This window comes from Saccharothrix xinjiangensis, assembly GCF_039527585.1.
GTDB lineage: Bacteria > Actinomycetota > Actinomycetes > Mycobacteriales > Pseudonocardiaceae > Actinosynnema > Actinosynnema xinjiangensis.
Window position 1 is genome coordinate 795,848 of the sequence record NZ_BAAAKE010000001.1, and the last position, 57,398, is coordinate 853,245.

General features: G+C 72.0%; 52 protein-coding genes, 3 tRNA genes and 2 pseudogenes (2 of these 57 running past the window's edge). 25 read left to right on the top strand and 32 right to left on the bottom strand.

All coding sequences use genetic code 11. The features are described 5' to 3' along the window. Positions 1-578, top strand: the 3' portion of a protein-coding gene (locus tag ABD223_RS03800) for a D-arabinono-1,4-lactone oxidase (protein WP_344034413.1). Its footprint begins 718 nt before the window's first position; 578 of the gene's 1,296 nt are visible here — the last part of the coding sequence; its start codon lies off the left edge, out of view; the stop codon is at positions 576-578. 28 nt (positions 579-606) lie between these two features. Here the strand turns inward: ABD223_RS03800 and ABD223_RS03805 are convergent, their stop codons facing one another. From ABD223_RS03805 to ABD223_RS03815, 3 genes are all read right to left on the bottom strand, one after another. Beyond that, positions 607-1,239, bottom strand: coding sequence for an SDR family oxidoreductase (locus ABD223_RS03805; RefSeq protein WP_344034414.1), 633 nt, complete (start codon positions 1,237-1,239; stop codon positions 607-609). A 15-nt stretch (positions 1,240-1,254) separates the two neighbouring features. After that, entirely contained in the window at positions 1,255-1,872 is a 618-nt protein-coding gene (locus tag ABD223_RS03810; protein ID WP_344034415.1) for a hypothetical protein, read from the bottom strand. 713 nt (positions 1,873-2,585) lie between these two features. After that, positions 2,586-2,668, bottom strand: a tRNA-Leu gene (locus ABD223_RS03815). Between the two features lie 115 nt (positions 2,669-2,783). On the opposite strand from ABD223_RS03815, the gene ABD223_RS03820 reads away from it, so the two are divergent. From ABD223_RS03820 to pknB, 7 genes are all read left to right on the top strand, one after another. After that, entirely contained in the window at positions 2,784-3,980 is a 1,197-nt protein-coding gene (locus ABD223_RS03820; protein ID WP_344034416.1) for an FHA domain-containing protein, read from the top strand. A gap of 181 nt (positions 3,981-4,161) precedes the next feature. Continuing rightward, positions 4,162-4,626 carry an FHA domain-containing protein FhaB/FipA gene (locus tag ABD223_RS03825; protein ID WP_344034417.1) on the top strand — a complete coding sequence of 155 codons (465 nt, stop codon included), beginning with the start codon at positions 4,162-4,164 and terminating at the stop codon, positions 4,624-4,626. Next, positions 4,623-6,065, top strand: coding sequence for a PP2C family protein-serine/threonine phosphatase (locus ABD223_RS03830; protein ID WP_344034418.1), 1,443 nt, complete (start codon positions 4,623-4,625; stop codon positions 6,063-6,065). The genes ABD223_RS03825 and ABD223_RS03830 overlap by 4 nt, the downstream gene beginning before the upstream one ends. Before the next feature lie 4 nt (positions 6,066-6,069). Next, positions 6,070-7,551, top strand: coding sequence for an FtsW/RodA/SpoVE family cell cycle protein (locus ABD223_RS03835; RefSeq protein WP_344034419.1), 1,482 nt, complete (start codon positions 6,070-6,072; stop codon positions 7,549-7,551). Further along, positions 7,548-9,017: a peptidoglycan D,D-transpeptidase FtsI family protein gene (locus ABD223_RS03840; RefSeq protein ID WP_344034420.1), complete on the top strand. Its 1,470-nt coding sequence runs from the start codon at positions 7,548-7,550 to the stop codon at positions 9,015-9,017. The genes ABD223_RS03835 and ABD223_RS03840 overlap by 4 nt, the downstream gene beginning before the upstream one ends. Continuing rightward, entirely contained in the window at positions 9,017-10,468 is a 1,452-nt protein-coding gene (locus ABD223_RS03845) for a serine/threonine-protein kinase (protein ID WP_344034732.1), read from the top strand. Before ABD223_RS03840 ends, ABD223_RS03845 begins: the two co-directional genes overlap by 1 nt. 120 nt (positions 10,469-10,588) lie before the next feature. After that, positions 10,589-12,598, top strand: a complete 2,010-nt coding sequence (gene pknB / locus ABD223_RS03850; protein ID WP_344034421.1) for a Stk1 family PASTA domain-containing Ser/Thr kinase — start codon at positions 10,589-10,591, stop codon at positions 12,596-12,598. 95 nt (positions 12,599-12,693) lie between these two features. Here pknB and ABD223_RS03855 read toward each other — a convergent pair whose 3' ends face one another. Next, positions 12,694-13,338 (bottom strand): aminodeoxychorismate/anthranilate synthase component II, encoded by a 645-nt coding sequence (locus tag ABD223_RS03855; protein WP_344034422.1) that lies wholly within the window; start codon positions 13,336-13,338, stop codon positions 12,694-12,696. 66 nt (positions 13,339-13,404) lie between these two features. On the opposite strand from ABD223_RS03855, the gene ABD223_RS03860 reads away from it, so the two are divergent. Next, positions 13,405-14,751 (top strand): FAD-dependent oxidoreductase, encoded by a 1,347-nt coding sequence (locus ABD223_RS03860; RefSeq protein WP_344034423.1) that lies wholly within the window; start codon positions 13,405-13,407, stop codon positions 14,749-14,751. A 121-nt stretch (positions 14,752-14,872) separates the two neighbouring features. Here the strand turns inward: ABD223_RS03860 and ABD223_RS03865 are convergent, their stop codons facing one another. Next, on the bottom strand, positions 14,873-15,031 hold the full coding sequence (locus ABD223_RS03865) for a hypothetical protein (protein WP_344034424.1): 159 nt from the start codon (positions 15,029-15,031) through the stop codon (positions 14,873-14,875). Continuing rightward, positions 15,031-15,975 carry a class E sortase gene (locus ABD223_RS03870; protein ID WP_344034425.1) on the bottom strand — a complete coding sequence of 315 codons (945 nt, stop codon included), beginning with the start codon at positions 15,973-15,975 and terminating at the stop codon, positions 15,031-15,033. Before ABD223_RS03870 ends, ABD223_RS03865 begins: the two co-directional genes overlap by 1 nt. Positions 15,976-17,252: 1,277 nt before the next feature. Between ABD223_RS03870 and crgA the strand changes: the two genes are divergently transcribed. Beyond that, on the top strand, positions 17,253-17,519 hold the full coding sequence (crgA, locus tag ABD223_RS03875; RefSeq protein ID WP_344034426.1) for a cell division protein CrgA: 267 nt from the start codon (positions 17,253-17,255) through the stop codon (positions 17,517-17,519). 214 nt (positions 17,520-17,733) lie between these two features. Further along, positions 17,734-18,147 carry a PH domain-containing protein gene (locus ABD223_RS03880; protein WP_344034427.1) on the top strand — a complete coding sequence of 138 codons (414 nt, stop codon included), beginning with the start codon at positions 17,734-17,736 and terminating at the stop codon, positions 18,145-18,147. Positions 18,148-18,194: 47 nt separating this feature from the next. Here ABD223_RS03880 and ABD223_RS03885 read toward each other — a convergent pair whose 3' ends face one another. Together ABD223_RS03885 and ABD223_RS03890 are read right to left on the bottom strand one after the other, a co-directional pair. Further along, a complete protein-coding gene (locus ABD223_RS03885; protein ID WP_380647329.1) occupies positions 18,195-19,082 on the bottom strand; it encodes a rhomboid family intramembrane serine protease in 888 nt (295 codons plus the stop codon). Next, positions 19,083-19,631, bottom strand: a complete 549-nt coding sequence (locus tag ABD223_RS03890) for a peptidylprolyl isomerase (protein ID WP_344034428.1) — start codon at positions 19,629-19,631, stop codon at positions 19,083-19,085. 113 nt (positions 19,632-19,744) lie between these two features. Here ABD223_RS03890 and ABD223_RS03895 point away from each other — a divergent pair, with 113 nt between their 5' ends. Further along, a complete protein-coding gene (locus tag ABD223_RS03895; protein WP_344034429.1) occupies positions 19,745-20,341 on the top strand; it encodes a hypothetical protein in 597 nt (198 codons plus the stop codon). A gap of 51 nt (positions 20,342-20,392) precedes the next feature. Here ABD223_RS03895 and ABD223_RS03900 read toward each other — a convergent pair whose 3' ends face one another. Beyond that, positions 20,393-20,935, bottom strand: a complete 543-nt coding sequence (locus ABD223_RS03900; protein WP_344034430.1) for a DUF2020 domain-containing protein — start codon at positions 20,933-20,935, stop codon at positions 20,393-20,395. 126 nt (positions 20,936-21,061) lie between these two features. Here ABD223_RS03900 and ABD223_RS03905 point away from each other — a divergent pair, with 126 nt between their 5' ends. Then, positions 21,062-21,490, top strand: coding sequence for a DoxX family protein (locus ABD223_RS03905; protein WP_344034431.1), 429 nt, complete (start codon positions 21,062-21,064; stop codon positions 21,488-21,490). Between the two features lie 365 nt (positions 21,491-21,855). Here ABD223_RS03905 and ABD223_RS03910 read toward each other — a convergent pair. From ABD223_RS03910 to dnaA, 11 genes and pseudogenes are all read right to left on the bottom strand, one after another. Continuing rightward, positions 21,856-21,928 (bottom strand) — tRNA-Ala (locus ABD223_RS03910). A gap of 41 nt (positions 21,929-21,969) precedes the next feature. Beyond that, positions 21,970-22,083: pseudogene (locus ABD223_RS03915) on the bottom strand (DLW-39 family protein); the annotation flags it as partial. Between the two features lie 35 nt (positions 22,084-22,118). Then, positions 22,119-22,192 (bottom strand) — tRNA-Ile (locus ABD223_RS03920). Between the two features lie 56 nt (positions 22,193-22,248). Next, positions 22,249-23,088 carry a DUF3566 domain-containing protein gene (locus tag ABD223_RS03925; protein WP_344034432.1) on the bottom strand — a complete coding sequence of 280 codons (840 nt, stop codon included), beginning with the start codon at positions 23,086-23,088 and terminating at the stop codon, positions 22,249-22,251. A gap of 28 nt (positions 23,089-23,116) precedes the next feature. Then, positions 23,117-25,636: a DNA gyrase subunit A gene (gyrA, locus tag ABD223_RS03930; protein WP_344034433.1), complete on the bottom strand. Its 2,520-nt coding sequence runs from the start codon at positions 25,634-25,636 to the stop codon at positions 23,117-23,119. Positions 25,637-25,671: 35 nt separating this feature from the next. Then, positions 25,672-27,639, bottom strand: a complete 1,968-nt coding sequence (gene gyrB, locus ABD223_RS03935) for a DNA topoisomerase (ATP-hydrolyzing) subunit B (RefSeq protein ID WP_344034434.1) — start codon at positions 27,637-27,639, stop codon at positions 25,672-25,674. A gap of 242 nt (positions 27,640-27,881) precedes the next feature. Beyond that, positions 27,882-28,379 carry a DciA family protein gene (locus ABD223_RS03940; RefSeq protein ID WP_344034435.1) on the bottom strand — a complete coding sequence of 166 codons (498 nt, stop codon included), beginning with the start codon at positions 28,377-28,379 and terminating at the stop codon, positions 27,882-27,884. Between the two features lie 118 nt (positions 28,380-28,497). Further along, positions 28,498-29,613 carry a DNA replication/repair protein RecF gene (gene recF / locus ABD223_RS03945; RefSeq protein ID WP_344034436.1) on the bottom strand — a complete coding sequence of 372 codons (1,116 nt, stop codon included), beginning with the start codon at positions 29,611-29,613 and terminating at the stop codon, positions 28,498-28,500. Between the two features lie 3 nt (positions 29,614-29,616). Further along, positions 29,617-30,534, bottom strand: a pseudogene (gene gnd, locus ABD223_RS03950) (phosphogluconate dehydrogenase (NAD(+)-dependent, decarboxylating)); the annotation flags it as partial. A gap of 28 nt (positions 30,535-30,562) precedes the next feature. Next, positions 30,563-31,696 (bottom strand): DNA polymerase III subunit beta, encoded by a 1,134-nt coding sequence (dnaN, locus tag ABD223_RS03955; protein WP_344034438.1) that lies wholly within the window; start codon positions 31,694-31,696, stop codon positions 30,563-30,565. A gap of 1,368 nt (positions 31,697-33,064) precedes the next feature. Then, positions 33,065-34,717, bottom strand: a complete 1,653-nt coding sequence (gene dnaA, locus ABD223_RS03960) for a chromosomal replication initiator protein DnaA (protein WP_344034439.1) — start codon at positions 34,715-34,717, stop codon at positions 33,065-33,067. 497 nt (positions 34,718-35,214) lie between these two features. On the opposite strand from dnaA, the gene rpmH reads away from it, so the two are divergent. From rpmH to ABD223_RS03985, 5 genes are read left to right on the top strand one after another with little or no spacing between them, the layout of a single operon-like run. Next, positions 35,215-35,358: a 50S ribosomal protein L34 gene (rpmH, locus tag ABD223_RS03965; RefSeq protein WP_033428178.1), complete on the top strand. Its 144-nt coding sequence runs from the start codon at positions 35,215-35,217 to the stop codon at positions 35,356-35,358. 13 nt (positions 35,359-35,371) lie between these two features. After that, the gene (gene rnpA, locus ABD223_RS03970; RefSeq protein WP_344034440.1) at positions 35,372-35,743 is read left to right on the top strand and encodes a ribonuclease P protein component; all 372 of its coding nucleotides are present in this window, start codon (positions 35,372-35,374) and stop codon (positions 35,741-35,743) included. After that, on the top strand, positions 35,740-36,012 hold the full coding sequence (yidD, locus tag ABD223_RS03975; protein WP_344034441.1) for a membrane protein insertion efficiency factor YidD: 273 nt from the start codon (positions 35,740-35,742) through the stop codon (positions 36,010-36,012). Before rnpA ends, yidD begins: the two co-directional genes overlap by 4 nt. 3 nt (positions 36,013-36,015) lie before the next feature. Beyond that, positions 36,016-37,059: a membrane protein insertase YidC gene (gene yidC / locus ABD223_RS03980; RefSeq protein WP_344034443.1), complete on the top strand. Its 1,044-nt coding sequence runs from the start codon at positions 36,016-36,018 to the stop codon at positions 37,057-37,059. A gap of 18 nt (positions 37,060-37,077) precedes the next feature. Further along, positions 37,078-37,620 (top strand): Jag family protein, encoded by a 543-nt coding sequence (locus tag ABD223_RS03985; RefSeq protein ID WP_344034444.1) that lies wholly within the window; start codon positions 37,078-37,080, stop codon positions 37,618-37,620. 205 nt (positions 37,621-37,825) lie between these two features. Here ABD223_RS03985 and ABD223_RS03990 read toward each other — a convergent pair whose 3' ends face one another. Next, complete coding sequence (locus tag ABD223_RS03990) at positions 37,826-38,863, bottom strand: methyltransferase domain-containing protein (protein ID WP_344034445.1); 1,038 nt, start codon at positions 38,861-38,863, stop codon at positions 37,826-37,828. 46 nt (positions 38,864-38,909) lie between these two features. Between ABD223_RS03990 and ABD223_RS03995 the strand changes: the two genes are divergently transcribed. The 4 genes from ABD223_RS03995 to ABD223_RS04010 all read left to right on the top strand — a co-directional run bounded on the left by ABD223_RS03995 (position 38,910) and on the right by ABD223_RS04010 (position 42,281). Next, on the top strand, positions 38,910-39,368 hold the full coding sequence (locus tag ABD223_RS03995; RefSeq protein ID WP_344034446.1) for an NUDIX hydrolase: 459 nt from the start codon (positions 38,910-38,912) through the stop codon (positions 39,366-39,368). 218 nt (positions 39,369-39,586) lie between these two features. Further along, positions 39,587-40,264 (top strand): 16S rRNA (guanine(527)-N(7))-methyltransferase RsmG, encoded by a 678-nt coding sequence (rsmG, locus tag ABD223_RS04000; protein WP_344034447.1) that lies wholly within the window; start codon positions 39,587-39,589, stop codon positions 40,262-40,264. A gap of 110 nt (positions 40,265-40,374) precedes the next feature. Then, entirely contained in the window at positions 40,375-41,289 is a 915-nt protein-coding gene (locus tag ABD223_RS04005; RefSeq protein WP_380647427.1) for a ParA family protein, read from the top strand. After that, positions 41,286-42,281, top strand: coding sequence for a ParB/RepB/Spo0J family partition protein (locus ABD223_RS04010; RefSeq protein WP_344034450.1), 996 nt, complete (start codon positions 41,286-41,288; stop codon positions 42,279-42,281). Before ABD223_RS04005 ends, ABD223_RS04010 begins: the two co-directional genes overlap by 4 nt. A gap of 83 nt (positions 42,282-42,364) precedes the next feature. Here the strand turns inward: ABD223_RS04010 and ABD223_RS04015 are convergent, their stop codons facing one another. Together ABD223_RS04015 and ABD223_RS04020 are read right to left on the bottom strand one after the other, a co-directional pair. Next, positions 42,365-43,309, bottom strand: a complete 945-nt coding sequence (locus ABD223_RS04015) for a D-alanine--D-alanine ligase family protein (protein WP_344034451.1) — start codon at positions 43,307-43,309, stop codon at positions 42,365-42,367. A 15-nt stretch (positions 43,310-43,324) separates the two neighbouring features. Continuing rightward, on the bottom strand, positions 43,325-44,641 hold the full coding sequence (locus ABD223_RS04020) for an aminotransferase-like domain-containing protein (RefSeq protein WP_344034452.1): 1,317 nt from the start codon (positions 44,639-44,641) through the stop codon (positions 43,325-43,327). A 143-nt stretch (positions 44,642-44,784) separates the two neighbouring features. On the opposite strand from ABD223_RS04020, the gene ABD223_RS04025 reads away from it, so the two are divergent. Next, the gene (locus tag ABD223_RS04025) at positions 44,785-45,414 is read left to right on the top strand and encodes a GNAT family N-acetyltransferase (RefSeq protein WP_344034453.1); all 630 of its coding nucleotides are present in this window, start codon (positions 44,785-44,787) and stop codon (positions 45,412-45,414) included. Between the two features lie 164 nt (positions 45,415-45,578). Beyond that, a complete protein-coding gene (locus ABD223_RS04030) occupies positions 45,579-45,803 on the top strand; it encodes a hypothetical protein (RefSeq protein WP_344034454.1) in 225 nt (74 codons plus the stop codon). Positions 45,804-45,909: 106 nt separating this feature from the next. On the opposite strand, the gene ABD223_RS04035 is transcribed toward ABD223_RS04030, so the two are convergent. The 9 genes from ABD223_RS04035 to ABD223_RS04075 all read right to left on the bottom strand — a co-directional run bounded on the left by ABD223_RS04035 (position 45,910) and on the right by ABD223_RS04075 (position 56,309). Continuing rightward, entirely contained in the window at positions 45,910-47,055 is a 1,146-nt protein-coding gene (locus ABD223_RS04035; protein WP_344034455.1) for an N-acetylmuramoyl-L-alanine amidase, read from the bottom strand. A gap of 174 nt (positions 47,056-47,229) precedes the next feature. Further along, positions 47,230-47,556 carry a thioredoxin gene (trxA, locus tag ABD223_RS04040; protein ID WP_344034456.1) on the bottom strand — a complete coding sequence of 109 codons (327 nt, stop codon included), beginning with the start codon at positions 47,554-47,556 and terminating at the stop codon, positions 47,230-47,232. A 28-nt stretch (positions 47,557-47,584) separates the two neighbouring features. Continuing rightward, on the bottom strand, positions 47,585-48,577 hold the full coding sequence (gene trxB, locus ABD223_RS04045) for a thioredoxin-disulfide reductase (protein WP_344034457.1): 993 nt from the start codon (positions 48,575-48,577) through the stop codon (positions 47,585-47,587). A gap of 103 nt (positions 48,578-48,680) precedes the next feature. Further along, positions 48,681-49,457, bottom strand: a complete 777-nt coding sequence (locus ABD223_RS04050) for an anti-sigma factor family protein (RefSeq protein WP_344034458.1) — start codon at positions 49,455-49,457, stop codon at positions 48,681-48,683. Next, positions 49,454-50,071: an RNA polymerase sigma factor SigM gene (gene sigM / locus ABD223_RS04055; protein WP_344034459.1), complete on the bottom strand. Its 618-nt coding sequence runs from the start codon at positions 50,069-50,071 to the stop codon at positions 49,454-49,456. The genes ABD223_RS04050 and sigM overlap by 4 nt, the downstream gene beginning before the upstream one ends. Before the next feature lie 149 nt (positions 50,072-50,220). Then, positions 50,221-51,753, bottom strand: a complete 1,533-nt coding sequence (locus ABD223_RS04060) for a protein kinase family protein (protein ID WP_344034460.1) — start codon at positions 51,751-51,753, stop codon at positions 50,221-50,223. 37 nt (positions 51,754-51,790) lie between these two features. Beyond that, positions 51,791-53,413 (bottom strand): murein biosynthesis integral membrane protein MurJ, encoded by a 1,623-nt coding sequence (gene murJ, locus ABD223_RS04065; RefSeq protein WP_344034461.1) that lies wholly within the window; start codon positions 53,411-53,413, stop codon positions 51,791-51,793. A gap of 11 nt (positions 53,414-53,424) precedes the next feature. Then, a complete protein-coding gene (locus tag ABD223_RS04070; RefSeq protein ID WP_344034462.1) occupies positions 53,425-55,734 on the bottom strand; it encodes a DUF6049 family protein in 2,310 nt (769 codons plus the stop codon). After that, positions 55,731-56,309, bottom strand: coding sequence for an NUDIX hydrolase (locus ABD223_RS04075; RefSeq protein ID WP_344034463.1), 579 nt, complete (start codon positions 56,307-56,309; stop codon positions 55,731-55,733). The genes ABD223_RS04070 and ABD223_RS04075 overlap by 4 nt, the downstream gene beginning before the upstream one ends. Before the next feature lie 202 nt (positions 56,310-56,511). Between ABD223_RS04075 and ABD223_RS04080 the strand changes: the two genes are divergently transcribed. Then, positions 56,512-57,398 carry the 5' portion of a CCA tRNA nucleotidyltransferase gene (locus tag ABD223_RS04080; RefSeq protein ID WP_344034464.1) on the top strand. Its footprint extends 583 nt past the window's final position, so the window shows 887 of its 1,470 coding nt (coding positions 1-887); its start codon is at positions 56,512-56,514; its stop codon lies off the right edge, out of view.

Consider the following 57,398-nt stretch of genomic DNA (forward strand, 5'->3'; position numbering starts at 1 on the left):
ACGAGGTCGTGGAGAACGGCGCGTTCGGCCTGGTCTGCCGCCTGGCGAAGGCCGTGCCCGCCACGACCCGGACCCTCAACCGCCTCTGCGGCGCGGTGGTCTCCGAACGCGTCTACCGGGACGTCTCCCACCGCGTGTTCGTCACGCCACGCCGCGTCCGCTTCGTCGAGGCCGAGTACGCCGTGCCCCGGGCCGCGCTGCACGACGTGCTGCGCGAGCTGCGGGCCCTCGTGCCGCGCCTGGACCACGGCGTGATCGTGCCGGTCGAGGTCCGGGTCGCCCGCGCCGACGACATCTGGCTGTCCACCGCGCACGAGCGCGACACCGCCTACGTCGCCGTCCACCAGTACCTGGGCATGCCGCACCGGCAGTACTTCGACGCGTTCGAGCGGATCGCGAACGCCGCCGGCGGCCGCCCCCACTGGGGCAAGCTGCACTCCCTCACCGCCGACGCCCTGCGCGAGCGCTACCCGCGCTTCGACGACTTCCGCCGCGTCCGGGACCGGCTGGACCCCACCGGCAAGTTCGGCAACGACCACCTGCTCCGGGTGCTCGGCCAGGTGCGGGCGCCCGACTAGGGCGCGTACCCGAGCAGGGCGCGTCCGGCTAGAACGCGTCCGCGACCGGGACGTCCCCGGAGACCAGCTCGTAGGTGCGCCGCACCGTGCCCGGCCGGTCGAGGATCGCCACCACCACCGCGGCCACGTCGCCGCGCGGCACGTCGCCCCGCAGGGGACCCTCGGACAGCTCCACCAACCCGGTGGGCTCCTCGTCGGTCAGCCGGCCGGGGCGCAGGATCGTCCAGTCGAGGTCCCGCTCGCGCAGGTCGTCCTCCGCGGCGCCCTTCGCCCTGAGGTAGGCGTCGAACACCTCGTCACCCGTCGTCCGCCCGATGCCGGTGCTGCTGATCTGCACGAACCGCCGCACACCGGCCCGCTCCGCGGCGTCGGCCAGCAACGCCGAGGCGGCCCGGTCGACGGTGTCCTTGCGCGCCAACCCGCTGCCCGGTCCCGCGCCGGCGGCGAACAGCACCGCGTCCGCGCCCGCCAGGTGCTCGGCGACCGAAGCGGCGTCCGCCGCCTCCAGGTCGCACAGCGCGGGATCACCACCCGCGGCCCGCACGTCGTCGAAGTGGTCGGGGTTGCGCACCAGCGCCGTGGCCCCGTCACCCCGCGCGGCCAACAGCCGCTGCGCCGACAGCGCGATCTTGCCGTGCCCTCCCGCGATCACCACCCGCATGGTGACGACCGTAGATCAGGACGCGGTCGCCAGCACCTGCTCGTAGACCAGTTCATTCACCCACCGGGTGATGGCGGTGTCCTCGACGGGCACCGTCTCGTTGCGGCCGGCCACGTCCGTGGACAGGTTCAGCTCGTCGTCGGCGAGCAGGACCGACACACCGTGGCGCCGCACCCGCGGCAGGCAGTTGGCCAGGTAGTCGTGGGTGAGCGCGACCGAGCTCGGCAGCACCGCCGCGGCGTTGCCGAACCGGGCGAACGGCACCGCCGAGGCCAGCGCGGTCCGCCAGTGGCGGGCCACCGCCAGCACGCCGACGATCCGCACCGCCGACGGCGGCACCCGACCGTCCATCTCCGGCCACACCCAGGTGGACACCGTGGTGCGGTCCGACTCGGGACCCGCGCCCACGCACAGCCGCTCGGCGTGCGCGTCGGCCATCAGCTCGGCCACCACGATCACCCGGCGACCCATGAGGACCATCTCCGGCAGCACCACGCCGTGCCAGCCGAGGCGGACCGCCGCCGAGGCGGCCAGCTCCTCCGCGGAGCCGGGCAGTTCGGGAACCGGGATCGCGGTGGCCGACAGCGTCCGGGCGTCGTCGGTGTCCGCGATCCGTGCTGGGGTGCTGCTCACGCCAGGGCCTCCTCGGCAACCACGGCGGATGCCCGCCGCGTTTCGACTCGTGCTCTGGACAAGGCGTACCAGGTGACCCCTGCCCGCCTCGCGGCTCGACGGTGCTCCTGCGATCGGCGGCGTCGAGCGGTCGGTAACCGGTCGATGGCCTGCCGGCCGACTTCGGTCCGGCGGTGCTGCCGTCTGGGTGACCCCCGGCGCCGGACACCCCCCGAATCACTGCTCAGAGTGCGCGTGCGACGCCTGGAATACCCTTCGGACCGCCCCCGAAACCGACACCGGCGACCGCATAGCCGACCGCTCGCCGCACCAGAACGACCGACCAACCCCGGCCCAGGCACGGCCGCCACCAGCGGTTGTGGCCCGGCTCACACGGTGCCGCGCGTGCCCGGCGGGCGGTCCGGCGGCCCTCGGCGGGAGGGCCCGGGGGAACCGCGGTCGGGTCGCGCGCGGCCCGGCGAACCGCCGACGGGACCGGCGCGGGGCTTGCGCCATCCCGAAGTGGAGTAAGCCGCATCACACGCTCCGCGACCGCCGAGGCGGGGTGACCGCCGGTCCGCACCACGGATGGACGCCCACGCACCGGGTGAACCCGCTAGGCCGACCGAGTGATGTAGCTCACCGCCGCGCGGGAGCTGGACGACAATCCGGGAAGCGATGCCACACAGCACCGGGGCCCCGCAGAGTGCTCTGCGGGGCCCCGGTGCTGGATGTGGGCGAGGGGGGAGTTGAACCCCCACGTCCTTTCGGACACACGGACCTGAACCGTGCGCGTCTGCCATTCCGCCACTCGCCCTGGCGACGAGGAGAACACTAGCACGGCCTCCGACCGAGTTACCAATCGCCCCGTGTACCGGCACGTCACCCCGGATACGATCGGTAGTAGAAGTCGACCGAGTCGGAGGGTTGCCGTGGGCCTCGTACAGCGCTTCGAGCGCCGTCTCGAAGGCATCGTGGGCAACACCTTCGCGCGTGTGTTCGGCGGCAACGTCGTCCCGCAGGAAGTGGCCCAGGCACTACAGCGGGAGGCGGAGGGCAGCGTCCGCGAGTTGGCGGGTGGCAGGTTGCTCGCGCCGAACCACTTCAAGGTCCTGCTGGGTCCGCAGGACCACGATCGGCTTGCCGGGGACGGTCAGGATGAACTACGCATCACCCAGCTTCTCGGGGACTCCATCCGGGAGCACCTCGAAGAGAGCGGATGGGATACCTATGGTGACGTCGTAGTCTCCCTGGAGCGCTCCGACGCGCTGCACACCGGACAGTTCCGAACCAGCTCGTCCGTCGACCCCGACGTGAAAGTTGCCAGCCGACGGTCAGCACCACCTCGCACTGCAGGAGACGGATCCATGAGCCAGCCTCCCGGCTACGGACAAGGACAGGGCCAGCCCGGCTACGACCCCTACGCGCAGGGCGGCTACGGCCAGCAGGGCTACGACCAGCAGCAGGGTTACGGCCAGCAGCAGCCCGGCTACGACCAGCAGCAGGGTTACGGCCAGCCCGGCTACGACCAGCAGCAGCAGGGCTACGGCCAGCAGCAGCAGGGCTACGACCAGGGCTACGGCCAGCAGGGCTACGACCAGGGCTACGGCGGCGGCCAGCAGCCCGGCTACGGCCAGCAGGGCTACGACCAGGGCTACGGCGGTCAGCAGACCGGCTACGACCAGGGTTACGGCGGCGGCCAGCAGCAGGGCTACGACCAGGGCTACGGCCAGCAGCCCGGCTACGGCCAGCAGGGCTACGACCAGGGCTACGGCCAGGCCGGCTACGGCGACCCGTCGCAGGGCTACGCCCCGCCGGCCGTCCAGTCCGGCCCGCGCCAGCTGAACGCCACGCTCCACCTGGACGACGGCTCGAACCGCACCTACAACCTCAAGCAGGGCGGCAACGTGGTCGGCCGCGGCCAGGAGGCCGACTTCCGGCTCCCCGACACCGGGGTGTCCAGGAGGCACCTGGAGATCACCTGGGACGGGCACAGTGCCATGCTCGCTGATCTCGGTTCGACGAACGGCACCACGGTGAACGGCACTCCGGTGCAGACTTGGCAGCTCGCGGAGGGCGACGTCGTCCGCATCGGCCACTCCTCGCTGGTCTTCCGCACCCAGGGCTGACCGGCCGACCCCGACCGGCCAGAGCCGACCGGCCGGGGTTGCTCGAACCGGGGGCGTTCGGCCCGGGTCGGACCGACCCGGGATGATCACCCCGGGGCCGACGGGTCGATCCGAGCACGTCTCGGGTTCCGACGTGGCGTGACGGCACTCAAGGCACTCAAGTCAGGAGCGGTTACAACCGGTGCCAGAGCTGGTGATGCAGCTGACCAGAGCAGGTTTCCTCATCCTGCTCTGGTTGTTCGTGTTGGCTGCGCTTCGAGTGGTCCGCTCCGACCTGTACGCGGCGTCGGGGCTGCGCGTCCCGACGCCGAAGTTCGGCAGGGGCGGCGAGAAGAAGAGCGCCAAGGGCGCGAAGGTCGCCCGGCAACTCGTCGTCACGCACGGCGCGCTGGCGGGCACCCGGATCTCCCTGGACGGCAGGCCGATCATGATCGGCCGCGCCGACGACTCCACGCTGGTCCTGGACGACGACTTCGCGTCGACCAGGCACGCGCGGTTGTCCACGCGCGGCACAGACTGGTTCGTGGAGGACCTGGGGTCCACGAACGGCACCTACCTCGACCGGGCGAAAGTCACGGCCCCGACGCGGGTCCCGCTCGGCTCCCCGATCCGGATCGGCAAAACGGTGATCGAGCTGCGCTCATGACCCTCGTCCTTCGATACGCGGCCCGCAGCGACCGCGGCCTGGTGCGCTCGAACAACCAGGACTCCGTGTACGCGGGCCCCCGCCTGCTCGCGCTCGCCGACGGCATGGGCGGCCACGCCGCCGGTGAGGTCGCCAGCAAGGTGGTCATCGCCGCCCTGGCCCCCCTCGACGACGACGAGCCCGGCGACGACCTGCTCGGCCAGCTCCGCGACGCGGTGATCGCGGGCAACGGCGCGATCTCCGAGCTCGTGCAGAGCGACCCCGACCTGGACGGCATGGGCACCACGCTCACCGCCGTGCTGTTCGCGGGCACGCGGCTGGGCATGGTGCACATCGGCGACTCCCGCGCGTACATGCTGCGCAACGGGGTGTTCACGCAGATCACGCACGACGACACGTTCGTCCAGTCGCTGATCGACGAGGGCCGGATCACCGAGGAGGAGGCGGCCACGCACCCGCAGCGGTCGCTGCTGCTGCGCGCGCTGACCGGCCACGAGGTGGAGCCGAGGCTGATGGTGCGGGAGGCCCGGCCGGGCGACCGCTACCTGCTGTGCTCGGACGGCCTGTCCGGCGTGGTCAGCATGGAGACGCTGGAGGAGGCCATCCGCATCCCGGACCCGCAGGCGTGCGCGGACCGGATGATCGAGCTGGCCCTCAAGGGCGGCGGCCCCGACAACGTGACGGTCGTCGTCGCCGACGTGGTCGACGTGGACTTCGGCGAGAACGCCCCGATAGTGGGCGGCGCGGCCGGTGACGGCAGCGAGGACCCGCCACCGCCCGACTCGCCCGCCTCGCGGGCGAGCTCCATCACCGGGCCCCGGCCCGCGCCGCAGCGGGTCGACCCGCCGCCGGCGCAGCCGCCGAGCCCCCGCCGGTCGCGCGGCGCCAAGCTCAAGGCGCTGGCCCTCGTGGTGTTCCTGCTGCTCATGCTGGCCGCCGCGGGTCTGGCGACCCGCTGGTACGTGCTGCGCCAGTACTACGTCGGCGTGGGCGACAACAACGAGATCTCGGTGTTCCAGGGCGTCACCGGGAGCGTCCTCGGGTTCGACCTGCACCGGCTGGTGGAGGGCTCGTGCTCGCCGGGCGCGCAGGCGTGCGAGGCGATCACCGTCGACGACCTGAAGGTCTCCGCCCGCGACGTGGTGCGCAACGGCATCACCGACGTGGACGGCCTGGAGGACGCGCGCGAGGCGATCCGCCAGCTGCGGACCGAGCAGACGCTCCAGCTCTGCCCGCAGGAGAGCACCGCGACCACCGGCGCCACCCCGCCGACCGGGGCCACCACGACGCCCGGCACGACCACCACCACCCCCAACCCCAACCCCAACCCGGACCAGTCGGCGTCCCAGGTGGCGCCGCCCACGTCCACCACCCCGGAGGGGACACCCCTCGCCACGCCCGAGCCGAAGCCGGGCACGGATTGCCGGAAGGGTCAGTAGTCGCATGGGTTCGCCGGTCCCCGGCACGGAGGGCGCACCGCTCGCGGCAGGCACGGGCAGCACGGCGGCGAACAGCACGTCGCCCGGGTTGAGGCCGCCCACGAAGCGGGGCGCCGAGATCTTCATGCTCGCGTTCGCCGCCACGATCGTGACGGCGGCCCTGATCCTGGTCGAGGCGAACCAGGAGCAGGAGCTGACCATGCGCATCGTGTGGTTGGGCCTGGCCTACCTGGGCCTGCTGACCGTCGCGCACCTCGCCGTGCGCCGGTGGGCGCCGTACGCGGACCCGGTGATCCTGCCGTGCGTCGCGCTGCTCAACGGCCTCGGCCTGGTCATGATCCACCGGATCGACCTGGCCATGGCGGACGTGAAGCTGCCGGGCGGGCAGACGTGGGACCCGGCGGCGTCGAAGCAGGTGCTCTGGACGGCCATCGCGGTCGTGCTGTTCTGCACGGTGCTCAAGGTGCTGTCCGACCACCGCACGCTGGCCCGCTACGGCTACACGTTCGGCTTCCTCGGCCTGGTGGCGCTGCTGCTGCCCGGTGTGCTGCCGAGCTTCATCGCGCCCGAGATCAACGGCGCCAAGATCTGGCTGAGCTTCGGCGCGTTCTCCATCCAGCCCGGCGAGTTCGCCAAGATCCTGCTGATGGTGTTCTTCGCCGCGTTCCTGGTCTCCAAGCGCGACCTGTTCACCATCGCCGGCCGCCGGGTGATCGGCCTGGACCTGCCGCGCGCCCGCGACCTGGGCCCGCTGCTCGCCGCGTGGGCCGTCGTGGTCAGCATCATGGTGCTCCAGAAGGACCTGGGCTCGTCGCTGCTGTTCTTCGGCATCGTGCTGGTGCTGCTGTACGTGGCGACCGAGCGCGCCGCGTGGGTCGTGCTGGGCGTGGTGATGTTCTCCGGCGCCGCCGTCCTGGCCTGGCGCATCTTCGGCCACGTGCAGGTCCGCGTGCAGAACTGGCTGGACCCGTTCGTCGACCCGTACGGCGCGGGCCACCAGATCCTCCAGTCGCTGTTCGGCATGGGCACCGGCGGCCTGTTCGGCGCGGGCCTCGGCGGCGGCCGGCCGGACGAGATCCCCGAGGCCAACACCGACTTCATCACCGCCGTCATCGGCGAGGAGCTGGGCTTCGTCGGCCTGTCCGCGGTGCTGCTGCTCTACACCGTGTTCGCGCTGCGCGGCCTGCGCAACGCGCTCGCCGTGCGCGACACGTTCGGCAAGCTGCTCGGCGGCGGCCTGGCGTTCGCGGTGGCGTTCCAGATCTTCATCGTCGTCGGCGGCGTGACCAAGCTGATCCCGATGACCGGCATCACCGCGCCGTTCCTGTCCAAGGGCGGTTCGTCGCTGCTGGCCAACTACATCCTGGTGGCGTTGCTGCTGCGCATCTCCAACGCGGCGCGCGGGCCGAAGTCGGGCCCGAAGCCGCGCCCGCAGCAGCCGGCCATCGCCGACCAGTTCACTGTGATGGTGGAGCGTCCCCGATGAACACACCGCTCCGACGGGTCGGCGTCGCCATGATGGCGATGATCCTGCTGCTGCTGGGCAACGCCACGTACGTGCAGGTCATCAAGGCCGACGACTACCGCAAGAACCCGTTGAACCAGCGGGTGGTGCTGGACCAGTACTCCCGCGAGCGCGGTCAGATCATCGCCTCCGACGGCACCCCGCTGGCCGCCGTGCAGAAGACCGACGACCGGCTGGAGTACCTGCGGACCTACGCCAACGGCCCGGTGTACGCGCCGGTCACCGGGTACTTCTCGTTCATCTACGGCACCGGCGGCCTGGAGCGCGCCGAGGACGACCTGCTCAACGGCTCGGACGACCGGCTGTTCGCGCGGCGGGTGTCCGACCTGATCACCGGCCGCGACCCCAAGGGCGGCAGCATCCAGCTGACCATCGACGCCAAGCTCCAGCAGGTGGCGTTCGACCAGCTGTCGAGCCAGGGCCTGACCGGCACGGTGGTGGCGATCCGGCCGCAGACCGGCGAGATCCTGGCCATGGCCAGCACCCCGTCCTACGACCCGAACCGGCTCGCCACCCACGACGGCGACGCGCAGGAGACGGCGTGGCTGGAGCTGACGCAGGACGAGTCCGAGCCGATGCTGAACCGCGCGGTGCACCAGATCTACCCGCCCGGTTCGACGTTCAAGCTGGTGGTGGCCGCCGCGGCGCTGGCCGACGGCAAGAACAAGGACAGCGAGGTCGACGGCAGGCCGACGATCACGCTGCCGGGCACCAACACCCCGCTGCCGAACTTCAACGACACGATCTGCGGCAACGGCACCACGGCCAGCCTCCAGGAGGCGCTGGCCAAGTCGTGCAACACCGCGTTCGCGGTGCTGGCCAACGAGCTGGGCGCGGACGCGCTGCGCGAGCAGGCGGCCAAGTTCGGCATCGGCGAGCAGGACCTGACCATCCCGCTGTCGGTGGTGCCGTCCACGCTGGGCCCGATCTCGGACAAGCCGTCGCTGTACCAGACGGGCATCGGCCAGAAGGACGTCCAGATGACCCCGCTGGCCAACGCGGTCATGACGGCGACCATCGCCAACGGCGGCGTGCGGATGCAGCCGCACCTGGTGAGCAAGGTCCTGGCGCCCAACCTCCAGGCGATCAACGAGACCGACCCGGACGAGGTCGACGAGGCCATGGACGTCGACGACGCCCGCGAGCTGCGCGACATGATGATCGAGTCGGAGCGCAACACCTCGGGCGGCGGCAAGCTCAGCGGCGTGACCATCGCGTCCAAGACGGGCACCGCCGAGCACGGCGTGGACGTCCGGACCACGAAGCCGCACGCCTGGTACGTGGCGTTCGCGCCCGCCGAGGAGCCGGAGATCGCGATCGCGGTGATCGTGGAGAACGGCGGCCAGGCCGGTCAGCTCGCCACCGGCGGCCGGGTGGCCGCGCCGATCGGCCGCGCGGTCATCGGCGCCTACCTCGGGGGACGATGATGCTGTCCTCCGGCCAGTTGCTCGCCGAGCGGTACCGCCTGACCAGGCGGATCGCGGTCGGCGGCATGGGCGAGGTCTGGGAGGGCGACGACACCCGGCTCGACCGCCGGGTCGCGGTGAAGGTGCTGAAGGCGGAGCTGAGCGGCGACTCGCAGTTCCTGGAGCGGTTCCGCATCGAGGCGCGCACGACCGCGTCGCTGAACCACCCCGGTATCGCCGCGGTGCACGACTACGGCGAGACCGCGTCGATCCCGGACGGGCCGGAGGACACCGCCTACCTGGTGATGGAGCTGGTGGAGGGCGAGCCGCTGGCCGCCGTCATCGCCCGCGGCAGGCTGGGCGCCGACCGCACGCTCGACGTGCTGGAGCAGGCGGGCAACGCGCTCCAGGCCGCGCACGAGCGCGGGCTGGTGCACCGGGACGTGAAGCCGGGGAACATCCTGGTCACGCCCGAGGGCAAGGTGAAGATCACCGACTTCGGCATCGCGAAGGCGGCCGACGCGGCCCCGGTGACCAACAACGGCATGGTGATGGGCACCGCCCACTACATCGCGCCCGAGCAGGCGCTGGGCCACGCCGCCGAACCGGCCTCCGACGTGTACGCGCTGGCCGTGTGCGGTTACGAGTGCCTGACCGGGCACCGGCCGTTCCTGTCGGAGAACGCGGTGACGGTGGCGATGATGCACATCCGGGACATCGCGCCGCCGCTGCCGCCGGACGTGCCGCCGGGCCCGCGGGCGCTGATCGAGGCGACCCTGGTGAAGGACCCCCGCCAGCGCTACCGCAACGGCGGCGAGTTCGCCGCCGCCGTCGGCGCGGTCCGGGCCGGTCAGCCGCTGCCCGCGCCGTCCGGCCTGGCGATGGTCGTCGGCAGCGGTCCGCTGCCGCCTCAGGCGCCGCCGCAGGCGCCCCAGCCGATGAGCCCGCCGAGGGGTCAGCACGCCCACCCGGGCGTCCCGGTGACCCACCCGGGGTCGCGTCCGGGGATGCAACCGGTCCCACCAGCGGTGAACAGTCCGCACACGGGCGCTTTCGGTCCGTTGCCACCCGGAGCGGGCCCACCGGGGCGCAACCGCCCCGTGCTGTGGGTTATGGTCGCTGTGCTGGTGGTCGCGCTGCTGGTGCTCGGCGTGGTCCTCCTGCGCTGGGCGTTGCGCGACGAGGAGGTGCCCGGCGGGGCGAACCAGAGCACGACGTCCGCCCGCCGGCTCGACGACTCCACCGATCGGCTACCCGGCGCACCGAAGGTGACGATCACGAAGTCGGACTACGTCGACCTGCCGGTGGACGAAGTCGCCGAGCGGCTCTCCGGCTACGGCCTGGAGACCGAGGTGCACTCCGCCGACGGGGGCGTGCCGCGGGACCGGGGCCGGTGCGTGGTGTCGGACGTGGCGCCGACCGGTGAGGTCGCGGTCGGCTCGCGGGTCACCGTGACGTGCGTGCCGACGTGAACGCGGAGCGGCGGGGACGACACGAGCGGCGCCCCGGGGCACGAGCGGGGCGAGCGGCACGAAGGCAAGGTTTGAAGGCTTGATGGTGAGACCGTTGACGAGGAGCGGGACGAAGCACTGATGAGCACTCCGCGACTGCTCTCCAACCGCTACGAACTGGGTGAGACGCTCGGCTACGGCGGTATGTCGGAGGTGCACAAGGGCCGGGACGTCCGGCTCGGCCGCGACGTGGCCATCAAGGTGCTGCGCGCCGACCTCGCCCGCGACGCCCAGTTCCAGGAGCGCTTCCGGCGGGAGGCCCAGAACTCGGCGGCGCTGAACCACCCCGCCATCGTGGCCGTCTACGACACCGGCGAGACCCAGACCGAGTACGGTCCGCTGCCCTACATCGTCATGGAGTTCGTCGACGGCCGCACGCTGCGCGACATCGTCAAGACGCAGGGGCCGCTGACCGGCAAGCGGGCCATGGAGGTCATGGCCGACGTCTCGGCGGCGCTGGACTTCAGCCACCGGCACGGCATCGTGCACCGGGACGTCAAGCCCGCGAACGTGATGATCACCCGCTCGGGCGCGGTGAAGGTGATGGACTTCGGCATCGCGCGCGCGGTGCACGACGGCCAGGCCGCCGTGACCCAGACCGCCGCGGTGATCGGCACGGCGCAGTACCTGTCGCCGGAGCAGGCCCGCGGCGAGGCCGTCGACGGCCGCTCCGACGTGTACGCGTCCGGGTGCGTGCTGTTCGAGCTGCTGACCGGTGAGCCGCCGTTCACCGGCGACTCGCCCGTGGCCGTGGCGTACCAGCACGTGCGCGAGGACCCGAAGTCGCCGTCGTCGCTGAACCCGAAGGTGACGCCGCAGCTCGACGCGATCGTGCTCAAGGCGATGGCCAAGGGCCCGGCCAACCGGTACCAGTCGGCCGCCGAGCTGCGCGCGGACCTGGTGCGCGTGCTGTCCGGGCAGCGCCCGTCCGCGCCCGCCGTGATGACGCCCGAGGACCACCGCACCGCGGTGCTGAACCAGTCGCCGCGCACCGAGGTCGCGTCGTCGGGCGGCGGTCGGCACCGGTCGCAGCCGTCGCGCCAGGAGCCCGACGAGTACGACCCGCTCAGCGACGAGGAAGAGGAGCGGCGCGCCCGGCGCAAGAAGACGCTCATGATCGCCCTGGTGGTCGTGCTGTGCGTCGCCGTGCTCGGGCTCGCCGTCTGGATCACCACGGTCCTGCTCGGCAACGACGACGAGGACCCGGGCGGCACGGGGCCGCAGCGGATCGACGTGCCGGCCGTGCTGGGCATGACGCAGTCGGCGGCGCACAGCGCGCTCCAGGAAGTGGGGCTGGACTCCGCGGTCGAGCAGACGCCGTGCCAGCCGGGCACCGAACCCGCGTGCACCGAGGCCGACATCGGCAAGGTCGTGGCGACCGACCCGGCCGTGGGCAGCCCGGTGGAGAAGGGCGCCAAGATCAAGATCTTGGTGGGCAAGAGCGCCGAGCAGATCGAGGTGCCGAGCGTCAAGGGCCTGACCCCGCTGGAGGCCCAGAAGAAGCTGGAAGCCGACAAGTGGGGCTTCGAGCAGGGGACCGAGACCGTCGAGGTCGAGGACGCCTCCCAGGTCGGCAGGGTGGTCGAGCAGGCGCCCGACGCGGGCACCAGGGCGGCCAAGGGCAGCACCATCACGGTGAAGATCGGCCGGGCGCCGGACACGGTGCAGCTGCCGGACGTGACCGGGCAGACCGTGCAGAACGCCATCGAGACGTTGCAGGGCAACGGCTTCAAGGTCCAGACCAAGGACGTCGACAGCGCCGAGGACCAGGGTCGGGTCATCGCCCAGAACCCCGACCCGGGCCGGGCGGAGAAGGGCACGCTGGTCACGCTGAGCGTGTCGAAGAACAACCAGTTCCTCATGCCGGACCTGCGCGGGCTGTCCGAGAACCAGGCCCGCAGCAAGCTCAACCAGGCCGGGTGGACCGGCGGCGAGCTGGTGGTCTCCGAGGAGCCGACCACGGACATCACGCAGCGGGACAAGATCATCGAGCAGGAGATCCAGCCGAACACGCCGACGAACAAGAGCACGCGGATCAACGTCACCAAGGCGGAGTTCAGCGTCGGCGGCGGACCCACGACGACGAGGTAGCGCGGTCCCCGGCACGTGAAGAGGCCCTCCCGGACCGGTTCCGGGAGGGCCTCTTCACGTGATCGGTCCCGGGGTTCGCCCGGCCGGGGCGGCCCTCAGGACCGGCCGGCGGCCGCGGCGAGCTGCCGCATCCCGTTCTCCAGCTGGCCGACGGTCGCCTCGGGCACCTCGTGGCCGCAGGTCTTGAGCCAGTTGGCGAGCATCCGGTGGCCGCCCTCGGTGAGCACGGACTCGGGGTGGAACTGGACGCCCTCCACCGGCAGCTCGCGGTGGCGCATGGCCATCACCACGCCGGTCTCGGTGAGGCCGGTGACCTCGAACTCGGCCGGGACGGTGTCCGGCAGCACGGTCAGCGAGTGGTAGCGGGTGGCGGTGAACGGGCTGGGCAAGCCCTTGAGCACGCCCGCGCCCTGGTGGTGCACGACGCTGGTCTTGCCGTGCAGCAGCTCGGGGGCGAGGTCGACGGTGCCGCCCCACACCGCGCCGATGGCCTGGTGGCCGAGGCACACGCCGAGCACCGGGACGCCGCGGTCCGCGCAGTGGCGGATGACGTCCATGCTCCGGCCCGCCTTCTCGGGCGTGCTGGGACCCGGGCTGACGAGGACGCCGCCGACGTCGCCGACCTCGTCCAGCTCGACCACGTCGTTGCGCCGGACCACGCACTCGACGCCGAGCTGGGCCAGGTACTGGACGAGGTTGTAGACGAAGCTGTCGTAGTTGTCGACCACGAGCACGCGCATGCCGCCAGCGTAGCCGTGACGAACCTCTCGGACGAAGTGAGATTAGCCTAACCTAATCTGGAACTCATGAGTCGTTCCCTGCGCGTCGCCGTCGTCGGCGCCGGCCCCGCCGGCATCTACGCCGCCGACACCCTGCTCAAGTCCGACGTCGAGGTCAGCGTCGACCTGTTCGACCGGCTGCCCGCGCCGTACGGCCTGATCAGGTACGGCGTCGCGCCGGACCACCCGCGCATCAAGGGCATCGTCACCGCGCTCCAGCGCGTCCTCGACCGGCCCGAGGTGCGGTTCTTCGGCAACGTCGACCACGGCGTCGACGTGAAGCTGGACGAGCTGCGGCAGTTCTACGACGCGGTGGTCTTCGCCACCGGCGCCGACCGGGACCGACCGCTGGACGTGCCCGGCATCGACCTGGACGGCTCGTACGGCGCGGCCGACTTCGTCTCCTGGTACGACGGGCACCCCGACGTGCCGCGCACCTGGCCGCTGCGGGCCCGCGAGGTGGCGGTGCTCGGGGTCGGCAACGTCGCGCTCGACGTGGCCCGCGTGCTGGCCAAGACCGCCGACGAGCTGCTGACCACCGAGATCCCGGACAACGTGCACCGGGGCCTGGCGGCGAGCCCGGTCACCGACGTGCACGTGTTCGGCAGGCGCGGCCCGGCGCAGGCCAAGTTCACCCCGCTGGAGCTGCGCGAACTCGACCACTCGCCCAACGTCGAGGTGGTCGTGCACCCGGAGGGCATCGACTTCGACGCCGCGAGCGTGGAGCTGATCCGGTCCAACAAGCAGGTCGAGATGGTGGTCAGGACGCTCCAGGAGTGGGCGATCCGGGACGTCGGCTCCCGGCCGCGGCGGCTGCACCTGCACTTCCTCCAGTCGCCGGTCGAGGTGCTCGGCGTCGACGGCTCGGTGAGCGGGCTGCGCACCGAGCGCATGGAGCTGGACGGCTCCGGCGGGGTGCGCGGCACCGGCGAGCACACCGACTGGCCCGTGCAGGCCGTGTACCGGGCGGTGGGGTACCTGTCCGCGCACCTGGCCGACCTGCCGTTCGACCACTCGTCCGGCACCGTGCCGCACCAGGCGGGCCGGGTGCTCGACCTGGACGAGCAGCCGATGACCGGCGTCTACGTCACCGGGTGGGTCAAGCGCGGTCCGGTCGGGCTGATCGGGCACACCAAGGGCGACGCGCTGGAGACGGTGACCAGCCTGCTCGCCGACGCGCCGCTGCTGCCGCCCGCCCCCGCGCCCGCGCGCGAGGCCGTGGTGCGGTTCCTGGAGCAGCGGGCCGTGCCGTTCACCACGAACGAGGGCTGGCTGCGGCTCGACGCGCACGAGGTGGCGCTCGGCGCGGAGCGGGGGCGGGAGCGGGTCAAGGTCGTGGGGCGCGACGAGATGACCGGCCTCTGCCGGGGCTGACAAGCGCGGCCCCGGGCCTCCATCCGGGCTGACAAGCGCGGCCCCGACCTCTGCCGGGGCTGAGAGCGCGCCGGGCGGGCCCCGGTGGTCGGTCTCCGCCGACCCACCGGGGCCCGTCCCCTCATTGGGGCGTCGTGACGTTGTTGAACGGCAGCTTCGGCTCGGCCCACGGGAACACGACGAACATCAGCAGCGCCACCACCCCGGACACGAGCACCAGCGCCTCCAGGACCCGCACCGGCAGGGGGCCGGGCAGGTGGCGCCAGATCCAGCCGTACATCAGCTCTCCTTCATCGCGTCGGGCACGAAGTCGGGCGCCTTGGGGTAGCTGTCGGCGAGCACCGCGTGCACGATCAGCCGCTGCGCGTCCGAGAAGCGCGGGTGGCAGGTCGTCAGCGTCATCAGCGACGCCTGCTGCGCCGCGGGGATCTCGCCCTCGAAGTAGGGCACCGGCGCGATGACCTCGCCCTGGGTGGGCAGCACGATCTCCTGGCCGAAGGTCTTGTCGTAGGGCGCGCCCAGCGGCGAGACCTTCTGGCACTTCGGGTTGGCCTGCTTCTCCGCCCAGCCGCCCAGCTCGTCGGACATCGGCATCACCCGGTAGACGAACCACTGGGTCTGCGTCTCGACCACGATGGCGTCGCACGAGCTGAGCAGGTCGAGGTCGTTGAACGGCGCGCCCTTGCCGACGCGGTGGCCCGCGACGGAGAAGTTGCCCGGCTCACCCGGCAGGGCGGTGTTCTTGTAGTGGCCGGGACCGATCTCCAGGTCCTTGTCCGTGGTGCCCTCGACCACGGAGAACTTGTAGTCCGGGCCGAAGGCCGGGATGTAGAGCTTGGCGAACGCCTGCCCGTCGAGCAGGTCGTACTTGGCCTCGCGCTGCTGCTCGGGCGCCTCGACGGTGTTGGCGTTCCACTGGTCGTCGAGGGCCTGGGTGGCGTCGTCCTGCTTGCCCGCCGAGATGAGGTCGGTGACGTAGACCTCGTAGACGACGAACAGCAGGATGACCAGGCCCATGGTGATCAGGGCCTCGCCGAAGGCGCGGACGGCCTTGCGGCCGGGGGTGTCCGGGAGGAGGGCGGGGCGGTCGTCCCGGTCCTCGTCCTCGTCCCCGTCGCCCCGGTCCGGGCCCTCGTGCGCGTAGGCGTCGTCCTCGTCGTAGTACTCGTCGTCCTCGTAGTGGTCGTCCTCGACGGTCGGGATGACCTCCGTGGGCGGGTCCACGGGGCGAGGGCGGTGCGGCGGGCGGGGCGCGCCGGGGCGGGGCGCGCCCTGGTGAGGCGCCCCGGGGTGAGGCGCCCCGAGGTGAGGCGCCTGTGGGTGGGCTCCCGGGGGCACGGGCGGCTGGGGGTGCGGCGCCCGGGGGCGGCCGGCGGGGGCCGGTGGGAGGCTGCCCGAGAAGGCGTTGGTGTAGGTGGTGTCCGCGTTCGGCTGGACCGGGGCGGTGTAGCGGGTGGCGTCGGGGTCCGGCGCGGGGCGGGGACGCCTGCCGTCGGGCGGTGAGCCGCCCAGGCGGGCGGCGAGGTCGGCCCGGGGGTTGTGGTCGGCCTGCGCGCTCGCGGGGACCTGAGGGGCGCTCACAGGGGCGTGAGGGGCGCTCAGGGGGATGTGGGGGGCTTCGGGCGCGCGACGGCGGCCACCGGGCTCCGGCGCCTCCGGGGCGCGACGCCTGCCGCCGGGTTCGACGTCCTCGAACGGGCGCCCGCCGGGCTGGTCCTCGGCCATGCGCCGACCGGGCTGGTCCTCGACCGCGCGTCGACCGGAAGGGTGGTCCTCGATCAAGCGCCGGCCGGGCTGGTCGTCCACCGCGCGCCGGTTGGCGGGGTCGGCGTCCTCCCGGAGCGCGCGTCGGCCGGACGGCTGGTCCGCGTCGAGGGGCCTTCCCGCGCCGAATCCCGGCTCACCCGGGACAAGATCACCCGGTCGGCCGAATCCGCGGGGCGGGGTCGCCGGGCGCGCCGGAACACCTCCCGCCGGAACACCTCCCGCCGGAGCGGGCCGGTCGGAGCCGCCGGGCGGGGTGGCCGGGCGCGCGCCGCCTCCCGCGGGCTCGCCGAAGCGGTCGACGGCCTCGCCGTGGAAGGGGGGGCCGCCGGCCGGGCGGGGGAAGCCGCCGGGGCGCTCGACACCGCCGGGAGAGAAGAAACCCCCTGGTGGGGTGGCTGCGCGGGGCACGCCGCCCGGTGGTGTCGGCGGTCGGTCGACGGGGCGGGGCGCGGGTCGCGGTCGGTCGGGGGCGCTCGGCGGGACGGGCGGCCGGGAGCCCGGCGGGACCTGTTCGCCCGGGGCCTGCGGTGGCTGCGGTCCGGGTCGTGGCGGCCGGCCCGACGGGCCGCCTTGCGGCGGAGGCGGGTCGTAGCTCACCGGGTGACCTCCCAAGCCGAACGTTCCAGGACTACACAGTGCTTTAGCAGCCTGCTTGGTTACGTTAACGTGTTCATCCAGCAGTGGGCGTGAACTCACGCCGCTGAAGACCTACCCACCCGTCAGGCGAGGACGTCATGCCCAAGTCCAAGGTCCGCAAGAAGGCCGCCTACACGGCGCCTGCCGATCGCCGCACCCCGGTGAAGGTCAAGGCCGCGGGGCCGTCGCACCCCGTCTACGTAGCCGTCATGCTCGGCATGATGCTGTTGGGGCTGGCCTGGCTGGTGGTCAACTACATCGCGGGCGAGCAGATCCCCGTCATGATGGACCTCGGGCCCTGGAACTTCGCCATCGGCTTCGCCCTGATGATCGTGGGCCTGCTGATGACCATGAAGTGGCGCTGACCGCGCTACGCCACGTGGCCGACGGCCCGGACGTTCACCACGTCCGGGCCGTTCCGCGTTACCCGGTCGTTCACCGCGTTCACCTCCCGGTCACCGAAGCACAGCGTTGTAAGTCATCCCCAATGGGGACAACTCCTGTGGACAACTTTGCGACAAAATGCACAAGCGCCGGTCCGGGGCTCCAGTTGTCCACAAGCACGGAAGGCTCGACGGCGTGAACCAACCCCGTTCCTGGTCGCCGCGACCCGGCATGGTCGGCCTCGCGTGGGGCCTGGCCGCGGTGTCTCTGCTGGTCACGGTCCTGAGCTCGGAGGCGACCAGTCGGCTGCTGCTGGGCCTGGCCACGTTGTTGCTGGTGGGACTGGGTGCGCACGGCACTTTCGTGCGGCCCAGGCTGACCGCGGACGACGCCGGGCTGGCGGTGCGCACGCTCACCGGGACCCGGGCGCTGCCGTGGCACGAGGTGAAGGTGCGACTGGCCCGCACCCGCCGGTTGGGGCGGGAGACCGTGGCGCTGGAGCTGGACTGGAAGCGCGGTGAGGACGAGCAGCTGTTCGTGCTCACCCAAATGGACCTGGGGACCGATCCGCGTGACGTGGCGGACGTCCTGCACGCCCTGCGGCCCTAGCGGGGCGCCGGGCCCGGCTGGTGGGCGCTCCCTGCCGATCGGGGCGGTCAGAGGAGCTGACCGGTCCGCACGACGGTGAGGACGACCAGCAGCAGGACCGCGGCGGCCACCGCGGCGACCTGGTAGGTGTTCCGGTTCTGCCGGGGCGCGTAGACCAGGCCCGCCGCCACCGCCGCGCCCACGACCAGGCCGCCGAGGTGGCCCAGCAGCGAGATGCCCGGCAGGGTGAAGCTGAGGACGATGTTCAGGCCGATCACGCCGAGGGCCGGTCCGGCGTTGAGCCGGTGCCGCAGGACGGCCACCAGCATCGCGCCCATCAGGCCGTACACCGCGCCCGAGGCGCCCGCCACGAGCGTGTTGATCGCGCCGAACAGGTAGACCGCGACGCCGCCGCCGAGCAGGGACACCAGGTACACGGCGGTGTACCGCACCCTGCCGAACGCGGGTTCCAGGTCACGGCCGAGCACGTACAGCGCGATCATGTTCAGGCCGAGGTGCGCGGGCCCGTAGTGCAGGAACCCGGACGTCACCAGCCGCCACCACTCGTCGTACACCGCGACGGCCGGTGTCCACATCACCAGGTCGCCGAACAGCCGCGCGCCGCTGTTGGCCGCCAGGCTGCCCGCCTGCAACGCCGTGACCAGGTACATCAGCACGTTGACCGCGATCAGCACCGGGGTGACGACGAGCTTGCGGCCCGCGAACTCGGCGCCGGCGAACGTGCGCGGCCTGCGCACGGTGCGACTGCCCTCGTTCACGCAGTCGACGCACTGGTAGCCGACGGACGCCTCGCGCAGGCACTCCGGGCACGCCGGCCGTTCGCAGCGGGTGCACCGCAGGCCGGTGGCCCGGTCGGGGTGGCGCGCGCAGACCTGGGGTCCGGGCGGCGTCCCGATCGGGTCACCGGGCGGCGGGGTGATCGGCGAGTCGGCCACTCAGGCTCGCTCGATCGAGACCTTCTGGATCACCACGTCGGTCACCGGGCGGTCGCCGGAGCCGGTCGGGGTGCGGCCGATCGCGTCCACGACGTTGCGGGACTCCTGGTCGGCGACCTCGCCGAAGATCGTGTGCTTGAAGTTCAGCCACGTGGTCGGCGCGACCGTGATGAAGAACTGGGAGCCGTTGGAGTTGGGGCCGGCGTTGGCCATGGCCAACAGGTACGGCTTGTTGAACTGGAGCTCCGGGTGGAACTCGTCGGCGAACTTGTAACCGGGGCCGCCGCGGCCGGTGCCGGTCGGGTCGCCGCCCTGGAGCATGAAGCCCGAGATCACCCGGTGGAAGATCGCGCCGTCGTAGAACGGGCCCGACGACTCGCCCTTGGCGTTCGACTCGGTGTAGTCCTTGGTGCCCTCCGCCAGACCGACGAAGTTGGCCACCGTCTTGGGGGCGTGGTCGGGGAACATCGTGATGCGGATGTCTCCCTGCGAGGTGTGCAGGGTCGCCGTCACCTTGGTCCCGACGAACGATTCGTTGCTGTCAGCCACTCACCCATCGTGCCATCACCGGGCGAGGTGGTTGGGGAAGGGGCAGGATGGGTATTGCCTCGACGGGAACTGACCGACAGCTTCTGGAGCGCGATATGGATGAGGTGGACGCCATGACCCGGGCAGGGGAGCGAGCCGGGGAGTCGGTCGGCAAAGCGGTGCGCGCGGTTCGCCTCGGTGCGGTCCGCGCAGGTCACGCCGGTGCGGGTGCCGCCGTCCAGCTCGCGGAACGAGCCGAGGGCGCACTCGCCGAGCGCGGTGTGACCAGGGACTACGTCCGCGGTGTCGTCGCCGACAAGGCCGGTGTGCTGGTGGAGAAGGCCGAGGAGGTCGAGAAGTCGACCCGCCGGAGCCGCAAGCAGCTCGCCAAGCGCGCCAAGGTCGTCCGCAAGGACCTCGCCAAGGCGACCGAGCGGGCCCGCAAGGAGGCCAAGGTGCGCGCGAAGGACGTGCGCAAGGCCGCCGAGCAGGCGCGCAAGGAGCTGGCCGCGGCCAAGGCGCCCCGGCGTCGTCGCTGGCCGTGGGTGCTGGGCGCGTTCGCCGCCGCCGCGGTGGCCGGCTACCTCGCCCTGACCAAGCGCCCGCAGGAGGTGCACCTGGAGGAGGAGGTCGTGGAGACCACGACCGAGACCAACGGGACCACCCCCGCGGAGCCCGTGCAGCCGCACGCGGCCCGCAACGGCCAGGTCTCCGACCGCAGCCGCAGCTGACCGACCGGTTTCATCGCGCCCGCCTGTCGACAGGCGGGCGCGAAGCCGTGCCTAGAGACCGAGGTTGGCCACGACCTGCTTGACGACCTTGCGCGCCTTGATCGTCTGCTTCTGGTTGCTGGTCACCACCACGGCGCTGCCGCCCTTGGACACCGCGTAGACCGCGCCCTCGTCGGACGTGAGCGACCCGCCCTCCCAGCCGGCGGGTTCCGTCGCCGGGTTGGAGTCGGCGACCGGCGCGGCCCGGTCGACCACGGCCTCCGCCGCCTCCGGGCCGCCCTCGAACACCCAGACGGACAGCTGCACCTCGGTCGCGTTCGCGTAGAAGAAGCAAGCCGGGTTGGGCTGGTCGGCGGACAACCGAACCTTCCGCACCAGCTGCCCGTTCGCCTCCTGCACGAACGGGGTGCCCAGGTACGGGCACTGGCCGTCGACGGCGGGCTCCGGCGCGGGCGGGGGCCCGGCGGGCGCGTTCGAGGTGGTGGTCGTGGTGCTCGTGGGCGTCGGAGCAGCCACGGGCTCGTCCGCGCCGCAGGCGGTGACCGCGCCGACGAACAGCAGGGACGGCAGTGCGGTGAGCAGCAGTCGGTTCATAGGGCCGCCAGTCAACCAGATGGGCCCTCATGGAATCGACAGGGTGACCACCTAGGCACGCAACGTCAGGTTGGTTAGCGTGTTAATACCCTGCCGGCCGCCCCTGCTGTGAAGGACTGAGTTCGCATGAACGTTCTTCTTGACCGCGGTCGCGACCACGCCATCGCCGTCTTCCGGATCGTCGTCGGCGTGTTGTTCATGTGCCACGGAGCGCAGAAGCTGTTCGGCGTGCTGGGGTCCAAGGGTGCCGTGTCGATCACCGACTGGCCGTCCGGCCCGGCCGGTCTGATCGAGTTCGTCGGTGGCGCGATGATCGTCATCGGTCTCGGCACCCGGGTCGCAGCGCTGATCTCTTCAGGCGCGATGGCCTACGCGTACTTCGTGGTTCACCAGCCCGCCGGGCTCCTGCCCATCCAGAACAAGGGCGAGCTGGCCGCGGTGTACTCGTGGGTGTTCCTGCTGCTGGCGTTCACCGGTCCCGGCTCCTGGGCCGTCGACAACGTGATCGCCGCCCGCAAGCAGGAACGGGCACCGCTCGTGGGCGCGAACGCCTAGGGCAGAGGCACAGGACGAGGGCCCGCACCCAGCGGCATTGGGTGCGGGCCCTCACCCCTTCACCGCCCACTTCCCGAGCGTCCAAGACGTGGGACGGATGACGGGGTCACATCCAGTAAAACACGACAAACCCCCGTGATCCCCATCACCCCCGCCGAAGTCGCCAAAGCGCCCCACCAAGGCGCCACGACCCGGCACCAACGCACGACACGAAAGCCCCAGCCACCGAGACCACTCACACGCGCACGACATCGGGGGGTCGGGGGGCGAAGCCCTTCCAGGCGGGGCGCGGGGGTCGCACCCCGCACAACACGAAGAGGCGAGGCGGCTCGCGCTTTCCGCGAACCGCCTCGCCTATCGTCGAGTGGAGACGAGGGGAATCGAACCCCTAACCCCCGCCTTGCAAAGGCGGTGCTCTGCCAATTGAGCTACGTCCCCCTCACGAGGGGCGGCAGATCAACCGCCCTCGCGGGTCAGCTGGTGGGAGCGGTGGCCTCGCGCCACAGGTCCGCGTCAGCCTTGGCCGAGCGGGACCGGTTGACGAAGAACAAGACCGCACCGGCAACCGCAACGAGCGCGATGATCTTCTTCACGGCGATTCCCCTCTGCATGCCTGTGACACTTCCGGTGGGCCTAGGAGGACTCGAACCTCCGACCTCTTCGTTATCAGCGAAGCGCTCTAACCGTCTGAGCTATAGGCCCTTGGAGCAACGACGAGAACTTTACCGCACTCCCCATCGCGGCTCCAAAACGGGTGGTCACTCGCGTTCGGACAGCGTGACCTCCAGCCCGCCGGCCAGGTCGGCGGACACGTTGTAGACGAACGAGCCGACCGTCGCCAGGGCCGTGAGCAGCACGATGTTCACCGCGCCCACGATCGCCGCCACGCCGAACACGCGACCGGCGCTGATCAACGGGTCGCCGCTGGGCTCGTTGCCCTGGAGCAGGTCGTTGGCGGTGTTGTTGATCTTGTCCCACACGCCCATGCCGTTCAGCACGCCGTACAGCACGCCGACCGCCACCAGCCACACGAAGAACAGCGCCACGCTCAGCACCAGCGCCAGCTTCAGCACCGACCAGGGGTCGACCCGCTTCACCTGGAGGCTCGCCCGCCGCGGACCGCGACCGGGGCGGCGCGCCGACGACGCCGGGGCCTGCGGCCTGCCGGCGGCGCCACCCAGGTTCACCTGGGTGCGCGACGTCGACGCGCCCGGCGCCACCGGCCGCGCCACGGACACCGTGTCCGGGTCCGTCGACGGGTAGCCGGGCTGGGCGCCCGGGTTCTCCGGCAACCGCACCGACACCGTCGGCTGGTCGTCCGCACCGGCCACCAGGTCGGCGGGACCGACCTGCTGGGCCTCGCCGTACTGGTTCTCGCTGGTCACCCGCTGCCACGGCGGCGGCGCGGAGGTGTGGTGGTCGTCCTTCTCCCCCGCTTTCTCCCCGGCCCCGTCCTTGGTGTCCCCGGCCGGGGAGGACTGCTCGGACGTCCCCGAGGCGTCGGCCACCGGTTGCTCGGCGACGTTCGCCGGTGTCACCCCGTCATCTGGACGGGTGATCACCGCTGTCTTGTCCTCTTGCTTCTCGGGTGGAGTCACGAGCAGTCCTCAACCTCTCGTTCGCGCGCTAGTTGACGGGGTCGGCCTGGTCAACCTGACCATCGTCACCACTGGTGACGTCGGTGGGCTCATCGGCGTTGCGCGCCACCGCGATCAGGGTGGTCCCTTCGCCGAGGTTCATCAACCGCACACCCTTCGTCTGCCGACCCGCCTTGCGCACCTCCTTCGCGCTGGTCCTGATGACCCCACCCGAAGAGGTGATCGCGTACAGCTCGTCGTCGACGTCGACGATGAGCGCGCCGACAAGCCTCCCACGCCTGCGGTCGTGCTGGATGGTGAGCACACCCTTGCCACCACGACCTTGAACGGGGTAGTCCTCGATCGGCGTGCGCTTGGCGTACCCACCGTCGGTGGCCACCAAAACAAACAGCCCCTCTTGGACGACACCCACCGACAGCAGCTCGTCACCGCTGTTGAAGCGCATGCCCAGCACGCCCGAGGTGGCCCGGCCCATCGGCCGCAGCGCCTCGTCGCTCGCGTGGAACCGGATCGACTGGCCGTCCGCCGAGATCAGCTGGAGGTCGTCGTCGGCCGAGCACAGCACCGCGCCGACCAGCTCGTCGTCGTCGCGCAGGTTGATGCCGATCAGGCCACCGGACCGGTTCGAGTCGAAGTCCGACAGCTTCGACTTCTTGACCAGGCCCTTCTTCGTCGCCAGCACCAGGTAGGGCGCCACCTGGTAGTTCTTGATCTGGATGACCTGGGCGATCTCCTCCTCCGGCTGGAACGCCAGGAGGTTGGCCACGTGCTGACCGCGCGCGTTGCGGTTGGCCTCGGGCAGCTCGTACGCCTTCGCCCGGTACACCCGACCCTTGTTCGTGAAGAACAGGATCCAGTCGTGCGTCGAGCACACGAAGAAGTGCTGCACGATGTCGTCCTGCTTGAGCTGCGCGCCCTGCACGCCCTTGCCGCCGCGCTTCTGCGAGCGGTACAGGTCGGTCTTCGTGCGCTTCGCGTAACCCGTGCGAGTGATCGTCACGACGACGTCCTCGACCGCGATCAGGTCCTCCAGCGACACGTCGCCGTCGAACGGCACGATCTTGGTGCGCCGGTCGTCACCGTGCTTCTCCACGATCGCCGTCAGCTCCTCGCGCACGATCGCGCGCTGCCGCTCCGGCTTGTCGAGGATGTCCTTCAGGTCCGCGATCTCGACCTCGATCTCGGCCAGCTGGTCGACGATCTTCTGCCGCTCCAGGGCCGCCAGGCGCCGCAGCTGCATCTCCAGGATCGCGTTGGCCTGGATCTCGTCGACGTCCAGCAGCTCCATCAGGCCGGTCCGCGCCGACTCCGGCGTGGGCGACCGGCGGATCAGCGCGATCACCTCGTCGAGGTGGTCGAGCGCCTTGACCAGGCCGCGCAGGACGTGGGCCCGCTCCTCGGCCTTGCGCAGCCGGTACCGCGTGCGCCGGACGATGACCTCGATCTGGTGCTTCACGTAGTGGCGGATCATCTGGTCCAGCCGCAGCGTGCGCGGCACGCCGTCGACCAGGGACAGCATGTTCACGCCGAACGAGTACTGGAGCTGGGTGTGCTTGTAGAGGTTGTTCAGCACCACCTTGGCCACCGCGTCCCGCTTGAGCGTGACCACGATGCGCATTCCGGCGCGGCGGTTCGACTCGTCGGCGATGTTGGCGATGCCGGTCAGCTTGCCGTCCCGGACGAGGGTGGCGATGTTCTCCACCAGGTTGTCCGGGTTGACCTGGTAGGGCAGCTCGGAGACGACCAGGATGGTCCGCCCCTTGGCGTCCTCGTCGATCTCGACGACCGCGCGCATCTTCACCGAGCCGCGGCCGGTGCGGTAGACGTCCTCGATGCCCGCGTTGCCCAGGATCTGGCCGTAGGTCGGGAAGTCGGGCCCCTTGACCCGCTGGATCATGGCCTCCAGCGTCTCCTCGTCGGAGGCCTCGGGGTTGTCCAGCGCCCACACCACGCCGGCCGCCACCTCGCGCAGGTTGTGCGGCGGGATGTTGGTCGCCATGCCGACCGCGATGCCGGAGCTGCCGTTGATCAGCAGGTTCGGCACGCGCGACGGCAGGACCGTCGGCTCCTGGATGCGACCGTCGTAGTTGTCGCGGAAGTCGACGGTGTCTTCCTCGATGTCGGCCAGCATCTGCATGGCCAACGGGGTGAGGCGGCACTCGGTATATCGCATGGCGGCTGCCGGGTCGTTGCCCTGGGAGCCGAAGTTGCCCTGGCCGTCGATCAGCGGGTACCGCATGGACCACGGCTGGGCGAGGCGGACCAGCGCGTCGTAGATCGCCGAGTCGCCGTGCGGGTGGTAGTTGCCCATCACGTCGCCGACGACGCGGGCGCACTTGTTGTAGCTGCGGTCCGGGCGGAAGCCGGAGTCGAACATCGAGTACAGCACGCGCACGTGGACGGGCTTGAGGCCGTCGCGCACGTCGGGCAGGGCTCGGCCGACGATCACGCTCATCGCGTAATCGATGTACGAGTTCTGCATCTCCTGCTGGATGTCGCGCGGCTCGGTCCGGTCCTCGCCGGCAGGGGGCAGCGTCGTCTCGCTCACAATCGCACTTCCTTCAACAGGGCCGGGGAGGTGGGTCAGACGTCGAGGAACCGCACGCCCTTGGCGTTGCGGGTGATGAACGACCGGCGGGCTTCGACGTCCTCGCCCATCAGCACGCTGAACAGCTCATCGGCCGCGGCGGCGTCGTCCATCGTCACCTGGAGCAGGACCCGGTTGGCGGGGTCCATGGTCGTCTCCCACAGCTCTTCGGCGTTCATCTCGCCGAGGCCCTTGTAGCGCTGGATGTTGTCTTCCTTGCCGATCTTCTTGCCCGCGGCGAGGCCCTGCTGCATCAGGCCGTCGCGCTCGCGGTCGGAGTAGGCGTACTCCGGTTCGACGCGCTGCCACTTGATCTTGTAGAGGGGCGGCTGGGCCAGGTAGACGTGGCCGTGCTCGATCAGCGGGCGCATGAAGCGGAACAGCAGGGTGAGCAGCAGGGTGCGGATGTGCTGGCCGTCGACGTCGGCGTCGGCCATCAGCACGATCTTGTGGTAGCGCAGCTTCGACAGGTCGAAGTCCTCGTGGATGCCGGTGCCCATCGCGGTGATCAGCGACTGGACCTCGTTGTTCTTCAGCACGCGGTCGATGCGCGCCTTCTCCACGTTGATGATCTTGCCGCGGATCGGCAGGATCGCCTGGAACATGGAGTCCCGGCCCTCCTTCGCCGAGCCGCCCGCGGAGTCGCCCTCCACGATGTAGAGCTCGCACTCCTCCGGGTTGGTGGAGCGGCAGTCCTTGAGCTTGCCGGGCAGGCCGCCGATGTCGAGGGCGCCCTTGCGGCGGACCAGCTCGCGGGCCTTGCGGGCGGCGATGCGCGCCTGGGCGGAGGACACGGCCTTGGTGACGATCGTCCTGGCCTCGTTGGGGTGGCGCTCGAACCAGTCGGCCAGGTGCTCGTTGGTCGACTTCTGCACGAACGACTTGGCCTCGCTGTTGCCCAGCTTGGTCTTGGTCTGGCCCTCGAACTGGGGCTCCTTGAGCTTGACCGAGATGATCGCGGCCAGGCCCTCGCGGATGTCGTCGCCGGTGAGGTTGGAGTCCTTCTCCTTGAGCAGCTTCTTGTCGCGCGCGTACTCGTTGACCACCCGGGTCAGCGCGGCGCGGAAGCCCTCCTCGTGGGTGCCGCCCTCGTGGGTGTTGATCGTGTTGGCGAAGGTGTAGACCGACGGCGTGTAGCCGGTGTTCCACTGCATCGCGACCTCGACCTCCAGGTCGTCGCCCCTGACCTCGAACGAGACGACCTTCTGGTGGACGGCCTCGCGCGTGTGGTTGAGGTGGCGGACGAAGTCCTCCAGGCCGCCCGGGTAGTGGAAGGTGCGCTCGCGCACGGCGGCCACGTGGCCCTCGGCGTCGGCCTCCTCGTCGGCCTCCTGCACCCGCTCGTCGCGCAGGATGATCGTGAGGCCCTTGTTGAGGAAGGCCATCTCCTGGAGGCGCCGGGAGATCGTCTCGATGTTGTACTCGGTGGTCTCGAAGATCTCCGGGTCGGCCCAGAACGTGATCGCGGTGCCGGTGTCGGAGGTCGGCTCGCCCTTGCTCAACTCGTGCGCCGGCTTGCTCCGCTCGAAGCGCTGGTTCCACGTGAAACCTTGGCGCTTGACCTCGACGTCCACCGCCGTGGACAGCGCGTTCACCACCGAGATGCCGACGCCGTGCAGACCGCCGGACACCGCGTAGGAGTCGCTGTCGAACTTGCCGCCGGCGTGCAGCTTGGTCAGCACGACCTCCAGCGTGGGCCGCTTCTCGACCGGGTGCATGTCGATCGGGATGCCGCGGCCGTCGTCGATGACCCGGACGCCGCCGTCGGCCAACAGGGTCACGTCGACCACGGTGGCGTGACCGGCCATCGCCTCGTCGACGGAGTTGTCCACGACTTCCTGGATCAGGTGGTGCAGACCGCGCTCGCCGGTCGAGCCGATGTACATGCCCGGCCGCTTGCGGACTGCCTCCAAGCCCTCCAGGACGGTGATCGAGGACGCGCTGTACTCATTCTTGGCTGCCACGGGCCTGGTGTCTCCTCAAGACTTCAAAGCGACTTAAGACCGTCGCCGGGGCGAACGCAGTGCTTGCGCTACCCCTTGATTCTACCGGGGCGGACCGACAAAAACGCATCGAGGACACCCCTGGCTTCCTCACAGACGGCCCGAACCGGAGACCCACGGGGCCGACCGGCCGCCTGCGGGGTGAAAATCGGCTGGTGAGCGCTCATCGCGCCACAGGATCGCCGCTGCGGGACTGGCGGAGGTCACCCGTAGGTGTCACGTGGTCCGCGGCCGGGCACGTGCCTGGGGCCGAAGCGCCAGTTCGGCGCCGCCGGGCCCTGCACCTTCAACCGCTTGACCACGCCGTCGCCGATGCCCGCGGCGATGCGCTTGAGCAGCTCGCGCTGGAGCAGCCGCAGCTGGGTGGCCCACGCCGTGGAGTCGGCCTGGACGGTCAGCTCGCCGTCCTCGAACGCCACCGGCCGGGCGTGCTCGGCGACGTCCTCGCCGACGAGCTTCGCCCACCGGCCGAACACCTGGCCGGCGGCGAGCCGCTCGGCCCAGCCGCGGTCGGAGGCGATCCGGGACGCCAGCCTGCCCAGCGGCTGCGGGTCGCGGTCGTCCGGTCCGGGCCCCGACCAGCGACGGCGGCGGCGGGCGGCCGCGTTCCGGGAGCCCTTGCGGACACCGCGCACACCGCGCTCCTTGGCCGACGCGCGGGCGGCCTCCAGGGCGGCGCGGGCGAGGTCGGAACCCCGCAACCCACCCTCTTGAGGGACCGAACCTGTGGATATGTCCGATTCCACCCGAGAGTTATCCACACCATCCACAGGTTTGTCCCCAGATGTGTACCCACTCACATCCATTCGGGTGACATCGTCAGGCACGGCGCACCTCCCCGTGGTCAACCGCGAAGCGCAGCCCCTCCAGCTCCTCGGGCACGTCCTCCTCGACCGCGGCGGTGATCAGCACCTGCTCCGCGGCGGCCGCCACCTTCGCCAGCTGCCGCCGCCGGCCGCGGTCCAGCTCGGCGAACACGTCGTCCAGCACCAGCACCGGCTCGGCGCCCTCGGCGCGCAGCAGCTCGTACCCGCCCAGCCGCAGCGCCAGCGCGAACGACCACGACTCGCCGTGGCTCGCGTAGCCCTTCGCGGGCAGGTCGCCGAGCGCCAGGTCCAGGTCGTCGCGGTGCGGCCCGACCAGGCACACGCCCCGCTCCACCTCCTGCGACCGCACCCGGTGCAGCTCCGCCAGCAGCGCGTCCTCCAGCACCTCCCGGTCGTGCGAGCCGGGGAACGCCTCGCCCAGGCTCGACCGGTACGCGATGCGGGCGGGCCGCGACTCCGGCGCCACCTCCGCGTACGCCGCGGCCACGTGCGGCGAGATGTCCGCCACCAGGTCCAACCGGGCGGCCAGCAGCTCCGCGCCGTGCCGCGCCAGGTGCCCGTCCCACACGTCCAGCGTGGCGCCGTCCGCGCCGCGCACCGCGCGCATGCTCTTCAGCAGCGCGCCCCGCTGCTTGAGGACCCGCTCGTAGTCGCTGCGCACACCGGCGTAACGAGGCGCGCGGGTCGTCAGCAGCTCGTCCAGCAACCGCCGCCGCTCGCCGGGGTCGCCGCGCACCAGCGCCAGGTCCTCCGGCGCGAACAGCACCGTGCGCAGGATCCCCAGCACGTCGCGCGGCCGGGGCACCGGGCCGCGGTTGACCCGCGCCCGGTTCGCCCGACCCGGCGTGACCTCCAGCTCGACCAGCAGCTCGCGCCCCTCGTTGACCACCGCCGTCCGCACCACCGCGCGGGACGCGCCGTGCCTGACCAGCGGCGCGTCCGTGGCCACCCGGTGCGAACCCAGGGTGGCCACGTAGCCGAGCGCCTCGACCAGGTTCGTCTTGCCCTGGCCGTTGCGCCCGACCAGCACGCTCACCCCGGGCTCGAACGCCAGGTCCGCGTGCTCCCACGACCTGAAGTCGGTGACCTGGAGGTGCCGGACGTACAACGGTCAGCTCTGGGTGGAGCCGGAACCGGAGGAGGGACCGGCGACCTGCACGGCGTGCCCGCCGAACTGGTTGCGCAGCGCCGCCACCGCCCGCATCGCGGGCGAGTCGTCCTGGCGCGACGCGAACCTGGCGAACAGCGCGGCGGAGATCACCGGCGCGGGCACCGCGTGGTTGATCGCCTCCTCCACCGTCCACCGGCCCTCGCCGGAGTCCTCGACGTGACCGCGCAGGTCGTCCAGCTCCGGGTCGGACTCCAGCGCGCGGACCAGCAGGTCCAGCAGCCAGGAGCGGACGACCGTGCCGCGCTGCCACGCCTTGATCGTGGCCGGCACGTCCTGCACCAGGTCGGAGGCCTCCAGCAGCTCGAAGCCCTCCGCGTACGCCTGCATCAGGCCGTACTCGATGCCGTTGTGCACCATCTTCGCGAAGTGGCCCGCGCCGACCGGCCCGGCGTGCGCGAAGCCCTGCTCGCGCGGGCCCTCCGGGCGCAGCGCGTCGAAGATCGGCACGGCCCGCTCCACGTGCTCGGGCTCGCCGCCGACCATCAGGCCGTAGCCGTTCTCCAGGCCCCACACGCCGCCGGACACGCCGCAGTCCAGGTAGCCGACGCCCTTGGCGCCCAGCGCCTCGGCGTTGTGCTTGTCGTCGGTGAACCGCGAGTTGCCGCCGTCGATGACGAGGTCGCCCTCGTCCAGCAGGTCGCCCAGTTCGGCGATGGTCTGCCGGGTGATGTCGCCGGCGGGCACCATCACCCACACCACGCGCGGCGCGCTGAGCCTGCCGACCATGTCGGCGAGCGAGTCGGCGTCGGTGACTTCGGGGTTGCGGTCGTAGCCGACCACCTCGTGCCCGGCGCGGCGGATCCGCTCGCGCATGTTGAAGCCCATCTTGCCGAGGCCCACGAGTCCGAGCTGCACGGTCGTTGTCTCCCCTACGTCTGTTTGGTGATCAGCCGGGCAGGCGCACGGGCATCAGCAGGTAGAGGTATCCGGGCGCCACGTTCCCATCTTCGTCCACCGGCTTGAGGAGCGCGGGCCGGCTGGGTGTGGTGAAGGACAAGTGCGCCCTCGGCGTGCGCACCGCCTGGAGGCCCTCCAGCAGGTACGCCGGGTTGAACGCGATGGTCACCGCGTCGCCGGTGTACTCCACCGGCAGCTCCTCCTCGGCGCTGCCCTCGTCGTCGCCGCCCGCGGACAGGCGCAGGCCCGCGTCCACGAACTCCAACCGGACCTGCGTGCCGCGCTCGGCGACCAGCGACACGCGCTTGATCGCCTGCACCAGCGCGTCGACCTCGATCACCGCGGCGGACGAGTGCTCGGTGGGCAGCAGCTGGCGGTACTTGGGGAAGTCGGCGTCGAGCAGGCGCGTGGTCGTGCGGCGCTTGGCGCCGGACAGGCCCAGCAGCCCCTCGTTGCCCAGCGACAGCTCCACCTTCGCGCCGGACGCGCCCAGCGTCTTCGCGGCGTCGTTGAGGGTCTTGGCCGGGACCAGGACGGCGACCTCGCCCAGCGACTCGTTCGGCTCCCACGGGAACTCGCGCATGGCGAGCCGGAAGCGGTCGGTCGCGACCAGGGTCAGCTTGCCCTCGCCGATCTCCAGGCGGACGCCGGTCAGCATCGGCAGCGTGTCGTCCTTGCCCGCCGCGACCGCGACCTGGGAGACGGCCTCGCCGAACACCTCGCCCGGCAGCTCACCCGCGAGCTGCGGCATGGTCGGCAGCTGCGGGTAGTCCTCGACCGGCATGGTCGGCAGGGAGAACCGGGCGCTGCCGCACGAGATCGTCATCCGCGAGCCGTCCACCGCGATCTCCACCGGGTGGTTCGGCAGCGCCTTGGTGATGTCGGCCAGGAGCCGACCGGACACGAGCGCCTTGCCGCCGTCCGCGATGGTCGCCGGGACACCGCACTGCGCGGACACCTCGTAGTCGAACCCGGAGACGGTCAACGCGTCCCCCGAGCCGTCCTCCGCCCCGGCGTCGAGCAGCACGCCACCGAGCACAGGCACCGGCGGCCGCGACGGCAGGCTGCGGGCGACCCAGGCGACGGCGTCGGCCAGCCCGTCGCGCTCGACGCGGATCTTCATGAGGGGGTCCTTCCTCAGGTCGGCATGAGCGGCAACAGCACGTGTTGCGGTGGGGGGTTGGGGAGCCGCGTCCCTCGCGGGTCGGTGCCGAACCGGTCCGACCCTCGGTGCGGAGGTCCCACCGTAGAGCGTCGAGGCGCTGTTCGTCACCTCGGGTCCGCCCGGGGCGGAGCCGGTGTCCCCGGGGCCTGTTTTTGATTTGTTCACTTCTTCAAGGGAAGACAACAGCAACAGCAGTAGGGGCTGTGGATTGTGTGGACAACTCCCGTTCTCGCTGCTCGTCGCCCACTTGGAGGTGTGGACGAACACGGGTGGTCACCCGGGGACAAGTCGGCGTCCCCGGGGAGAACTACCGAGGTGCTCCGTTCGGTCCACAGGAAGGCCGAGTTGTCCCCGGGTTAATCCCCGGGTGTGGGCCGAGTTCTCCCCGGGTGCTGCACAGGGTGATCGTGGCGCGGATCTCCCCCGGCGGGGCGGGTGACCAGGCCTGTGGACAACTCGAACCCGCTGGTTCAGCGGCTGTTCGCCGTCGCGGCCCAGGGTGCCGACCTGGGGAGACGGGCTTGACGGCCTTGGCTGGCGGGACCGCCCGTTCCGATCGGGTGGTTGTCGCGGGAGGGCCCGCGAACGCCCGGAACACCCGGGTGCGGAGGGGGTCGGGCGGGGGTCGCGGCGCCCGCACCCGGGTGTGGACGGGGCGCCGGCGGCCGGTTCGGCGCGCCCCGGGTGCGGGCCGGCGGTTCCCCGGGTGCGGCGGGCGGCACCCGGGGACGGCGGCACCCGGGTGCGGGAGGGGTGCGGGTGCGCGCGGGGCGGGGGCGAGGGGATGCCGGAGGGAGACGCGGGAGGTTCGCGGCGGGCGGCTCGGGCTCGGTGGGCGTCGGGCGGTGGGCGTCGGGCGTCGGGCAGAGCGCTCGGTGGGCGGGGCGACGGCGGGCTCGGCGGCTCGGTTGGTTCAGCGGCTCGGTGGGCCCGGTCGGCGGCAGCGGGCAGCGGGCTCGGCAGGCAGTGGGAGTGGCGGCGCGGTGGCCCTCGGATCAGTCCACAGGCCGACTGTTCCTCGACGCGAAATGTCGGTGGTGCGTGGTTGGCTTGATTCCAGGGGGACCCCCTCGCGCGGGGACCCCTGCGAAGCGCGGCGTGCCGGGGGGCGCGTGCTGGGGGCGTGCCGGAGGGCGGAGCGCAGGGGCGATGTGCGAGGGGGCGATGTGCCGGGGCGGCGTGCCTGGCAGGTGTGTGCCGGACGGGGATGTTGCGGACGGGGGTGCCGGACAAGAGGGGGCCCGGTACGCGAAGAGCCCGCCGTTGCCGGCGGGCTCAGGGGTGCGTCGGGGGTGCGTCAGCGACGGGCGCGGGACGAGAGAGGCCTCAGGGGGTGTGGCGCGCCCGCTGCTTGATGCGCGAGGTCAGCTCCTGCACCTGCTCGTACACGCGCCGCCGCTCGGCCATCTCCTTGCGGATCTTCTTGTCGGCGTGCATGACCGTCGTGTGGTCGCGCCCGCCGAACGTCTGGCCGATCTTCGGCAGCGACAGGTCCGTCAGCTCGCGGCACAGGTACATGGAGATCTGCCGCGCCTGCGCCAGCACCTTGGTCTTGCCCGGCCCGCACAGGTCGTCGATCGACACGCTGAAGAACTCGGCCGTGACCGCCATGATCGTCGGCGCGGTGATCTCCGGCGCGTGCGAGTCCGGCATCAGGTCGCGGAGCACTATCTCGGCCAGCTGCACGTCCACCGGCTGCCGGTTGAGGGAGGCGAACGCCGTCACGCGGATCAGCGCGCCCTCCAGCTCCCGGATGTTCCGCTCGATCCGCGCCGCGATGAACTCCAGCACCTCGGCGGGCGCGGCGAGCCGGTCCTGGGCGGCCTTCTTCCGCAGGATCGCGATCCGCGTCTCCAGCTCGGGCGGCTGGATGTCGGTGATCAGGCCCCACTCGAACCGGGTGCGCAGCCGGTCCTCCAGGGTCTCCAGCCGCTTCGGCGGCCGGTCGGAGGACACCACGATCTGCTTGTTGGAGTTGTGCAGCGTGTTGAACGTGTGGAAGAACTCCTCCTGCGTGCCTTCCTTGCCCTCCAGGAACTGGATGTCGTCGACCAGGAGCACGTCGATGTCCCGGTAGCGGCGCTGGAAGGCGACCTTGCGGTCGTCGCGCAGGGAGTTGATGAAGTCGTTGGTGAACTCCTCCGTCGACACGTACCGCACGCGCATTCCGGGGAACAGCCGCTGCGCGTAGTGCCCGACGGCGTGCAGCAGGTGCGTCTTGCCCAGCCCGGACTCGCCCCAGATGAACAGCGGGTTGTACGCGCGGGCGGGCGCCTCGGCCACGGCCACCGCCGCCGCGTGGGCGAAGCGGTTGGACGCGCCGATGACGAAGGTGTCGAAGTTGTACTTCTCGTTCAGCCGGGTCTGCGAGGCCACCGGGTTGGCGGGCCGGGTGTACGGGGTGCCGCTCGGCGCGGACGGCTGACCGCCGCCGAACGTGGGCCAGATCTCGTTGACGGCGGCCAGCGCCTCGGCCTGCTCGTCGACCTCCTCGCCCTCGCCCTCGGTCTCACCGTCGGCCTCGCCGTCGACGCCCGGCAGCGGCGCGCCGTTCGCGACGGGCACCGGCACGGGGTTGCCGGGCATGGCTCCCACGGGCATGGCGCCCATGGACATGGTCGGACCGGGCACGGGCGGACCCGGCACCACGCCGCCGAGGCCCGGCATGACGCCGGGCACGCGGGTCGGGGTGTGCACCGGGATCGGCGCGGTCACGGGGTCGGGCGAGTCGACCTTCACCGCCAGCGACACGGCCCGCCCGAGGCGGCGGGACAGGGCGGCGGTGATGGGCTCGCGCAGCGCGCGCTCGATCGCCTCCTTGGCGAAGTCGCTCGGCGCGGCCAGCAGCGCGGTGCCGTCGAGCAGCCCGATCGGTCTTGTCACGCGCATCCAGGCGCGTTGCTGCGGGGACAGCGTGCTGGCGGCCAACTCCTGCACGACCTGCTCCCACACGAAACCCAGGTCGGTGTGGTCGGACACCTCCGCGCTCCCCTCCTCTCGGTGACTGCCCCGCGGTCGGTCCCCGGGGACTTCCACGACGTGGACACGGAGAATAGAGGCATCCACAGAGTTATCCACAACTGTGCACGAACGCGCGTCGGAGCGCAGCGGCTCCCCCCGTTGCTTCCCGAGCACCTTGTGGCGTGCGGTGGCCTTCGCGCCGGCCCGCACCTCCCGGCGAAGGCAGCACGCTAACAAGGGTGCGGCCCGTGCCACAAGACGTGCTGCGCCGCAAGTGTTTTACGTGCCCGTTCAGCTCGGGTTCGGCGGCGGTTCGGCGTTCGCCCACCGCGCGGCCGGCACCCGTTACGGTGGTGGGGCGCACCCGGGTGCGACCCCGATTTGGACCCCGCCCCCGGGGCTGCGTACCCTCGTACTCGTCTCCCGCTCGCGCGGAGCGCTGCTTCGCGCGCCTTGAACATTAGGCAGGGGACGACCACAGACCTGCTTGGCAGTTAAGCACCGGGAGTCCGACCGTGAGCAAGGGTAAGCGCACCTTCCAGCCCAACAACCGCCGCCGTGCCAAGACCCACGGCTTCCGGCTGCGCATGCGCACCCGTGCCGGTCGCGCCATCCTGGCGGCGCGCCGCAGCAAGGGCCGCAAGCAGCTGTCCGCCTGATCGCCGCAGAGCCGTGCTGCCCGCGGCCAACCGGCTGACCCGCAGCCAGGACTTCGGCCTGGTGGTCCGCCGGGGCCGCCGGGCCGGCAGGCCTCGGCTGGTGGTGCACGTCCTGTCGCCCGCCCAGGTCCCGGCGGGCACGAGCACGTCGGCGCAGCCCACCTTGGAACCCTCCAAGGTGGGCTTCGTCGTGAGCAAGGCCGTGGGCAACTCCGTGGTGCGGCACCGGGTGAGCCGCCGGTTGCGCCACGTGGTGCGCGATCGGCTGAACCTCCTCCCGCCCGGAACTTCGCTGGTGGTCCGAGCGTTGGCACCGTCGGCCGACGCGAACAGCGCCGAGCTCGGCCGCGACCTCGACGCGGCGCTGCGCAAGGTGCTGCGATGACGACCTCCCCGGCGGGCCCCGCCGCGCGAGCGCTGCTGCTCCCGGTCCGCTTCTACCGGAGGTTCATCTCCCCCGCGCTGCCCCCGACCTGCCGTTTCCACCCCACCTGCAGCGCGTACGCGGTGGAGGCGCTGACCGTCCACGGCGCGCTGCGCGGTTCCTGGCTGACCCTTCGCCGGCTGGGCCGCTGCGGCCCCTGGCACCCTGGTGGCCTGGACCCGGTTCCGCCCAGACGGGACGCGGTCCCCGACCTTCCTGCCGAGGAGTAGCTAGTGCTCAACTTCATCTACTACCCGGTGTCCTTCATCCTGTGGTGTTGGCACTGGGTGTTCGGCCACATCTTCGGCGAGTCGAGCGGGTTCGCGTGGGCGCTGGCCGTGGTGTTCCTGGTCTTCACGCTGCGCGCCCTGCTGTTCAAGCCGTTCGTCGGCCAGGTGCGGTCGATGCGGAAGATGCAGGAGTTCGCGCCCGAGCTCCAGAAGATCAAGAAGAAGTACGGCAACGACCGCCAGCGCCAGGCGCAGGAGATGCAGAAGCTCCAGGCCGAGCACGGCGTGAACCCGCTGGGCGGCTGCCTGCCGATGCTGGTGCAGATCCCGGTGTTCATCGGCCTGTTCCACGTGCTGCGCTCGTTCCGGCCCGGCTGGGGCGAGGTCTACTTCTTCGACGCGGACGGCGTGAAGTCCTTCGTCGAGGCCAAGCTGTTCGGCGCCAACCTGTCGACGTTCATCACCATGGACGCCGCGGAACTGGCGAAGTTCGCGACCGAGCGCAACGCGGTGCTGCTGGTCTCGATCCCGCTGATGATCATCGCGTCGATCGCCACGCACTTCACCGCCCGGCACTCGGTGGCGCGGCAGACGCAGGCCGCGACGGACAACCCGCAGACCGCCATCATGAACAAGCTGACGCTCTACATCTTCCCGGTGGGCGTCCTCGTCGGTGGCCTGTTCTTCCCCGTCGCGATCCTGCTGTACTGGCTGAGCAACAACGCGTGGACGCTGGGCCAGCAGTACTTCGTGTACCACCGCATCGACCGCGAGGAAGAGGCGAAGAAGGTCGAGGCGACCGCGCAGCGCCAGGCGCTCGCCCCCAAGCCGGGGCAGAAGCCGAAGCCGGGCGCCAAGCCCCAGCCCGGCGCGAAGCCGCAGCCCGGGGCCAAGCAGGGCCCGGACGAGCAGGCCGCCGCCGAGCCGCCGACCCAGCAGGACGCGTCGGGCGGGTCCACCGGGACCGCCAAGCCGTCCACCGAAGTTCCCGGTCTGAGCCCAGGCCGATCCGCGGGCAAGAAGCAGGGCAACAAGAAGCGTCGTTGACCCTGGAGAGGAGACATCGTGTCGGAGACGTTGCAGGCGGCCGACGTGGACGCGCCGGAGGCCGGGCAAGCACCGGCGGCGCGGTCGGGGAACTCGGAGGACCTGCTCGTCCAGGAGGGCGACATCGCGGGGGACTACCTCGAACGGCTGCTCGACCTGCTCGACTACGACGGCGACATCGACCTGGACGTCGAGGCCGGTCGGGCGATCGTCAGCATCGACGGCGGTGACGACCTGGAGAAGCTGGTCGGTCCGCGTGGCGCCGTGCTGGAGTCGCTGCAAGAGCTGACCCGGCTCGCCGTGCAGCAGGAGACGGGCGTGCGCAGCCGGCTCATGCTGGACGTCGCCGGGTGGCGCGCGGGTCGTCGGGCCGAGCTGGCCGAGCTGGGCCGCACCACGGCGGAGAAGGTGGCGTCGACCGGCGAGAAGGTGCGGTTGCAGCCGATGACGCCGTTCGAGCGCAAGGTCGTGCACGACGCCGTCGCCACGGTGGCGGGCGTGCACAGCGAGAGCGAGGGCGAGGAGCCGCAGCGCCGCGTGGTGGTGCTGCCGAAGCCCTGAGCGGGCTCACGCGACAGAGTTCCGGAAGGCCCCGGTTCCCCGATGGGGAGCCGGGGCTTTGTGGTGTTCGGGGTCCGGGTGGTCGGCGGGTTCGTGGCGGGTGGCGGGTGGCCGGTGGTGCGAGCGGCGGCGGAAGTTCACCTGGCCGAGTGGTTTTCGCTGACCGGTCGGTGGTGACCATGTGGCTGCCGCGACGCCGGACCCGTCAGCGCACGACCACGAGGTACCGCTCGTCCGCCACCTCGCGCCCCCACAGCGCCGGGTCGACCAACCGCCGCACCTCCGCCTGACGCTCCCCCGCCGGCTGCTCCCCCGCCGGCTGCTCCTCCACCAGCGCCAGGCACTCGTCCGCCGTCAGCCCGGCGCCGGTCGACCAGCGGCCCTCGACGAGCAGCAGCCGCCCGCCCGGCTTCAGCAGCGCCCGCCACCGCTCCAGCGCGGCGGCCGGGTCGGGCAGCGCCCACAGCACGTGCCGCGCGAGCACCACGTCGAACGTCCCCGGCGGCCACGGCGGAGCCGACGCGTCCCCCTGGCGGAACTCGACGCCGGGCGCCTTCGCCCGCGCCGCCTCGACCATCCGCCCGGACAGGTCCAGCCCGCGCACCTCGTACCCCGCCCCGGCCACGAGGGCGGACAGGCTCCCGGTGCCGCACCCGAGGTCCGCCACCGACGCGGGCGCGGGCGGCAGCAGTGGCAGGAGCAGGTCCGCCCACGCCTGGCGCACGGCCGGCGAGCGCAGCCCGTGGTCCGGTTCCTCGTCGAACGCCGCCGCCTGGTCGTCCCAGAACCGCCGTGCGGCGAACGCGCCCAGCCACGCCCGCTGCTCGTCCGTCTCCGGCACGTCCCGCCCGCGCGCCTCCGCGATCGCCTGCCACGCCGCCTCCGGTGACGCGCCGTCCAGCACGAGCAGCGCGGCGGCCACCAACGACGACCGCCCGATGCCGCCCCAGCAGTGCACGAGCACGTGCCGCCCGGCCCTCATGGCGGCCAGCACCTCGTCCAGCACCGCGTCCAACCCCGGCTCCGCCGCGGGCACGCCGAAGTCCGGGATCGGCACCCGGTGGAACGCCATGCCGGCGTCGCGCGCCTCCTCCTCCGCGTCGACCAGCTCCAGCTCCGCCAGCTCGTCCGGCGTCAGCGCGCAGACGATCACGCCGACGCCCGAGGCGGCCAGCCTGCGGAGGTGCCGGAGGTCGCGCGGGTGCCCCATGGTGCTCAGCGCCCCCGGTCGGATCGCGTACATCGCACATCCCTTCCCCTCGCCGCGTTTCACGTGAAACGGTCGCGGCATGAGCGAGATCATCCGCCGGCTCCGCGTCGCCGCCTACGCCGTGATCATCGACGACGACCGCATGCTGCTGTCGCGCTGGCGCGGGCCGGACGGTCCCCGGTGGATCCTGCCCGGCGGCGGGGTCGACCACGGCGAGGACCCGTACGACGCGGTGATCCGGGAGGTCTTCGAGGAGACCGGCTACCACGCGGCGGTCGACCGGCTGCTCGGCATCCAGAACCTCCACGGCCCGCTGTCGATCCGGGACGTCGAGTACGACTACCACCGCATCCGGATCATGTACGAGGCGCGCGTGGTCGGCGGCGAGCTGACCTTCGAGGTGGGCGGCTCGACCGACCAGGCGGCGTGGTTCCCGCTCGACGAGGTGCCCGGCCTCGACCCCGTCGACTCGGTCCGCTACGCCCTCGCCCTCCTGCGGTCGTCCCCCGCCGGCGGGCGGATCGCCGGTTCCACGTGAAACGCCGCGTCGGTTTCACGTGGAACCGGCGCGGCGATGACAGGTTTCACGTGAAACGCCGCAGACTCGCCGTGGCGGTTTGGCGTGTCGCCGGGTTGATCCGTCATAGTGGGCACCGGCACATCTCGCGGGGCGCGCCGCCCGCCGACGAGATGCCGACCCCCGTCAACCGCACCGAAGGCGCGTGCGGTTTCACGTGAAACACCCCGGATGGAGTCATGGCCGAAGAGGTGGAAGACCGCGCGAAGCGGGTGTTCGGTGACCACTACGAGAAGGCCGCCGCTTTCGCGGCCCTGCTCACCGAGCACGGCGTCGAGCGCGGTTTGATCGGTCCCCGCGAGGTCGACCGCCTCTGGGAGCGCCACCTCCTCAACTCGGCCGTCATCGCGGAGCTGCTCCCCGAGGGGAGTCGCGTCGTGGACGTGGGCTCGGGCGCGGGACTGCCGGGTCTCCCCCTGGCGATCGCGCGGCCGGACCTCGACCTCACCCTCCTGGAGCCGATGGTCCGCCGGGTGGCGTGGCTGACCGAGTGCGTCGAGGCGCTCGGGCTGGACGTCACCGTGCTCCGCGGTCGGGCCGAGGAGGGGCCGGTGCGCGACCGGCTGTCCGGCAGCGATGTCGTGACGGCCCGCGCGGTGGCCCCGCTCGACCGGCTCGCCGGGTGGTGCCTGCCGCTGCTGCGGCCGGGCGGTCGCCTGGTGGCCCTCAAGGGCGAGAGCGCCGAGGAGGAGCTGACCCGCGACGCCGAGGCGGTGCGCAGGGCGGGCGGTGTCCGACCCCGCGTCATCACCTGCGGTGGCGACGTGCTCGAACTGCCGACGACAGTCGTACTCGTGGAGCGCGACGACCAGGCGAGCGGCCGTGACGGCTCGCGTCGCAGAAGGAAGGATCGGTGACCGTGTACCCCGACCCCCTGCAACCGGTGTTCCGCGCGGCTGGTGTTCCACGTGAAACCGAGACGCGCGGTGTGGTGGGGGCAGGCGAAGTGCTCCGCTCTGCGAGCAACGTGAACCCGGTAAACAACGTGGACCCGGCAGGAGACAGCACCGTGTGGACTCCCATCGCGGAAGAAGCGGCACGCGCGACTCGCGTCCTCCACCCCGACTCGCTCCAACTCCCCCGCCCAACGCGCCGCCGCGTCTTCACCGTCGCGAACCAGAAGGGCGGCGTGGGCAAGACCACCAGCACGGTGAACCTGGCCGCCGCGCTGGCCATCCACGGGCTCAAGGTCCTCGTGATCGACCTCGACCCGCAGGGCAACGCGAGCACCGCGCTGGCCATCGAGCACCGCTCCGGCACGCCGTCGGTCTACGAGGTGCTCCTCGGCGAGATCTCCGTCGCCGAGGCGGCCCAGGTCAGCAACCAGTCACCCAACCTCTTCTGCGTGCCGGCCACGATCGACCTCGCCGGCGCGGAGATCGAGCTGGTGTCGATGGTGGCCCGCGAGTCCCGCTTGAAGGAGGCGCTGAGCCCCGAGGCGCTGGACCCGATCAAGCCGGACTACGTGTTCATCGACTGCCCGCCGTCGCTCGGCCTGCTGACCGTCAACGCGATGGTCGCCGCGCAGGAGGTGCTGATCCCGATCCAGTGCGAGTACTACGCGCTGGAAGGGCTGGGGCAGCTGCTGCGCAACATCGAGCTGGTCCAGGCGCACCTGAACCCGACGCTGAACGTGTCCACCATCCTGCTCACCATGTACGACGGCCGCACGAAGCTGGCCGACCAGGTGACCAGCGAGGTGCGCGGCCACTTCGGCGACACGGTCCTCAGGACGGTGATCCCGCGCAGCGTGAAGGTGTCCGAGGCGCCGGGGTTCGCCCAGACGGTGCTCACCTACGATCCCGGCTCACGGGGCGCGATGAGCTACCTGGACGCGGCACGCGAGATCGCCCTGTACGGCGCGGAGATGGGGTCGGCATGACGGAACAGCGCAAGGGTGGCCTCGGTCGAGGTCTCGCGGCCCTCATCCCGAGCGGTCCCCCGCCCGGCACACCGGCGCCTGCCCGGTCGGCGTCGAACGGCGGGTCGCCCACCCCTGTGCTCGACGCCACCTGGCCCGCGACGCCCCCGGCCCCCACCGGGGAGGTGGCCGGGGCGGTGTACCAGGAGCTGCCGGTCACCGCGATCCGCACCAACCCGAAGCAGCCGCGGCAGGTCTTCGACGACGAGGCGCTGCGCGAGCTGGAGCACTCCATCCGCGAGTTCGGGCTCATGCAGCCGATCGTGGTGCGGGCCACGGGGCCGGACGCCTACGAGCTCGTCATGGGCGAGCGGCGCTGGCGGGCGACCCAGCTGGCGGGCCTGAAGACGATCCCGGCGATCGTCCGGCAGACCGCCGACGACGTGATGCTGCGCGACGCGCTGCTGGAGAACATCCACCGCGTCCAGCTGAACCCCCTCGAAGAGGCGGCGGCCTACCAGCAGTTGTTGCAGGAGTTCGGCGTCACGCACGAGGAGCTGGCCGACCGCATCGGCCGCAGCCGCCCGGTGGTCACCAACACCATCCGGCTGCTGAAGCTCCCCCTCCCCGTGCAGCGGCGGGTGGCGGCGGGCGTGCTGTCCGCCGGGCACGCCCGCGCGCTGCTCGGCCTGGACGACCCGGGCGTGCAGGAGGAGCTGGCGACCCGGATCGTGGCGGAGGGCATGTCGGTCCGCGCGACCGAGGAGGCGGTGACCCTGGCCAAGGGCGCCGAGCCGGCCAAGGCGAAGCAGGCGCGGCGCAAGCCGATGCAGGCGCCGGGCCTCCAGGAGTTGGCCGAGCGGTTGTCGGACAACTTCGACACGCGGGTGAAGGTCGAACTGGGTCAGCGGAAGGGCCGGATCGTGGTCGAGTTCGGCTCCGTGGACGACCTGGAGCGGATCATCACGCTCATGTCGCCGGAAGCGGCAAATCGGACACGGACGGGCGACTAGGGATCACCCCAGGGTCTTATGTCACGGTGACGATTGCGCCCCGTGTCCGAATGGACACGGGGCGCAACGTTGTTCCAGGGCCGTCAGCGGACCACCGCTCGGTCGACCAGACCGGCGTAGATCTCGCCGAGCGACTCGCCGGCGGCCTCCACCGCCATCGGCAGCAGCGAGGTCTCGGTCAAGCCGGGCGACACGTTCACCTCCAGGAAGTGGACCGTGCCGTCCGCCGCCACGACCGCGTCCGTCCGCGACACGTCGCGCAGGCCCAGCAGCCGGTGCGCCGACACCGCCAGCTCCCCGACCGCCTGAGCCGTCTTGTCGTCCAGCCGCGCCGGCGCGTGGAAGTCGGTCAGGCCCGCGGTGTACCGGGCGGTGTAGTCGTACACGCCGCTCTCCGGCACGATCTCCACCGGCGGCAGGGCGTAGGGGCCGTCCGGGCCGTCCACCACCGCGACGGCAACCTCGACACCCTCCACGTACCGCTCGGCCAACACCGTGTCGCCGTAGGCGAGGCAGCCGACCATCGCGGCGGGCAGCTCGGCGGCGGCCCGCACCACCCGGGCGCCCAGCGCCGACCCGCCCTGGTCGGGCTTGAGCATCAGCGGCAGCCCGAGCCGGTCGACCATCGCGTCCAGCACGGGCTGCGCGCCCAGCTCCCGGAACGTCGCGTGCGGCAGCACGGCCCACTCCGGCGTGGCCAGTCCCGCGCGGGCCAGCTCGCCCTTGGCGGTCGGCTTGTCCCACGCCCGTCGGCACGCGCGCGAGTCCGTGCCGACGAACGGCACGCCCAGCAGCTCCAGGATCGTCTGCACCGACCCGTTCTCGCCCTCGCCGCCGTGCAGCGCCACCACCACGGCGTCCGGCCGGTGCTCCTTCAGCCGCGTGAGCAACCGCGCGTCGGCGTCCCACTCCTCCACGACCAGGCCGACCGAGCGCAGGGCCGCGGAGAGCCTGCGACCAGACCGCAGGGACACCTCCCGCTCGTGCGAAAGGCCACCGGACAGCACTGCGACCCAGCGGTTGGACAACGTCTCTTCTCCTGATCAGGCGGTGTCGGGCGAGGGGGTCTGGGGACCCTGGACGGCCCGGCCCGGGGTCGGGCCGAACGTCTCGCGCAGCTCCATCTCGTCCTTGATGACGTTCGCCAGCCGCCGGACGCCCTCGCGGATGCGCTCGGGGGTCGGGTAGCAGTACGAGATGCGGAGCTGGCGGCTGCCCAGGCCGTCGGCGTAGAAGCCGGTGCCCGACGCGTACGCGACGCGCTGGGTGACGGCCCGGGGCAGCATGGCCTTGGTGTCGACGCCCTCGGGCACGGTGACCCACACGTAGAACCCGCCGGTGGGCTTGTTCCACGTGGAACCAACCGGCATGTGCTGCTCCAACGCGGAGATCGCCGCGTCGCGCCGCTCCCGGTAGGCCTCGCGGTAGGTCTTGACCTGGCCCTTCCAGTCGTGCGTGGCCAGGTAGCGCGACACGATCAGCTGGTTCAGCGTGGGCGGGCACAGCGTGGCCGACTCGGCCGCGAGCACCAGCTTCTCGCGCACGGCGTGCGGCGCGAGCACCCAGCCGACCCGCAGGCCGGCGGCGAAGGTCTTGGAGAACGAGCCGAGGTAGACCACGTTGTCCGGGTCGGTCGACCGCAGCGCCGGGTAGGTGACGCCGTCGAAGCCGAGCAGGCCGTACGGGTTGTCCTCGACCACCAGGATGCCGTGCGAGCGGCAGATCTCCAGGACCTCGGCCCGGCGCTGGACGGCGAGCGTCACGCCGGCCGGGTTGTGGAAGTTCGGGATCGTGTAGAGGAACTTGATGCGCCGACCGGTCCGCTCGACCGCCGCGACGGCCTCGCGCAGGTTCTCGGGCACGAGGCCGTCCGCGTCCATGGCCACGTGCACGACCTGCGCCTGGTAGGCGGCGAACGAGCCGAGCGCGCCCACGTACGACGGGCCCTCGGCCAGCACCACGTCACCCGGGTCGCAGAAGATGCGGGTGACCATGTCCAGGCCCATCTGGGAGCCCACGGTGACCACGACGTCGTCCGGGTGGGCGTTGATGCCCTCCAGGGCCATGACGTCGCAGATCTGCTCCCGCAGCTCGGGCACGCCGTGCGCGCTGCCGTACTGGAGGGCGACGAGGCCGTCGGTGGCGATCAGGTCGCCGACCTCGGCGCTCAGCGAGTCGAGCGGGAGCGCTGCCAGGTGGGGCATCCCCCCCGCCAGGGACACCACCTCTGGCCGGCTCGCCACCGCGAACAACGCCCGGATCTCCGATGCCGTCATGCCCGCCGTCCGCGCCGCGTACCGGCGCAGGTGGGGGTCGAGGCTTCTGGCTCCCTGCTTCGGGGGCTGTCCGGGTAGGTTCACGGGGAACTCCGTTGGGTGGATTTACCGGCGGGTATGTTCCCGCCCGAGTGTAACGGCCGTCCCGTTCGGGGCATCTGCCTTCCCGCCCGGGGTCACATCCCCATATCCTCTTGGTGGGTCGTGTTCAGTGGCTGGAGGTCTGGGTGTCACGTCGTGTCGCGGGCGTCACCTTGGACAACCTGGAACACCTGTCCAAGCACAGCCGGACGTGCGTGTTCTGGGAGTTGGCGCCCCACCTGAAGGAGCAGGCCGAGGAGTTCGGGGACACCGAGTTCGAGAAGGAGGCCTGGGTCTCCAGCGTCCTGCTCGAATGGGGCTCGTGCGGTCGGATCATCTACTGCGACGGGATTCCCGCCGGCTCGGTGTTCTACGCGCCCCCCGCGGCCGTGCCCAGGTCGCTCGCCTTCCCCACCTCCCCCGCCAGCCCCGACGCGGTGCTGATGACCGGCCTGGAGGTGCTGCCCGAGTTCCGCGGCGGCGGCCTCGGCCGGGTGCTGGTGCAGAACGTGGCCAAGGACCTGACCCGGCGCGGCGTGAAGGCGATCGAGGCGTTCGGCGACAACCGGCCCGAAGAGGGCCAGAACTGCGTGACGCCCGCCGACTTCCTGCTCCAGGTGGGCTTCAAGACCGTGCGGCCCCACCCCCGCTGGCCGCGGTTGCGGCTGGAGCTGCGCAGCGCGTCCTCCTGGAAGGAAGACGTCGAGGCGGCGCTGGAGCGGCTGCTCAACTCCGTGACGGTGTCGACCGCCGAGCCGAGCTTCCGCACGGCCTGAGGACCCGGTCCACCCGCGCCTGCGCGAGGAGGACGGGCGAGCCGCGCCCCCGGCCCGGCAGCCGGCACCCGGTCGGCCGGGGAACCGCGTCGGTCGGGCTCGCGGTGCTGTCCGACCCACCTGGCGGACGTCGCGCCGCCGCGCCCTCAATAAGATCGACTTCCGTGGACACCGGGGCGGAGATCCAGCGCGAAGTGCTCGCGGAGGTCGAGGGGCGGCGCGACTTCCAGCGGATCCGGCGGATGCTGGCGGACTGGCAGGACCGGGGCGTCCCGGCCGAGCGCCTGGCCGACGAGCTGACCGACCTCATGCTGGACCTGAGGGCCCAGAACCGGGCGGACGACGAGGACGCCGTCGGCCACGTCCTCGACACCCTCAGCGGCTGGTGAGCGCCGCGGGGCGGCTACCGGGTGGCCTGAGGGTGCCCGGGGCGTCAGGCGGCCCCTGAGGGGCCACTACGGGCCCGGCTCGCCCACCGGGGCGAGCCGGGAGGGTTCAGCGGACCTGGCCGAACGCCACCTCGTGCCGCACCAGGTCGTCCAGGGTGAACGTGCCCGTGGGCTGGTCGTCCTTGCCCAGCAGGTACAGCCGCTTCACCGCGACCAGGATGCCCTCGGCCACCACGTCCCGGAACGACGGGTTCGCCAGCCGCTGCCGGTCGCCCGCGTTGGTCAGGTAGCCGACCTCGATGCGGACCGCCGTGCACCGGGTCATCCGCAGCATGTCCCACGTCTTGGGGTGCGTGCCGCAGTCCGGCAGCCCGGTCCGGGCCACGATCTCGCGCTGGATGAACCCGGCCAGCGCCTCGCCGACGGTGGACGTGGTGCCCGCGCCGGTGGTGCCGAAGTGGAAGGTCGCCACGCCGGACGCCAGGGGCGAGTGGTTGGCGTCGGCGTGCAGCGACAGGATGAGGTCGGCGCCCGCCTCGTTGGCGAACCGGGCCCGCTCGCCCTCGTCGGGGTTGTTGCGCGCACCCCGCGTGAGCAGGGCCTCCATGCCGGTGGCGGCCATCTTGCCCTCCAGCAGCCTGGCCAGGTCCAGCACCAGGTCCGCCTCCGACACGCCGTCGACCACGACACCGCGGTCCTCGCCGCCGTGGCCCGGGTCGATGATGATGCGCTTGCCCGACAGCCTGGGCCCGGCCCGCCGGACCCGCTCCTGCTCGCGCAGGAACACCGGCCGGCCGCCGCGCACCTTGGGCTGGAGCTGGCGCAGCGCGCGCACGGTGTCCGGCCCGCACATGCCGTCGGAGACGAGGCCGTAGTCGCGCTGGAAGTTCTTCAGGGCCTGCTCGGTCTGCTGGCCGAACTCGCCGTTCGGGCGACCCGCGTCGTAGCCCAGCTCCAGCAGCCGTTCCTGGAGGGCGAGCACGTCGTCACCGGTCACCGGCTGCGCCATCAGGAACGCGAGCGGTCGGTCGCCGAGGCGGTAGGTCGCGTCGCGCAGCGCGCGGTAGGTGGCCGAGCCGACGATGCCGTCGGTGATGAGACCCCGCTGCTGCTGGAACGCTCGCACGGCGTGCTCGACCGGGAGGTCGAACACCTGCGACGGCTGCGGATCGGACAACAGGCCGAGCTTGGTCAGCGTGGCCCTGACCTCGGCGACGTCCGGTCCGAAATCCCCGCGGCGGAGTAGCGGCATGCACCCCTCGCTCAACTAGGCGCCGACGAGCGGTCGACGCGGAACTTGACGCCTCATTGTGCCTTGCTCCACCGCTGCCCACTCGCGGGGCTACTGCGTGTGGTTGTTGCTCCACGAGCGAGTGGCCCGTCCCCCTTCTGAAGAAGACGGACGGGCCACTCGTTCAGGTTGCTCTCAGAGCACGTCGGCCAGGTCGTTGAGCAGCGCGGCCTTCGGCTTGGCGCCCACGATCTGCTTCACCGGCTGGCCACCCTTGAACAGGATCATGGTGGGCACCGACATGATCTGGTAGTCGCGGGCGATCGACGGGTTGGCGTCGATGTCGAGCTTCGCCACGGTGATCTTCTCGGCGTGCTCGGCGGCGATCTCCTCCAGGACCGGGGCGACCATCTTGCACGGGCCGCACCAGGTCGCCCAGAAGTCGACCAGAACTGGCTTCTCGCTGGTCAGGACGTCTTCGGTGAACGTCTGCGCGGACGTGACCACGGTGGAGCCTGCCATCTTCGTGTTCTCCTCTTGGGCGTGGGGTTCAGCTGGTGGAGACGGGTTCGCCGTAGCCGCCGCCGACGTGCTCGGCGGTGACCGCGGCCTCCGCCTCACCGTGCTCGGCGAGCCAGCGCTCCGCGTCGATCGCGGCGGAGCAGCCCGAGCCGGCGGCGGTGATCGCCTGGCGGTAGGTGCGGTCGACGAGGTCGCCCGCGGCGAACACGCCGTCCACGTTCGTGGCAGTCGTGCGGCCCTGGACCTGGACGTAGCCCTCGCCGTCCAACTCGACCTGGCCCTTGACCAGGGAGCTGCGCGGGTCGTGGCCGATGGCGACGAAGAACCCGGTGAACGGGTGCTCGGCCACCTCGCCGGTCCGGGTGTCGCGGACCTTCAGGCCGGACACCGAGTTCTCGCCCAGCACCTCGACGACCTCGGCGTTGAGCAGCCACTTGATCTTCTCGTTCGCCCGCGCGCGCTCCAGCATGATCTTGGAGGCGCGGAACTCCTCGCGGCGGTGGACGATCGTCACCGACCGGGCGAACTTGGTGAGGAAGGTGGCCTCCTCCATCGCCGAGTCGCCGCCGCCGGCCACGACGACGTCCTGGTCGCGGAAGAAGAAGCCGTCGCAGGTGGCGCACGCCGACACGCCGCGGCCGAGCAGCTCCTGCTCACCGGGCACGTTCAGGTAGCGGGCCGCCGCGCCCATGGCCAGCACGACCGCGCGCGCCGCGTAGCGCTTGCCGTTCGCCGTGACGTGCTTGACCGGGCCGTCCAGCTCCAGCCCCTCGACGTCCTCGGCGCGCAGCTCGGCGCCGAAGCGCTTGGCCTGCTCGCGCATCTGCTCCATGAGGTCGGGGCCCATGATGCCGTCGCGGAAGCCCGGGTAGTTCTCGACCTCGGTGGTGGTCATCAGCGCGCCGCCGTACTGCGAGCCCTCGAACACCAGCGGTTCGAGCTGGGCGCGCGCCGCGTAGACCGCCGCGGTGTACCCGGCGGGCCCCGATCCGACGATGATCAGGTTCCGAACGTCCGACACCCTCGACCTCCGTAAGTCGTCCCCGGACCGGGGCCACCCGGTCCGGCTCTTCGCTCAACGGATCGTAGGGCGCGGTAATTCCGCCCCGGTCGGGTGAGCTGGACTACGGCTCGATGGTGCTGTTGGCGAGCACCCCGTCGGGGTTGTCCGGCCCGCACGTGTCGGGGTCGAGGACCACGATCCGGTACGCGCCGGGCGCGCCGCCGGGCAGGATCGCCATCACGGCCGGCCTCTCGTCCAGCGTGATGGGGCTGACGCCGAGCGGCTTGCCCGCGGTGATGCCCGCGCCCGCCAGGCACCCGGCCAGCTGGTCCTGGTTCTCCAGCGGGCCGTAGTTCTGGGCCTTGAGCACGTCGCCGAACACCGGCCCGAAGTTCTCGCCCCGCACCGCCAGCCGCTGGTCGCCCGGCGAGCCGCTGGCGGTGACCGGCGTGTTCGAGGGCGTCGACCCGGCCACGTTGTCGGTGGCGCTGTTGTTCCCCGGCACCGTCACCAGGGCGATGCCGACCGCCGCGGCGGCCGCCACCAGGATGCCCGCGCCCATGCCCAGGCGCTTGTTGCGCTTGGCGCGGGCCGCGGCGAGGTCGACCACCGGCGCGACCGGGCGGGCCTGCCCGGCGGACGCGCGGGCCTCCCGGGCGAGCGCCGCGTCGATCCGCTCGGCCACCTCGCGCGGCATCGGGATCGGGGGCGCTTCGCGCAGGTCACGCAGGTCGTCGAGGGTCGCGTCGAGCGCGGCCAGGACCTCCCTGGCCTCGGGGTCCTCCGCCACCAACGGGCGCAGTTCGGCTTCGGTTCTCGGGTCCAGCACCCCGGCGTGCAGGTCGGCCAGCAGGTCGACGGACCACGGCGGCCCCGAACGCCGCGCATTGCCGGTCATCGTTCCTCCCACTGACGTCCCTGTTGCACCTGCACATCGTTTCCTGGGACGTTCGCATCTGCACCCTGGTTCCGGAGGTGCCCCAGAACTTTGGCCAGCTTCGCCCGCCCGCGGGCGCAGCGGGACTTCACCGTGCCCTCCGCGATGCCCAGCATCCGGGCGGTCTCCGCCACCGAGTACCCCTCCACGTCGACCAGCACGATCGGGGCGCGTTGTTCCTCCGGCAGCTCGTTCAGGGCGTCCCGCACGATCAGCCGGGTCTCCCGCTCCGCCATCGCGTCGCGCGGCGAGACCGGCTCGCCGGGCCCTGCCTCGGGCAGCGGCACGGTGGGCTTGGTCTGCCGCCTGCGCATCCGGTCGAGGCAGGCGTTCACCACTATTCGGTGGAGCCAGGTGGTGACCTGCGACTCGGCCCGGAAGCTGCCCGCGGCCCGGAAGGCGGAGATGAACGCCTCCTGCAACGCGTCGGCCGCTTCCTCGGGGTCGCGCAACGTGCGCAGGGCGACGGCCCACATGCGGTCCCGGTGCCGGCGCACCAGCTCCGAGAAGGCGTGCGGGTCACCGGCGGCGTGCGCCGCGATCAGGGCTGCGTCCGAGCTGGCTGCGGCGGTCACGCGGAAGAGGGTATCGGTGAGGTCCGACACCAGGGCGGTCACCCGTGCGGTGGGGTGCGCTCTCGCCGGCGGGACCGATGTGCGAGGGGTGGGACGTTCCCACTAGTGGGAACGTCCCACCCCTCGCGAACGGGTCCGGGGACCGGGTCCTACTGGGCCCGCGTGTAGACCAGCTCGGCGACCTCCGACTTGTTGTTCCGCCCGCTGCCCGCCAGCTTCGTCACCCACACGAGGACGTACTGGGTCGGGTCGTGGTCGTTCAGCTGGATCTGGGTCTGCCCCGACGACAGGGTCGCGGTCCCGATGACCCTCGTCTCCTCCAGCGGCGCGTTCTGCGCGCCGGCCGCCCGGATCTCCACCACCGTGCCCTCGCTGGGCGAGGTGACCGTGATCGACGCCAGCTTCACCGGCTCGGCGAAGCCCGCCATCAGCCCGACACCCGGCTTGAGCGCCGGGAACGGCTGGAGGTAGTTCTCGGTCTGCCACACCGTGGTCGGGTTGCCGTCGACGGCGCGGCTGGCCCGGTTGGCGTTGTCCGGCTGGTTGGTCACGTCGTACACGCCCACGGACCCGGGCTGCACGGGACCCGCCGGCTGCGGCGCGGGGGGCGCGGGCTGGCCGCTCTGCCCCGGCTCGTTCGACTGGCCGATCACCACGGTCGGCCCGCCGCCGCCGGTCGGCTCGTCGCTGAAGAAGCTCACGATCTGGAAGCTCAGCCAGGCGATCACGCCGAGCGTGGCCGCGGCCAGCACGGCCACGCTGATCGCCAGCTTGCGCTTCTGCTCCTTGCCGCGCAGCGGCCGCTGCGTGGTCCACACCGCGCCGTCGTCCGCCTCGTCGCCCTCGGGCACCCGGTTGATCAGCGCGGTCTGCGCCTCCGACGACGAGATCTGGTCGAGCACCTGGAGGATCGCCGCGCTGGTCCGGATGCCGCCGACGCTGGTGTCCTCCAGGCTGCGCACCGCGACCGACGACAGCTCGTGCGGCACGTACGGGCGAATCGCGCTCGGCGCGAGCACCGACCCGTCGGGCCCGGTCGGCGCGACCGGCACGCCCTCGGGGCCGCCCGGCAGCGCCCACTTGCCGGTGAGCAGCAGGTACAGGATCGCGCCGAGGCCCTTCACGTCGTCGCGCGCGATCGCGTCCGGTCGCGGCCCGGGGAACGCCAGCCGCAGCCTGCCGTCCGGTGTCACCCGGATGCGCTGCGGGTGGTCCGCGCCCAGCACCAGGCCCGCGTGGTGCGCGCCCTCGATCGCCGCGCCGAGCGGTTCCAGCAGCCTGGTCGCCGCGCCCGCCTGGAGCGGGCCCTTGGTGATCAGCTCCACCAGGGCCGAGCCCCGGGTCCACTCGGCGACGACGATGCCGAGGATGCCGTCCCCGAGCTGGAGACCGGCGCCGGGCGTCAGCACGTCGATCACCCGGGCGACGCCGGGGTGGGTGAAGCTGGCCGCGTGCATCGCGCGCTCGGTGATCCGCTTGGCCCGCGCCACCGCGGCGTGGTCGGCCGGGTCGCCCACCAGGACCGTCAGCGCCACGTCCCGGTTGAGCTGACCGTCGCGCGCCCGCCACAGGTGCGCGTCGCACCGGCGGTCCGCGCCGGACGACTCCAGCAGCCGGTAGCGGCCGCCGCCGATCACCCCGCCGGGGACCAGCGGGGTGTTCTGGATGGGGCCGCTGCTCACGGCCCCGAGCGTACGGGAACCGGGCGCGCCGCAACGGTCACCGGCGACCCACCAAACGACTGATCTTGTCCAGGGCGGGCTTCACCTCGGGCACCCTGAACAGCGCCAGCAGCGCGAAACTCAGCGGCAGGCCGACGACGCCCTGGATCACGAGCTCCACCCAAGCGCCCGCCACGCGGGATTCGATTCCCAGTCCTTGGACGGCCAGCCAGGCGAGGCCGGTGGCCGCGCCGAACGCGATCGCCGACGCCACGACCGTGAGGCAGAGGGTCCACGCCGTGTAGCCGGTGCGCAGCCTGCCCAGCCGCACCCGCAGCCACACCTGGCCCACCAGCGCACCCACCACGAAGCTCAGCGACATCGCGACCGACACGCCGACGGCCAGCTTGTCCGGCGGCGAGAACTCCAGGAACGCGTACAGCAGCGCGATCCGCGCCACCACGATGACGCCCTGGATGACCGTCGGCGTCCGGGCGTCCTTCAACGCGTAGAACACGCGCAGCTGGAGCAGCGTGATCGCGTACGGGACCAGGCCGAACGCCGACAGCGCCAGCGCCGTGCCGATCGCCTCGCCGCCCGCGACGCCCGACTCGCCGTGCGCGAACACCGCCAGGCCGATCGACACGCCCGACACCGTCAGCAGCGCGCTGAACGGCATCAGCAGGATCGCCGACATCCGGTTGCCGAACGACAGGTCGCCGACCAGCGCGCCCGTGTCGTTCGCCGCCGCCGCGCGGCTCATCCGCGGCATCAGCGCGGTCAGCAGCGACACGCCCAGCACGCCGTAAGGCACCTGGGCGATCAGCCACTGCATGTTGTAGACGGTGATCGCGCCCTTGTCGTTCGTCGCGACGCGGGTCAGCACCACCATGCTCACGAAACCCAGCGCCACGTACAGCAGCACCCAGAACGCCAGCCCGCCGAACTCGGCCAGCCTGCGGTCCCACCCCCAGCGCCAGCGGAACCGGAACCCGGTCCGCCGCATCGCGGGCACCAGGACCAGCGCCTGGAGCGCCACGCCCGCCATCGTGCCCAGGCCCAGGACCAGCAGCTTCGGCTGCCCCATCTCGACCGGGTCGAGCGAGATCTCGCCCGGCATCGCCCAGTAGGCGGCCAGCGTGACGATCACCACGACGTTGTTCAGCACCGGCGCCCAGGTGGGCAGGCCGAACACGTGCCGGGTGTTGAGGATCGCGCCCAGCAGCGCGGACAGGCCGTAGAACACGATGCCCGGCAGCACCAGGTAGGCGAACGCCGTGACCAGCGCCGGGTTGGCGTCCGACGCGGGGTCGATGAACAGCGCGGTCAGCAGCGGCGCGCAGGCGATCGCGATCACGGTGCCGACGCCCAGCACCACCGCCGCCATGGTGATCAGCCACTGCGCGTACGACTCGCCGCCGTCGCCGTCCTCCTTCTCGGCGCGCACCAGCAGCGGGATGGCCACGCTGGTCAGCACGCCGCCCAGGAGCAGCTCGTTGATCATCGTGGGCAGCGTGGTGGCGACCTGGTAGGAGTCGTTGAGCACGTTGATGCCGACGACCGAGACCAGCAGCAGCTTGGACAGCAGTCCCGAGGCGCGGCTGACGATCGTGGCGATGGCCATGGAGCCGCCGGCACGTGCCAGCGACGGTGCGTCCTGCTGCTGTTCCTGCTGGGTCACCGTTGTTCCGCTCAACTCGCGCTCGACTTCTCCGGCGTGACGCCACTGGCGTCGTCGGGCACCCGCACGGAGGCCGCCCGCGCCGCCCGCACCCGCCGGTAGATGCGCCGGGCGGACAGCAGGACCAGCGCGGCGCCCGCCAAGCCGGTGATGACGACCGTGATCGTCCCGTACACCGAGGACGACACCTCCAGCCGGGCCCGTTCACCCAGCTCGACACCGCTGACCGTGAGCAGCCGGACGTGCACCGGGAACCGCCCGGACCGCTGCACCTCGACCTGCACCGGCACCAGTCGGTCGCCGCGCGCGGGCAGCTCGTAGACCTGCTCGTCCCGGGCCTCGATGCCCGGCGTGTCCTCGACCACCACCCGCACGGTCACCCGCACGTCCAGCCGGTTCTTCACCGACAGCGGGATCGGGCTGTCCCCCGAGCCGAGCAGGATCGGGCTGTTCGGCTCGGTGACCGTGACCTGGCTCAGCAGGCCGTCGACCTGCTCGCGGCCGACGGCCAGCGCGGCGCGCGCGCCCGCCTCGTCGCCGCGCCACGCCCCGGACACCGCGCGCAGCAGGTGCAGCCGCAGCGGGTCGACCAGGTCGGCGGGCTCGGCCGAGGCCGCGTCCTGCTGGCTCATCGAGTCGGCCAGCAGCCGCACCTGGTCCCACGACGCGGCCACCTCGGTCGTCACCGCGGGCGGCACCTCGCGGGCGCCCGACTCGACCGGGTAGCTGAGCGCGGCCGCCTGCTCCGGCAGGCCCGCGAGCAGCGCGCTCAGCCCCACCGGCGTGGCGAAACCGCTGCCGACCAGCGACTCCGTGGTGCGGATGAGGGTCTCCACCTCGCCGGTCGGCGCGTTCCACCGGCGCGGCGGCGCGAGCACCACGTGCTGCCCGGCGCCCTGGAACGCGGTGCGGAAGGTCAGCGCGGCCAGCGCGTTCTGCACCGACACCGGGCGCGTCTCGGTCGGCGTGGTCACGCCCGCCACCGGCCGGGCCGTGGCCGGCGCCCGGAGCGCGTCGGACACCATCCCGTCGATGCGCACGGCCTTGACCGGCTCGCCCTCGCCGACGTTGTCGGTGGTCCCCTCGACGGAGCCGTCGTCGGCGCCGTCGCCCGTGCCGCGGCCCGCGTCGAGCCGGACCGGCCCGGTGCCGGGCGTGCCCGCCACCGCCGACTGGTCGAGCACCAGCGACGTGACGCCGCCCGCGACCAGGTCGCCCAGGGTCTGCTGGTCGAGCACGCCGTCCTCGGGCCAGGTCAGGCCCTCGGTGGGCTGCACCTCCAGCACCTCGCGCACGACCTCGGCGCCGTCCAGCGCCAGCAGGCCCAGGTCGGTGAGCCGGGCGCGGGACAGCGCGACCACGTCGGCGCCCGCGTCCGGCAGGGCGATCACGCACCGGCCGCTCGCCGACAGCTTCAGCTGCGACAGCCACAGCTCGGCCTCGCCCTCGCCGCGGCCCTCGCCCCGGCCTCGCACCTGGTAGCCCTCCGCCATCGCGGCGACCGTGCGCAGCAGGTCCGGGTCGACGGCCAGGCACACGCCCTGCCCCAGCGGGCCGTTCAGCGCCGTCTGGTAGGCCTTGAGCAGGCCCCACAGGCGGCCGCCCATGGCGATGGAGGCGGCCAGCTCGTCGTCGGTGAGCACGGTCGGGTTCGTGCCGGCGATCCGCGGCCGGTCGGCCAGCGGCCACAGCACGGTGACCCTGGCCGGGTCCGCGGGCGGGGCGGGCGCCGTGCCGCCGGGCACCGACAGGACCGGCAGCAGCGTGCTCAGCGCGGCCAGCCGGGCCCGGCCGCCGAAGTCGGGGGTGCCGTTGATGTTGGCCAGGATCGGGTAGATGCCGGGCTCCTCCACCTGGAGCGAGGTCCGGCCCGCGCCGCGCAGCGGCACGGTCAGCTCGAACGGCTTGGACTCGTCCCGCTCCAGGCGGTCCGCGATCCGCGTGAACGAGGGCTGCACGTACTCCGCGTCGGCGGGCTCCCGCAGCGCCTCGCGGACCTCGGCCTCGTCGGTCAGCGCCTCGCCGCGCTCCAGGCGCAGCTCGATGTCCTCGATGAACCGGTCGCCGATGTTGACGACCTTGCCCCGGATGGTGATCGACCCCGTGCCCGCCGTGACCACCCGCGGGGTCAGCTCCTCGACGTCCAGGCGCAGGTAGACCTGCGACTGCTGACCGGGTTGACCGGCCATCGCGCGGGTGGCCCACACCTGGGTCGCGGGCGCGGGCCGGACGGGCAGCCGCCCCTCCTGGGGCGCCGCGTGCGCGGGGGAGGTGACCATGACCAACCCGGCCACCGCGAGTGCGGCCAGCAGCCGTTTCACGCCGACTCCGCTCCGTCCGTCCGGTACCCGGTCGCTCGGTACCCCGTGTTCTGGAACCCGGTGCCGTCGTACCGGGTCTTGTCGTGCTCGGAGATCAGCTCGGCGGCGCGGCGCACCAGCCGGCGCTCGTCCGCGTAGGCGAGCCGCTCGTCCAGTTCGCCAAGGGGCACCCACGCCACCTCGGTGACCTCCACGTCTTCGTCGGACAGCTCACCGCCCAGCGCCTCCAGCAGGAAGTGGTGGACGGTCTTGTGCACCCGCCGGTCCTCGGCGACGAACCAGTAGTCGATCGAGCCGAGCGGTCGGAGCACCCTGCTATGAATACCGGTCTCCTCGGCGACCTCGCGCACCGCGGTCTGCTCAGCGGTCTCACCGGCCTCGATGTGGCCCTTCGGCAGCGACCACAGGAGGCGCCCGCGCCGGTCCAGCCGACCGATGACGGCGGCCGCGCGCCGCTCGAAGTCCAGCACCAGCCCGCCCGCCGAGGTCTCGTCGACGGTCTTCAGCCGACGACCCCGGCGCCGGTTCCGGCGCCTCGGCTTGGGACCGCCGGAGCGACCGGACGACTGGGGCATGGTCCCGATCGTAATGCGGACCAGCGATTACAGGGCGTGGCGGTCGCGTTGCGCGGTGTGAGACAGGTCCGGCGCGACCACCCGCGGGCGCGGAGCAGACGCCGGAAGTCGCGCGCCGCGACGGCTGCGGCCCGCGACAGCGCGACCAGCGCCCCCTGAACTCGTTCGGGCCGGGATCGCGCGCCCAGTACCCTGGCTCCCCGTGTCCGGACCGAACGTTCCCACCGCACCGAGCCCGACCGGGCAGGACAATGCCGTGGTGGAACAGCTGAGCGCCTCGCCCGTCGTCGAAGAGCTGGCCGCCCGCTTCGACGCGGCAGGTCACCGCCTCTACCTGGTCGGCGGCAGCGTGCGGGACGCCGTGCTCGGCCGCCTGTCCGGCGACCTCGACTTCACCACCGACGCCCGGCCCGACCGGATCACCGCCCTGCTCAAGGGCTGGGCCGACGCCACCTGGGACACCGGCATCGCGTTCGGCACGGTCGGCGCGACCAAGCGCGGCCAGACCGTCGAGATCACCACGTTCCGCGCCGACGCCTACGACGGCGTCAGCCGCAACCCCGAGGTGACCTTCGGCGACACCATCGAGGGCGACCTGGTCCGCCGCGACTTCACCGTCAACGCCATGGCGTACGACGTGGTCGACCGCGTGCTCATCGACCCGACCGACGGCCGGGGCGCGCTGCGCGACCGCGTCCTGGACACGCCGGCCACCCCGCAGGAGTCGTTCTCCGACGACCCGCTGCGGATGCTGCGCGCCGCCCGCTTCGTCTCCCAGCTGGGCTTCCGCCTGGCGCCGCGCGTCCGCGAGGCCATGACCGCCATGTCCGCCGAGCTGGGCCGCATCACCGCCGAGCGCGTCCAGGCCGAGCTGTCCAAGCTGCTCACCGGCGACCACCCGCGCGCGGGCGTCGAGGTCGTGGTCGACACCGGGCTCGCGGACGTGGTGCTGCCCGAGCTGCCCGCCATGCGGCTGGAGATCGACGAGCACCACCAGCACAAGGACGTCTACCACCACTCCCTGGTGGTCCTGGAGCAGGCCGTCGACCTGGAGGACGGGCCCGAACCGGACCTGGTGCTGCGCCTCGC

Excerpts from the sequence above, each read along its gene's own strand:
- dnaN (WP_344034438.1), bottom strand. The coding sequence starts at position 31,696 with ATGAAGATCCGCGTCGAGCGCGACGGGCTGGCCGACGCCGTCGCCTGG.
- pknB (WP_344034421.1), top strand. The coding sequence starts at position 10,589 with ATGAGCACTCCGCGACTGCTCTCCAACCGCTACGAACTGGGTGAGACG.
- yidD (WP_344034441.1), top strand. The coding sequence starts at position 35,740 with ATGACGACCTCCCCGGCGGGCCCCGCCGCGCGAGCGCTGCTGCTCCCG.
- ABD223_RS04010 (WP_344034450.1), top strand. The coding sequence starts at position 41,286 with ATGACGGAACAGCGCAAGGGTGGCCTCGGTCGAGGTCTCGCGGCCCTC.
- ABD223_RS03905 (WP_344034431.1), top strand. The coding sequence starts at position 21,062 with ATGAACGTTCTTCTTGACCGCGGTCGCGACCACGCCATCGCCGTCTTC.
- ABD223_RS04035 (WP_344034455.1), bottom strand. The coding sequence starts at position 47,055 with ATGCCGCTACTCCGCCGCGGGGATTTCGGACCGGACGTCGCCGAGGTC.
- ABD223_RS03900 (WP_344034430.1), bottom strand. The coding sequence starts at position 20,935 with ATGAACCGACTGCTGCTCACCGCACTGCCGTCCCTGCTGTTCGTCGGC.
- ABD223_RS03805 (WP_344034414.1), bottom strand. The coding sequence starts at position 1,239 with ATGCGGGTGGTGATCGCGGGAGGGCACGGCAAGATCGCGCTGTCGGCG.
- ABD223_RS04075 (WP_344034463.1), bottom strand. The coding sequence starts at position 56,309 with ATGCCCCAGTCGTCCGGTCGCTCCGGCGGTCCCAAGCCGAGGCGCCGG.
- ABD223_RS03835 (WP_344034419.1), top strand. The coding sequence starts at position 6,070 with ATGGGTTCGCCGGTCCCCGGCACGGAGGGCGCACCGCTCGCGGCAGGC.
- crgA (WP_344034426.1), top strand. The coding sequence starts at position 17,253 with ATGCCCAAGTCCAAGGTCCGCAAGAAGGCCGCCTACACGGCGCCTGCC.
- rsmG (WP_344034447.1), top strand. The coding sequence starts at position 39,587 with ATGGCCGAAGAGGTGGAAGACCGCGCGAAGCGGGTGTTCGGTGACCAC.
- ABD223_RS03860 (WP_344034423.1), top strand. The coding sequence starts at position 13,405 with ATGAGTCGTTCCCTGCGCGTCGCCGTCGTCGGCGCCGGCCCCGCCGGC.
- ABD223_RS04050 (WP_344034458.1), bottom strand. The coding sequence starts at position 49,457 with ATGACCGGCAATGCGCGGCGTTCGGGGCCGCCGTGGTCCGTCGACCTG.
- ABD223_RS03840 (WP_344034420.1), top strand. The coding sequence starts at position 7,548 with ATGAACACACCGCTCCGACGGGTCGGCGTCGCCATGATGGCGATGATC.
- ABD223_RS03845 (WP_344034732.1), top strand. The coding sequence starts at position 9,017 with ATGCTGTCCTCCGGCCAGTTGCTCGCCGAGCGGTACCGCCTGACCAGG.
- ABD223_RS03830 (WP_344034418.1), top strand. The coding sequence starts at position 4,623 with ATGACCCTCGTCCTTCGATACGCGGCCCGCAGCGACCGCGGCCTGGTG.
- ABD223_RS03865 (WP_344034424.1), bottom strand. The coding sequence starts at position 15,031 with ATGTACGGCTGGATCTGGCGCCACCTGCCCGGCCCCCTGCCGGTGCGG.
- trxA (WP_344034456.1), bottom strand. The coding sequence starts at position 47,556 with ATGGCAGGCTCCACCGTGGTCACGTCCGCGCAGACGTTCACCGAAGAC.
- ABD223_RS03990 (WP_344034445.1), bottom strand. The coding sequence starts at position 38,863 with ATGTACGCGATCCGACCGGGGGCGCTGAGCACCATGGGGCACCCGCGC.
- ABD223_RS03895 (WP_344034429.1), top strand. The coding sequence starts at position 19,745 with ATGACCCGGGCAGGGGAGCGAGCCGGGGAGTCGGTCGGCAAAGCGGTG.
- ABD223_RS03995 (WP_344034446.1), top strand. The coding sequence starts at position 38,910 with ATGAGCGAGATCATCCGCCGGCTCCGCGTCGCCGCCTACGCCGTGATC.
- ABD223_RS03855 (WP_344034422.1), bottom strand. The coding sequence starts at position 13,338 with ATGCGCGTGCTCGTGGTCGACAACTACGACAGCTTCGTCTACAACCTC.